At 68.3% G+C, this 54870-nt stretch carries 56 protein-coding genes and 1 tRNA gene (1 of these 57 only partly in view); 26 read left to right on the top strand and 31 right to left on the bottom strand.

Features of this window, described 5'->3' with window-relative positions; all coding sequences use genetic code 11:
* Positions 1-57: 57 nt before the first annotated feature.
* The 3 genes from ACXC9Q_RS35595 to ACXC9Q_RS35605 all read right to left on the bottom strand — a co-directional run bounded on the left by ACXC9Q_RS35595 (position 58) and on the right by ACXC9Q_RS35605 (position 3453).
* Positions 58-861, bottom strand: a complete 804-nt coding sequence (locus tag ACXC9Q_RS35595) for a ferritin-like domain-containing protein (protein WP_457061036.1) — start codon at positions 859-861, stop codon at positions 58-60.
* Positions 862-1551: 690 nt separating this feature from the next.
* Positions 1552-2109, bottom strand: a complete 558-nt coding sequence (locus tag ACXC9Q_RS35600) for an NUDIX hydrolase (protein ID WP_457061037.1) — start codon at positions 2107-2109, stop codon at positions 1552-1554.
* Between the two features lie 45 nt (positions 2110-2154).
* Positions 2155-3453, bottom strand: coding sequence for a zinc-dependent metalloprotease (locus ACXC9Q_RS35605; protein WP_329480953.1), 1299 nt, complete (start codon positions 3451-3453; stop codon positions 2155-2157).
* Between the two features lie 366 nt (positions 3454-3819).
* Here ACXC9Q_RS35605 and ACXC9Q_RS35610 point away from each other — a divergent pair, with 366 nt between their 5' ends.
* The 5 genes from ACXC9Q_RS35610 to ACXC9Q_RS35630 all read left to right on the top strand — a co-directional run bounded on the left by ACXC9Q_RS35610 (position 3820) and on the right by ACXC9Q_RS35630 (position 9191).
* Entirely contained in the window at positions 3820-4245 is a 426-nt protein-coding gene (locus tag ACXC9Q_RS35610) for a molybdenum cofactor biosynthesis protein MoaE (protein ID WP_457061038.1), read from the top strand.
* Between the two features lie 30 nt (positions 4246-4275).
* Positions 4276-4521, top strand: a complete 246-nt coding sequence (locus tag ACXC9Q_RS35615) for a hypothetical protein (RefSeq protein WP_457061039.1) — start codon at positions 4276-4278, stop codon at positions 4519-4521.
* Positions 4518-5555: a YlbL family protein gene (locus ACXC9Q_RS35620; protein WP_457061040.1), complete on the top strand. Its 1038-nt coding sequence runs from the start codon at positions 4518-4520 to the stop codon at positions 5553-5555. The genes ACXC9Q_RS35615 and ACXC9Q_RS35620 overlap by 4 nt, the downstream gene beginning before the upstream one ends.
* 88 nt (positions 5556-5643) lie before the next feature.
* A complete protein-coding gene (locus tag ACXC9Q_RS35625; protein ID WP_457061041.1) occupies positions 5644-6216 on the top strand; it encodes a PPA1309 family protein in 573 nt (190 codons plus the stop codon).
* Entirely contained in the window at positions 6213-9191 is a 2979-nt protein-coding gene (locus ACXC9Q_RS35630; protein WP_457061042.1) for a UPF0182 family membrane protein, read from the top strand. Before ACXC9Q_RS35625 ends, ACXC9Q_RS35630 begins: the two co-directional genes overlap by 4 nt.
* Before the next feature lie 100 nt (positions 9192-9291).
* Here ACXC9Q_RS35630 and ACXC9Q_RS35635 read toward each other — a convergent pair whose 3' ends face one another.
* Together ACXC9Q_RS35635 and ACXC9Q_RS35640 are read right to left on the bottom strand one after the other, a co-directional pair.
* The gene (locus tag ACXC9Q_RS35635) at positions 9292-9864 is read right to left on the bottom strand and encodes a hypothetical protein (protein WP_457061043.1); all 573 of its coding nucleotides are present in this window, start codon (positions 9862-9864) and stop codon (positions 9292-9294) included.
* A 119-nt stretch (positions 9865-9983) separates the two neighbouring features.
* The gene (locus ACXC9Q_RS35640; protein WP_457061044.1) at positions 9984-10946 is read right to left on the bottom strand and encodes an N-acetyltransferase family protein; all 963 of its coding nucleotides are present in this window, start codon (positions 10944-10946) and stop codon (positions 9984-9986) included.
* 115 nt (positions 10947-11061) lie between these two features.
* Here ACXC9Q_RS35640 and ACXC9Q_RS35645 point away from each other — a divergent pair.
* Positions 11062-11135: transfer RNA gene (locus ACXC9Q_RS35645), tRNA-Met, on the top strand.
* 87 nt (positions 11136-11222) lie between these two features.
* On the opposite strand, the gene ACXC9Q_RS35650 is transcribed toward ACXC9Q_RS35645, so the two are convergent.
* Positions 11223-11618, bottom strand: coding sequence for an SHOCT domain-containing protein (locus ACXC9Q_RS35650; RefSeq protein WP_457061045.1), 396 nt, complete (start codon positions 11616-11618; stop codon positions 11223-11225).
* A 591-nt stretch (positions 11619-12209) separates the two neighbouring features.
* Here ACXC9Q_RS35650 and ACXC9Q_RS35655 point away from each other — a divergent pair.
* Positions 12210-12383, top strand: coding sequence for a hypothetical protein (locus ACXC9Q_RS35655; RefSeq protein WP_457061046.1), 174 nt, complete (start codon positions 12210-12212; stop codon positions 12381-12383).
* Between the two features lie 141 nt (positions 12384-12524).
* Positions 12525-13355: an amidohydrolase family protein gene (locus ACXC9Q_RS35660; RefSeq protein ID WP_457061047.1), complete on the top strand. Its 831-nt coding sequence runs from the start codon at positions 12525-12527 to the stop codon at positions 13353-13355.
* 67 nt (positions 13356-13422) lie between these two features.
* On the opposite strand, the gene ACXC9Q_RS35665 is transcribed toward ACXC9Q_RS35660, so the two are convergent.
* Positions 13423-14817, bottom strand: a complete 1395-nt coding sequence (locus ACXC9Q_RS35665) for a peptidoglycan DD-metalloendopeptidase family protein (RefSeq protein WP_457061048.1) — start codon at positions 14815-14817, stop codon at positions 13423-13425.
* A gap of 140 nt (positions 14818-14957) precedes the next feature.
* On the opposite strand from ACXC9Q_RS35665, the gene ACXC9Q_RS35670 reads away from it, so the two are divergent.
* The 5 genes from ACXC9Q_RS35670 to ACXC9Q_RS35690 all read left to right on the top strand — a co-directional run bounded on the left by ACXC9Q_RS35670 (position 14958) and on the right by ACXC9Q_RS35690 (position 21058).
* On the top strand, positions 14958-15662 hold the full coding sequence (locus ACXC9Q_RS35670) for a hypothetical protein (RefSeq protein WP_457061049.1): 705 nt from the start codon (positions 14958-14960) through the stop codon (positions 15660-15662).
* Positions 15659-17638 (top strand): sensor histidine kinase, encoded by a 1980-nt coding sequence (locus ACXC9Q_RS35675; protein WP_457061050.1) that lies wholly within the window; start codon positions 15659-15661, stop codon positions 17636-17638. The genes ACXC9Q_RS35670 and ACXC9Q_RS35675 overlap by 4 nt, the downstream gene beginning before the upstream one ends.
* Positions 17635-18273 (top strand): response regulator, encoded by a 639-nt coding sequence (locus ACXC9Q_RS35680; protein ID WP_457061051.1) that lies wholly within the window; start codon positions 17635-17637, stop codon positions 18271-18273. The genes ACXC9Q_RS35675 and ACXC9Q_RS35680 overlap by 4 nt, the downstream gene beginning before the upstream one ends.
* Positions 18274-18305: 32 nt before the next feature.
* On the top strand, positions 18306-19874 hold the full coding sequence (locus ACXC9Q_RS35685; protein ID WP_457061052.1) for a LuxR C-terminal-related transcriptional regulator: 1569 nt from the start codon (positions 18306-18308) through the stop codon (positions 19872-19874).
* Between the two features lie 98 nt (positions 19875-19972).
* Entirely contained in the window at positions 19973-21058 is a 1086-nt protein-coding gene (locus tag ACXC9Q_RS35690; RefSeq protein ID WP_457061053.1) for a flavin-containing monooxygenase, read from the top strand.
* A 1-nt stretch (position 21059) separates the two neighbouring features.
* Here ACXC9Q_RS35690 and ACXC9Q_RS35695 read toward each other — a convergent pair whose 3' ends face one another.
* The 4 genes from ACXC9Q_RS35695 to ACXC9Q_RS35710 form a co-directional block, all read right to left on the bottom strand.
* Positions 21060-21383: a putative quinol monooxygenase gene (locus ACXC9Q_RS35695; RefSeq protein WP_328518687.1), complete on the bottom strand. Its 324-nt coding sequence runs from the start codon at positions 21381-21383 to the stop codon at positions 21060-21062.
* 10 nt (positions 21384-21393) lie between these two features.
* Positions 21394-22374, bottom strand: a complete 981-nt coding sequence (locus ACXC9Q_RS35700; protein ID WP_457061054.1) for a proline racemase family protein — start codon at positions 22372-22374, stop codon at positions 21394-21396.
* Positions 22371-23186, bottom strand: a complete 816-nt coding sequence (gene proC / locus ACXC9Q_RS35705) for a pyrroline-5-carboxylate reductase (RefSeq protein WP_457061055.1) — start codon at positions 23184-23186, stop codon at positions 22371-22373. Before proC ends, ACXC9Q_RS35700 begins: the two co-directional genes overlap by 4 nt.
* Positions 23187-23264: 78 nt before the next feature.
* The gene (locus ACXC9Q_RS35710) at positions 23265-24152 is read right to left on the bottom strand and encodes a MurR/RpiR family transcriptional regulator (RefSeq protein ID WP_457061056.1); all 888 of its coding nucleotides are present in this window, start codon (positions 24150-24152) and stop codon (positions 23265-23267) included.
* Positions 24153-24237: 85 nt separating this feature from the next.
* Here ACXC9Q_RS35710 and ACXC9Q_RS35715 point away from each other — a divergent pair, with 85 nt between their 5' ends.
* The gene (locus ACXC9Q_RS35715; RefSeq protein WP_457061057.1) at positions 24238-25050 is read left to right on the top strand and encodes an alpha/beta hydrolase; all 813 of its coding nucleotides are present in this window, start codon (positions 24238-24240) and stop codon (positions 25048-25050) included.
* Here ACXC9Q_RS35715 and ACXC9Q_RS35720 read toward each other — a convergent pair.
* From ACXC9Q_RS35720 to ACXC9Q_RS35730, 3 genes are all read right to left on the bottom strand, one after another.
* Complete coding sequence (locus ACXC9Q_RS35720) at positions 25037-25690, bottom strand: response regulator transcription factor (protein ID WP_457061058.1); 654 nt, start codon at positions 25688-25690, stop codon at positions 25037-25039. The two genes, ACXC9Q_RS35715 and ACXC9Q_RS35720, sit on opposite strands and share 14 nt — an antisense overlap.
* Positions 25675-26907 carry a sensor histidine kinase gene (locus ACXC9Q_RS35725; RefSeq protein ID WP_457061059.1) on the bottom strand — a complete coding sequence of 411 codons (1233 nt, stop codon included), beginning with the start codon at positions 26905-26907 and terminating at the stop codon, positions 25675-25677. Before ACXC9Q_RS35725 ends, ACXC9Q_RS35720 begins: the two co-directional genes overlap by 16 nt.
* A gap of 201 nt (positions 26908-27108) precedes the next feature.
* Positions 27109-27318: a hypothetical protein gene (locus tag ACXC9Q_RS35730; RefSeq protein WP_457061060.1), complete on the bottom strand. Its 210-nt coding sequence runs from the start codon at positions 27316-27318 to the stop codon at positions 27109-27111.
* A gap of 115 nt (positions 27319-27433) precedes the next feature.
* Between ACXC9Q_RS35730 and ACXC9Q_RS35735 the strand changes: the two genes are divergently transcribed.
* On the top strand, positions 27434-28624 hold the full coding sequence (locus ACXC9Q_RS35735) for a cytochrome P450 family protein (protein ID WP_457061061.1): 1191 nt from the start codon (positions 27434-27436) through the stop codon (positions 28622-28624).
* 128 nt (positions 28625-28752) lie between these two features.
* Here ACXC9Q_RS35735 and ACXC9Q_RS35740 read toward each other — a convergent pair whose 3' ends face one another.
* Both ACXC9Q_RS35740 and ACXC9Q_RS35745 read right to left on the bottom strand, forming a co-directional pair.
* Positions 28753-29526, bottom strand: a complete 774-nt coding sequence (locus ACXC9Q_RS35740; protein ID WP_457061062.1) for an ABC transporter permease — start codon at positions 29524-29526, stop codon at positions 28753-28755.
* A gap of 10 nt (positions 29527-29536) precedes the next feature.
* Complete coding sequence (locus ACXC9Q_RS35745) at positions 29537-30436, bottom strand: ATP-binding cassette domain-containing protein (RefSeq protein WP_457061063.1); 900 nt, start codon at positions 30434-30436, stop codon at positions 29537-29539.
* 84 nt (positions 30437-30520) lie between these two features.
* Here ACXC9Q_RS35745 and ACXC9Q_RS35750 point away from each other — a divergent pair, with 84 nt between their 5' ends.
* A complete protein-coding gene (locus ACXC9Q_RS35750; RefSeq protein WP_457061064.1) occupies positions 30521-31267 on the top strand; it encodes a TetR/AcrR family transcriptional regulator in 747 nt (248 codons plus the stop codon).
* Here ACXC9Q_RS35750 and ACXC9Q_RS35755 read toward each other — a convergent pair.
* Complete coding sequence (locus ACXC9Q_RS35755) at positions 31255-31887, bottom strand: nucleoside/nucleotide kinase family protein (RefSeq protein WP_457061065.1); 633 nt, start codon at positions 31885-31887, stop codon at positions 31255-31257. The genes ACXC9Q_RS35750 and ACXC9Q_RS35755 overlap by 13 nt on opposite strands.
* Positions 31888-31900: 13 nt before the next feature.
* The gene (locus ACXC9Q_RS35760) at positions 31901-33271 is read right to left on the bottom strand and encodes an FAD-dependent monooxygenase (protein ID WP_457061066.1); all 1371 of its coding nucleotides are present in this window, start codon (positions 33269-33271) and stop codon (positions 31901-31903) included.
* Between the two features lie 83 nt (positions 33272-33354).
* On the opposite strand from ACXC9Q_RS35760, the gene ACXC9Q_RS35765 reads away from it, so the two are divergent.
* Complete coding sequence (locus ACXC9Q_RS35765; RefSeq protein ID WP_457061067.1) at positions 33355-33957, top strand: TetR/AcrR family transcriptional regulator; 603 nt, start codon at positions 33355-33357, stop codon at positions 33955-33957.
* On the opposite strand, the gene ligD is transcribed toward ACXC9Q_RS35765, so the two are convergent.
* Genes ligD through ACXC9Q_RS35780 form a run of 3 tightly spaced genes read right to left on the bottom strand, consistent with a single transcriptional unit; the run spans position 33954 to position 37308 of the window.
* On the bottom strand, positions 33954-34931 hold the full coding sequence (gene ligD, locus ACXC9Q_RS35770) for a non-homologous end-joining DNA ligase (protein WP_457061068.1): 978 nt from the start codon (positions 34929-34931) through the stop codon (positions 33954-33956). The genes ACXC9Q_RS35765 and ligD overlap by 4 nt on opposite strands.
* 36 nt (positions 34932-34967) lie before the next feature.
* A complete protein-coding gene (locus ACXC9Q_RS35775) occupies positions 34968-36104 on the bottom strand; it encodes a branched-chain amino acid aminotransferase (protein WP_457061069.1) in 1137 nt (378 codons plus the stop codon).
* Between the two features lies 1 nt (position 36105).
* Positions 36106-37308, bottom strand: a complete 1203-nt coding sequence (locus ACXC9Q_RS35780; RefSeq protein WP_457061070.1) for a helix-turn-helix domain-containing protein — start codon at positions 37306-37308, stop codon at positions 36106-36108.
* A gap of 176 nt (positions 37309-37484) precedes the next feature.
* Between ACXC9Q_RS35780 and ACXC9Q_RS35785 the strand changes: the two genes are divergently transcribed.
* Positions 37485-37862, top strand: coding sequence for a hypothetical protein (locus ACXC9Q_RS35785; RefSeq protein ID WP_457061071.1), 378 nt, complete (start codon positions 37485-37487; stop codon positions 37860-37862).
* Between the two features lie 42 nt (positions 37863-37904).
* On the opposite strand, the gene ACXC9Q_RS35790 is transcribed toward ACXC9Q_RS35785, so the two are convergent.
* On the bottom strand, positions 37905-38684 hold the full coding sequence (locus ACXC9Q_RS35790) for a class I SAM-dependent methyltransferase (RefSeq protein WP_457061072.1): 780 nt from the start codon (positions 38682-38684) through the stop codon (positions 37905-37907).
* A gap of 116 nt (positions 38685-38800) precedes the next feature.
* Here ACXC9Q_RS35790 and ACXC9Q_RS35795 point away from each other — a divergent pair, with 116 nt between their 5' ends.
* From ACXC9Q_RS35795 to ACXC9Q_RS35805, 3 genes are read left to right on the top strand one after another with little or no spacing between them, the layout of a single operon-like run.
* Positions 38801-40315, top strand: coding sequence for a carbohydrate binding domain-containing protein (locus tag ACXC9Q_RS35795; RefSeq protein WP_457061073.1), 1515 nt, complete (start codon positions 38801-38803; stop codon positions 40313-40315).
* A complete protein-coding gene (locus ACXC9Q_RS35800) occupies positions 40312-41973 on the top strand; it encodes an FAD-dependent oxidoreductase (RefSeq protein WP_457061074.1) in 1662 nt (553 codons plus the stop codon). The genes ACXC9Q_RS35795 and ACXC9Q_RS35800 overlap by 4 nt, the downstream gene beginning before the upstream one ends.
* Positions 41973-43436 (top strand): ATP-binding protein, encoded by a 1464-nt coding sequence (locus tag ACXC9Q_RS35805; protein WP_457061075.1) that lies wholly within the window; start codon positions 41973-41975, stop codon positions 43434-43436. The genes ACXC9Q_RS35800 and ACXC9Q_RS35805 overlap by 1 nt, the downstream gene beginning before the upstream one ends.
* 101 nt (positions 43437-43537) lie before the next feature.
* Here the strand turns inward: ACXC9Q_RS35805 and ACXC9Q_RS35810 are convergent, their stop codons facing one another.
* Both ACXC9Q_RS35810 and ACXC9Q_RS35815 read right to left on the bottom strand, forming a co-directional pair.
* Positions 43538-43876, bottom strand: a complete 339-nt coding sequence (locus tag ACXC9Q_RS35810) for a hypothetical protein (RefSeq protein ID WP_457061076.1) — start codon at positions 43874-43876, stop codon at positions 43538-43540.
* A gap of 123 nt (positions 43877-43999) precedes the next feature.
* Complete coding sequence (locus ACXC9Q_RS35815) at positions 44000-44272, bottom strand: hypothetical protein (RefSeq protein ID WP_457061077.1); 273 nt, start codon at positions 44270-44272, stop codon at positions 44000-44002.
* 340 nt (positions 44273-44612) lie between these two features.
* Between ACXC9Q_RS35815 and ACXC9Q_RS35820 the strand changes: the two genes are divergently transcribed.
* From ACXC9Q_RS35820 to ACXC9Q_RS35830, 3 genes are read left to right on the top strand one after another with little or no spacing between them, the layout of a single operon-like run.
* Positions 44613-44807, top strand: a complete 195-nt coding sequence (locus tag ACXC9Q_RS35820; RefSeq protein ID WP_457061078.1) for a hypothetical protein — start codon at positions 44613-44615, stop codon at positions 44805-44807.
* Between the two features lie 11 nt (positions 44808-44818).
* Positions 44819-44947 (top strand): hypothetical protein, encoded by a 129-nt coding sequence (locus tag ACXC9Q_RS35825; protein WP_457061079.1) that lies wholly within the window; start codon positions 44819-44821, stop codon positions 44945-44947.
* Positions 44940-45308 carry a hypothetical protein gene (locus ACXC9Q_RS35830; protein WP_457061080.1) on the top strand — a complete coding sequence of 123 codons (369 nt, stop codon included), beginning with the start codon at positions 44940-44942 and terminating at the stop codon, positions 45306-45308. Before ACXC9Q_RS35825 ends, ACXC9Q_RS35830 begins: the two co-directional genes overlap by 8 nt.
* A 331-nt stretch (positions 45309-45639) precedes the next feature.
* On the opposite strand, the gene ACXC9Q_RS35835 is transcribed toward ACXC9Q_RS35830, so the two are convergent.
* The 3 genes from ACXC9Q_RS35835 to ACXC9Q_RS35845 all read right to left on the bottom strand — a co-directional run bounded on the left by ACXC9Q_RS35835 (position 45640) and on the right by ACXC9Q_RS35845 (position 48258).
* A complete protein-coding gene (locus ACXC9Q_RS35835; RefSeq protein WP_457061081.1) occupies positions 45640-46383 on the bottom strand; it encodes a poly-gamma-glutamate hydrolase family protein in 744 nt (247 codons plus the stop codon).
* 204 nt (positions 46384-46587) lie between these two features.
* Positions 46588-47526 (bottom strand): sugar kinase, encoded by a 939-nt coding sequence (locus ACXC9Q_RS35840; RefSeq protein ID WP_457061082.1) that lies wholly within the window; start codon positions 47524-47526, stop codon positions 46588-46590.
* 111 nt (positions 47527-47637) lie between these two features.
* The gene (locus ACXC9Q_RS35845) at positions 47638-48258 is read right to left on the bottom strand and encodes a bifunctional 4-hydroxy-2-oxoglutarate aldolase/2-dehydro-3-deoxy-phosphogluconate aldolase (protein WP_457061083.1); all 621 of its coding nucleotides are present in this window, start codon (positions 48256-48258) and stop codon (positions 47638-47640) included.
* A 126-nt stretch (positions 48259-48384) separates the two neighbouring features.
* On the opposite strand from ACXC9Q_RS35845, the gene ACXC9Q_RS35850 reads away from it, so the two are divergent.
* On the top strand, positions 48385-50181 hold the full coding sequence (locus ACXC9Q_RS35850; RefSeq protein WP_457061084.1) for an exo-alpha-sialidase: 1797 nt from the start codon (positions 48385-48387) through the stop codon (positions 50179-50181).
* Positions 50182-50183: 2 nt separating this feature from the next.
* Here the strand turns inward: ACXC9Q_RS35850 and ACXC9Q_RS35855 are convergent, their stop codons facing one another.
* From ACXC9Q_RS35855 to ACXC9Q_RS35870, 4 genes are read right to left on the bottom strand one after another with little or no spacing between them, the layout of a single operon-like run.
* Positions 50184-50990, bottom strand: a complete 807-nt coding sequence (locus ACXC9Q_RS35855; protein ID WP_457061085.1) for a hypothetical protein — start codon at positions 50988-50990, stop codon at positions 50184-50186.
* Complete coding sequence (dgoD, locus tag ACXC9Q_RS35860; RefSeq protein ID WP_457061086.1) at positions 50984-52129, bottom strand: galactonate dehydratase; 1146 nt, start codon at positions 52127-52129, stop codon at positions 50984-50986. Before dgoD ends, ACXC9Q_RS35855 begins: the two co-directional genes overlap by 7 nt.
* Complete coding sequence (locus ACXC9Q_RS35865; protein ID WP_328518725.1) at positions 52126-52863, bottom strand: FadR/GntR family transcriptional regulator; 738 nt, start codon at positions 52861-52863, stop codon at positions 52126-52128. The genes dgoD and ACXC9Q_RS35865 overlap by 4 nt, the downstream gene beginning before the upstream one ends.
* Positions 52860-53597, bottom strand: a complete 738-nt coding sequence (locus tag ACXC9Q_RS35870) for an SDR family NAD(P)-dependent oxidoreductase (protein ID WP_457061087.1) — start codon at positions 53595-53597, stop codon at positions 52860-52862. Before ACXC9Q_RS35870 ends, ACXC9Q_RS35865 begins: the two co-directional genes overlap by 4 nt.
* Positions 53598-53800: 203 nt before the next feature.
* Between ACXC9Q_RS35870 and ACXC9Q_RS35875 the strand changes: the two genes are divergently transcribed.
* Positions 53801-54870 carry the 5' portion of an ABC transporter substrate-binding protein gene (locus tag ACXC9Q_RS35875; RefSeq protein ID WP_457061088.1) on the top strand. The gene runs 214 nt beyond the window's last position, so the window shows 1070 of its 1284 coding nt (coding positions 1-1070); it begins with the start codon at positions 53801-53803; the stop codon falls past the right edge of the window.

A 54870-nucleotide genomic window follows, 5' to 3' on the forward strand; every position in this document is an offset into this window, starting at 1 on the left:
GAAGTCAGTGAGTGGTCGAGTCAGGACGACCACTGCGGGGGACCACACCCATCATCCTCACTGTGAGCTGGGGATTACGCCGTACTTGATGAGTTCTCTTTCGACCAGGTGGAGGTCTTGCTGGCCGGGGAGGGCGTCGATCTTGGCGTCGACCTTGCGGACTTCGGCCAGGCCCTGCTCGCCGCCGTACAGATAGCCGAGCATGTGTTTGACTTCGACGGGCGGCATGATTGTCGAGCCGACGATTCCCCAGCCCACTGAGAGGGCGAACCGGGCGATCTTTTGGGCCTTCTTGCTTCGGAGGAGTCGGTCGCGGGCTTGGCTGTTGTAGAAGGCGACGTGGCGGGTTTCTTGTTTGGCGATCCGCTTGAGGATCTCGGTCAGGACCGGGTGGCGCTCGGCCTGGATCAGGCGGGTGTACGCCGAATGGGCGCACCACTCGTTGATCGCACCCCAGGCCATGTGAGTTGCGACGAAGTCCTCGCCGATGACGTTCGCCAGCAATGATTGCCGGACCGGCGCCAGGCGGTCCCGCCAGCCGAGGCGGGAGCGGACCGCGCGGGTGTGTTCGGGACCGGTGGGGACGCCGTGCCCCTCGAGGACCTCGTCGAGCACTTCGCCGTGCCAGTACTCCTCGACGTTCCACATCGTCAGGAAGACGGTCACCTCGGGGTCGGCGTGCGACGGCGTGACGAGCAGGTCGCGCAGGTAACAGACGGTGTGGGTCTCCACGTCGCTCATGTAGCTGAGGCATCGGAGCGCGTCATTGGACAATGGCTGGGTCTCGAACGTGGACATGTCGAGGTCGTCCCAGCGGATGCGGGTCGAAGTCTGGGCGTAGTGATCGATGTCGAAGCTCACAGACATCCTTCGGCACACTAAGGCGATCGGATGGTCGCAATCCGACGACTGACAACGAGCGTACGACCTGCCGCCGACCGTCCGCCACGAACTCCTCCGGCAGCGTCCTGCCACCTCAACCAGCCACACATCCGACGCTGTTGGTACGAACAGCGATGGACACGCGCCCACCGATAGGTGCGTGCACCGAGCGGCGGACCGGTGGGGCGACGGGGGCGTGGACCAGTTGCGCGCACCGGAGGGCGGCGGCGGGCTGCGGGTCGGTCGGGGCGCACCGTGGGGCGGTGGACCGGTGGTGGCGCCGCACTGGCGGGCGGATCGGTCGGGGCGTACCGCGACGCGGTGGACCGGTGGTAGCGCGCATTGGCTGGCGTGGACGGGTGGGGCGCACCCGGGCGGTGGACCGACGCCGATGAGTGTCGGGGCGATGGGCGCGCGGACTGGCGGGCCTTCGCGTCGGCCGGGCAGGCGTATCCGAGGGTGGCGGGCACCGGAGTACGGCGGGCCAGTGGGGACGCGCACCAGCAGGGGCGCGCACCGACGGGCTTTGGGCCGATGGGCGCGCGAACTGGAGGGCGGCGGACGGGTGAGTGCGCGCACCAACAGGCGCTCACCGATGGGAGCCGGCCCGATCGGCCTTCGCGCCGGCCGGGCAGTCCCAGCCGTGGCACACGCTTGCAGGTGTTGGGCTTAGCGAGGTGAGGCCGTGGTGGTGAGGTGGTGGCGGGCTTTGGTGGTTAGGTGTTGGACTGTGGGGTCTGTGTCGGCGGGGAGGGCGTCGATGGGGAACCAGGCTACGTCGTGGGATTCCTCGCTGACGACGTAGTTGGTGGCGGCGGTTGCGGTGACTAGGAACTGGACGTCGAGGTGGAATGTGCCGGCGCAACCGCCTGCCAGGATCTGGTGGCGGGAGAGTTGGAGTGCGGCCGGGGCGATCGTCAGGTCGGGTAGGCCTGATTCCTCAGTGGATTCGCGGAGGGCGGCGCCGGCCAGGGTGGTGTCGCCGGGTTCGCAGTGGCCGCCGAGCTGGAGCCAGCGGCCGACTGTCTTGTGCAGGGTCAGGAGGATGCGCGTCCCAGAACCGTCGACTACTAGAGAGCTCGCCGTAATGTGTTCCGGGCGGCAGCTTCGCCACATGCCGTCCGGGTGCTGCGCCAGATGCTGCAGGTAGTGCTGGCGCAGCATCTCCTGTTCAGCATCGGGCGCAGTCCAGTTCTCCAGCGTCGCTACCGCATCACCATGAAGCACCCGGCAAGTCTCCACCATCCGTCGCTCGGGCTGGGGTGGTGCGTCCTACTTGCCGTCGTCGCCCTGGGTGGGCGGCTGGTCCGACGGGCCCTCGTCCGGGAGGAAGTCGGTGATGTCGATGTCGGCCAGCTCGCCGGCGTGCTGGGCGAAGCCGATCGGGTCATCGAGGTCGGCGGCGCTGGGGAGCAGATCGGGGTGCGACCACAGTTCGTCGCGTCCCTCGACACCCCGGGCGTCGCGCACCGCGGCCCACAGGTTCGCCGCGTCACGGAGCCGGCGCGGCCGCAGCTGGAGTCCGACCAGCGTGGCGAACGTCTGCTCCGCCGGCCCACCAGCGGCACGACGCCGTCGTACCGTCTCGGCGAGCTGAACGGCGGACGGCATCCGGTCCTTGGTCGCCTGCCGTACGACGTCGTCCACCCAGCCCTCGACCAGCGCGAGGGCGGTCTCGAGCCGGACCAGGGCTGCCTTCTGCTGCTCCGAATCCTCGGGCTCGAACAGGCCGCCCGCGAGCGCCTCCTGCATGGCCTCCGGGTTCTGCGGGTCGATGTCGGCCATCGCGCTCTCGATCTTGGAGGTGTCCACCTCGATGCCCGCGGCGTAGTCCGCCACCGCGGCCAGCACGTGCTGCCGCAGCCACGGCACGCCCGCGTACAGCCGCTGGTGTGCGACCTCGCGCAGAGCCAGGTAGAGCCGCACGTCCTCATCGGTCAACCCCAGGCCCTCGGCGAACTTGGCGACGTTGTCCGGGAGCAGGATGGCCTGACCGGTCGGACCGAGCGGCAGGCCGATGTCGGACGAGCTCACGACCTCGCCGGCCAGCTCGCCAAGCGCCTGACCCACCTGCGCGCCGAAGACCGAACCGCCTAGCTGGCGCAACATGCCGGCCATCGGCCCCGCGAACTGCTGAGCCTCGGCGGGGAGGGCGTTGCCCATCGCTCCGGCGACATGCTCGGCGACCGGGTCGACGATCGTCTGCCACACGGGCAGCGTGTTCTCGACCCATTCCGCGCGGCTCCAGGCCGCGGAGGTGGCAGACACTTCCGGCAGCGTGGTCGCCTCGTCGAGCCAGTGCTCGGCCAGGCGGACGGCGTCCGATACCCGATCGGTGTCCGCAGGCGTGATCGACCGGTCTCCGGCGGCGGAGACGGTCTTGCGCGCGATGTCCTTGGCCAGGTCCCAGTTCACCGGCTTTCCGTCGGTGGAACCGCTCAGCAGCTGCTGGACCTGGGCGAAGATCGCGTTCAGGTCCGGGGTGCCGCCCGCGCCGGCCGCGCCGGAGAACTGCTGGAACATGGCCTCGAACGGAGTTCCCTTGAACGGGTTGTCCGGTTCGTCGCTCATCGGAGTGGGCCTTCCTGTGCGGGTGGGGCGTACAACTCCAACGTACTGGTTCCACCCATCAGTTCCGCCCCCGGCGAACGCTTTACCGCTCCAGTTCGCCCCGGGCAGAGCCGCCGCCCGCCCGTAGGCGGCGTGGGGCGTGGGTAGGTGAGCGAGGCAACAGTCTCGCGGGGTGCGCATCGCGACACGGACAGCAGCCCCGAGGTACGCCGCGGCCTGGTCTGGCGCGGGTACGCCGGCAGGCGGCCGAATGGGTGGAAATGGGAGGGGATGTGCGGGTCTGGACGGGCGGGAGGGAGAATCGGGTGAATGAGGGATGGTTCGGGGTAGGTGTGCGGGCGGGGCAATGCTGGGAATGAGGATTGGATGAGCGACACGATCAGGCTGCTGGACATCCGCGAGGATGCACTGTCCAGCGACGAGGTGCTGGCTGCTGTCGCAGACCCGACCGCTGGTGGGACCGCTCTCTTCATCGGGACCGTGCGCAATCACGATCAGGCCAAGCCGGTCGATCGCCTCAGCTATGAGGCTCACCCGGACGCGCTCGACCACCTGCGGACGGTCGCGGAGCGTATCTGCGCGGACCCCGCGGTGACCGCTCTGGCCGCCGTACACCGGACCGGAGACCTCAAGATCGGGGACACCGCGGTGATCGTGGCCGTGGCCGCTGCGCACCGTGATGTGGCGTTCGCCGCGTGCCGACGGTTGATCGACGATCTCAAGGCCGAGGTCCCGATTTGGAAACACCAGCACTTCACCGACGGTGCCAGCGAGTGGGTCGGCGCTCACTGACACGTACGCTGGGCGCATGAAGGTGGCCGGATGAAGGTTTTGGCGTGGCTGGCGTTCCCGCTGGTCGCCACGCTGCTGGCGATGTGCTGGGCGGCGTGGCGTGGGCGGAGCCGTGGTCCGCGCCGGTCCGGTGGCGCCTTCGCATCGGTCGACGACTTCCGTCGTTTCAACGAGGCAATCGCCGCCCCCGGACCCCGCGCGACGCCTGAACGCCGCCGCGGCCTCGGCCGCCGCGCCGACACACCGTCCACCAAGATCGCAGGGCAGGGTTCGTGACACGTCGTACCGCCACATTGGTCACCTCGATCGTCGTGCTTGTCATCTCGCTCGGACTGGTCACCGCCTTCCCGGTGCCGTTCGTCTCGTTCAGCCCCGGGCCGGTCAAGGACACCCTGGGCACGACGAAGAACAAGCCGGTCATCGAGATCAGCAACCACCAGACCTTTCCGACGACCGGGCAGCTCGACTTGACCACAGTGTCGGTCACCTCGCCGGACCGGCAGCTGACCCTGCCGCAGGCGATGCGGAACTGGCTCGACCCACACCACGACCTGTTCCCCCGCGACATCATCTATCCGCCGGACCAGAGCGCGGACCAGGTCGAGCAGCAGAACACCGCGGAGATGACCGGCTCGCAGGACAGCGCGATCGCGGCCGCTCTGCAGGCGGCGAAGGTCCCCTACCACGCGAAGGTCTCGACGGTCGCGAAGGACACTCCGGCCGACGGCAAGCTGAAGCCCGGTGACATCGTGCTGGCCGTCGACGGCCAGACGGTGACGCAGGTCCCGCAGGTCGGCGACTTCGTCCGCGAGCACAAGGTCGGCGAGAACGTCGTCTTCCTGATCCAACGCGGTGGGGCCGAGCAGACCGTGCAACTGAAGACCGCGGCCACTCCGGGCGAGCCGACCCGTCCGATGGTCGGTATCACCATCGGCGTCGAGTCGCCGGTCAAGGTGACGGTTAACCTCGGCCAGGACATCGGCGGCCCGAGTGCGGGTACGGCGTTCGCACTGGCCATCTACGACAAACTGACACCAGGCCCGCTGCTGGACGGCAAACATGTCGCCGGCACCGGCACGATCGACGCGCTCGGCCAGGTCGGCGCGATCGGCGGCATTCAGCAGAAGATCGCCGGCGCCAAGAACGACGGTGCCACGGTGTTCCTGGTCCCGGCTCCGAACTGCGCGGCGGCACTGCACGCCGATGTGAAGGGCATCCAGTTGGTGAAGATCACCACCCTGAGCGACGCGATCGCTGCATTGCAGGCGGTCACCGGCGGAAAGGGGAATGTCCCCGCATGCACATCCTGAGTCACCTGTACGCACCGGCCAGCCGAAGTGGAGATCTGCCGGCATGGATTCCGTAGGCACTCTTCCTCCTGACGCGCTCAGTCGCGCAGTGATCGAGATCGAGAAGCACGTGAGCAGCGCGGGCTGGGACCAGCCCGCGCAGTTGTTCGCGCTGGTCCCGACCGAGGAACTGCTCCGCGCCGAGCCCCAGCTGGCCGCGGAACTCGGCACCGAGGATGCGTCCCAGCCCCTGACCCCGGTTGCCCAGGGTGAGCTGCCCGGCGTTCTCGAGGACGAGCACCTGGCCGACGCGCTGGCCCGGATCGAATGGCCTGACGGCGTGACCGGTTGTGCGCTCGCGATCGAGCGGATCGTCCTGCCGGCCTCCGCCGAGACCGGCCTCTCCAGCGTCGAGTCCGATGCCGAACTCGCCCGGATGGCCGGCAGCGACCCACGCCGGCACGAGGTCCGGATGGTCGCCGCGGTGCTCCGCGAGGGCGACCGGTTCGGCGCCGTCCGGCTGCGCTCGCACGACGAGGACGGCGCTGTGCTGACCGGCACGGACTTGGTCCCCACGCTTTGCGAAGTACTGTCATTGACATTCGAACCTTCGGTCGGCAGCCGGCCGGGCCGGGGTCCTGGGGTCGACGGCATGAGTGACGACGAGGAGAAGCGACGATGAGTGACGGCGTCTACGACATGCCGGAGGAGCCGCGGCGGACGCGGCGAACATCTGGAGGACGTCCCCGGGCCCTCCTGCCGACGATCGCCACGCTGATCGTCCTGCTGATCCTCTTCAGCGTCTTCACCGATGTCTGGACCCAGCGGCTCTGGTACCGCTCGGTCGATCTTGGCTCCGTTTTCAGCACCGTGCTCGGGACCCGGGTGCTGCTGTTCTTCGTGGTCGGTCTGCTGATGGCGACCGCGGTCGTTGCGAACATCGTGATCGCCTTCCGCACCCGGCCGCGGGTCGCCCTCGCACCGTCGCCCAGCCCCGGCTTCGAGCGGTACGGCGATCTGCTGCAGCAGCGCGGGAAGATCGCCATCGGCGTGGTCGCGACCCTCATGCTCGTGTTCGGCGGCTCGGCCGCGTCGGGGGAGTGGAAGGTCTTCCTGGCCTGGCGGAACCGGACTCCGTTCGGCGTCACCGACAAGCACTTCAACAAGGACATCGCGTTCTTCGTCTTCGACTACCCGTGGCTGCGCGTGCTGCTCGGCTTCGGCTACTCGATCGTGCTGCTCTCGCTCGTCGCCGCGATCATCACCCACTACCTGTACGGCGGTTTCCGTCCGTCCGCGAAGGGCCAGAAGGCTTCCGGCGCGGCGCAGGTGCAGTTCTCGGTGCTGCTCGGTCTGCTCGTCCTGCTCAAGGCGTTCAGCTACTGGCTGGACCGGTTCGGCCTGACGACCTCGGACAGCAGACTGTTCACAGGTATCTCCTACACCGGTGACAACGCTGTCCTGCCCAGCAAGGAGATCCTGGCTGTCATCGCGGTGCTGTGCGCCGGCCTGTTCTTTGCCAATGTGGTCCGTAGGACCTGGTTGCTGCCCGGCGTGGGCACGGTCGTGCTGATCCTGTCGGCGATCCTGCTCGGTGCCCTGTGGCCGGCCGCGCTGCAGCAGTTGCGGGTTCGTCCGAGCGAGCCGGTGCGCGAGGCGCCGTACATCACCAAGAACATCGAGGCGACGCGCCAGGCGTACGGCCTGGAGAACACCAAGGTCATCAACTACGCCGCGACGACGACGGCGAAGCCGTCCGAGCTGCTCGCTGACACCGAGGTGCTGCCCGGGATCCGGCTGATCGACCCGACCGTGGTCGGTCCGACCTTCGAGCAGTTGCAGCAGGTCCGTGGCTTCTACTCGTTCCCGACCGATCTCGACGTCGACCGGTACAAGATCGGCGACAAGGTCAACGACACCGTGATCGCGGTCCGCGAGGTACAGGTCGACCGGTTGCCGGCCGGCCAGCGCAACTGGAACAACGACCACACCGTCTACACCCACGGGTACGGCGTCGTCGCCGCCAACGGCAACCAGCGCGCCGCCGACGGTACGCCGGTGTGGTCGGAGAAGGACCTGCCGCCGACCGGCGACCTCGGCGACTACGAACCGCGGATCTACTTCGGCGAGCAGTCGCCGGACTATTCCATCGTCGGCGGGCCGAAGGGTGGCCAGGCGGTCGAGCTCGACACCCCGGAAGGCAAGAGCGGCGGCGACCCGACGCTGAACACCTACCAGGGCAAGGGCGGTGTCCCGATCGGCTCCTTCGGCAACCGGTTGCTCTACGCAACAAAGTTCCGGGACGCGAACCTGCTGCTGTCCAGCCGGGTGAACACCGACTCGAAGATCCTCTACGACCGCAGTCCGCGGGAGCGGGTCGAGAAGGCGGCGCCGTGGCTCACGCCGGACGGCGACCCGTACCCGGCGATCGTCGACGGCCAGGTCGTCTGGATCGTCGACGGCTACACCACCTCGGCGAACTACCCGTACTCCGAGAAGGTCGCCCTGGACGACAGCACCCGGGACACCACGACCGGCCGCGGCACCATCGCGCAGCAGCCGAGCGAGCAGATCAACTACATCCGCAACTCGGTCAAGGCCGTCGTCAACGCGTACGACGGATCGGTCCAGCTGTACGCCTGGGACGAGAGCGACCCCGTCCTGAAGACCTGGATGAAGGCGTTCCCCGGCACGGTCAAGCCGCGCTCGGACATCTCGCCGCAGCTGATGTTGCACCTGCGTTACCCCGAGGACATGTTCAAGGTCCAGCGCGACCTGCTGGCCAAGTACCACGTGACGGATGCCGGCACCTGGTACCAGAACAGCGACCTGTGGCGCGTCCCGGCCGACCCCACTGCGGTGTCGGCCGGCAGCGACTCGTCCGCTCAAATCAAACAACCTCCCTTCTATCTCTCGTTGCGGATGCCCGGTCAGACCGATCCGAAGTTCTCCCTGACGTCTGTGTACGTGCCGAACGCCGAACGCGAGAACCTGACGGCGTTCATGGCTGTCGATTCCGAGGCCTCGTCGCCGGACTACGGTCAGTTCCGGATCCTTCGATTGCCGGGGAACCTGCAGATACCCGGTCCAGGACAGGTCTTCAACAAGTTCCAGACCGACGACGGCATCAGAACGGCGCTGCTGCCGATCAACCAGCCGACCAGCGGCGCTAGAGCCCAGTTCGGCAACTTGCTGACGCTGCCGCTCGGTGGTGGCCTGCTCTATGTCCAGCCCGTGTACTCGGTCCGGACCAGTGGACCCGGTAGTTATCCGGTGCTCCGGTATGTGCTGGTCTCCTTCGGTGATCGGGTCGCCTTCGGCGCGACGCTGACTGAAGCGTTGAACAAGGTGTTCAACACCAGCGTCGATACCGGTGAGCAACCCCCCGGTTCGAAGACGCCGACATCGCCGGTGAACCCGACGGTCAAGCAGGCGCTGGCCGAGGCACAAGCCGCGTACACGGCTGCCCAGGCTGCCCTGAAGGCGGGCAACCTGGCCGAATACCAGGTTCAGGTCAACAACATGAAGAACGCGATCGACAGGGCGGTGGCAGCCGGAGCCACGCCCACCACTCCGGCGCCGACCGGGACACCGACGACGACGCCGTCCGGAACCCCGGCGCCACCATCGGGTCCGTCGGCGTCACCGACTGGCTGATCCACAGGGTGCTCCCCGGGGCGGCGACACCGACACCAGTCGGCGTCGCCGCCCCATTTCGTTGCCCAGAGCACCGGTGTCGTGCGGGTTGCCTACGACATCACGTCTCCGGATGGAAGCCGGCAGCCGTGTCGAGAACGTCCTCGTCGGTGAACCGGTCGTGGTCGATCGTGACCTCGGCCGCTACCCCCGGCGCGACGAAGTAGAACACCTCGTCCCCCGTGAACAGGCCGTCGTACCCACCGACCTTGACCGAGGTCAGCTCCCAGCTGTCCGGATCCTTCTCCTCGTACTCGATCAGGAAGGTCTTCAGCGCCTCGAGGTCGGTGAGCTTCTCCCCGCGGAGCGTCTTCACGGTCAGATCGACCTTGAACGCGCCCTCCGGATCCGGGCCGGTCTCCCAGACCCGGCTGTGGAAGCTCACGTCCTCCCACTCGTACTCGAAGTCGCTCGGCGTACCGATGCCGTCGGGTAGGTGCTCGATCACGAAGCCGTCCAAGGTGCATGCCCTTTGCTCAGTCGATGGAGGTGCGACGGAGTACCCCGGCTCGATCGCGCTCGCCGCCGTCGCGGTGGTCGTCCAGGCGCCGAGTGAGGCGAGGACGACCGCGCTCCCGATCACGATACGACGGGTCGACGGCACGACTCGGGAACGAAGGGAAGAACGCGACATGGCTGCCTCCTGGAACCGCGACGCCCCGCCTGCTGCGAAACGCCTTCTTGCCCAAGAAGATGCAGCGATCACCGCGCCGCCCGGCCGACGAATTCGAACCTGTGGACAACCCGGCCCGTTCAGTACCCGATCAGTCGGTGCAGCCGATGGAACGTCTGCCGGAACCCCAACTTCGGCCACGTACGAGACGACAGCAGGTTCGTCACCCGCCAGTCGGTCACCACAGACGTGTACCCGGTATCCGCCGACCACTGCAGCACAGCCTCACCCAACGCCCGCCCCGCGCCCAGCCCTCGAGCGGCCGGCAGTACGGCGGCGAACCCGAGGAAGCCGGCGTTGTCCGGCCGAGCCAGCCCAGTGTGGCTACTGGACTTCTCCAACGAACACCCGATCGACGACCCGATCACCTGACCGTTGTACTCGGCAACGAAAGTCGCATAGTCCTGGTCGTCGATCGACTCCTCCCAGTCCGCCAGCGCTTCCTCGAGCGTGGGCATGTCCCCGGCGGAGAACACCGGCGAGAGCCCCTGGTGCTGAGGCAGTACCAGATCCAGCTCCGCGAGTACGGCGATGTCCTCGCGCACCGCCCGTCGTACGACGAGATCCCGCGGCGGAAGTGGTGTGCTCAGCGCCGGCTGGATCGCGTGGGCATGCTGCGAGCCGAAGCCGAGCCGGAACCACGCGTCGATCAGCTCCGCGTCGTCGGGCACCAGCACGTAGTGCGCGATACGGCCGTCGTCCACCCACTTGGTGGCCGCGGCGGCGTACAGATCACGGATGTGTTCAGGCTCACGTACGGCGTGGCCCGCGGACTCGACCCAGATGTTCGGACCCCACACGGGCGATGTCTTGGGGGCGGCCAGCAGATAGCCGGTCACCTCGTCGCCTTCGGTCAGCACCGCACCGGATGCGCTCTCGCTCTCCCACACCGCGGTGACCTCGAGCAGGGCGAGTTGCTCGTCCTCATACTCGGCGGGGAGCAGAGGATGACGCTTACGGTGGTCCTTGTGCCGCTGCGCGAGCAGACCGGCGGCCGCACGCAGATCCGCCTCCTCGAACGGCCGGATGACGTGTCTCGACATACCCGGACGGTACGCCGCTCGCCCGCCGCTGACACGTGCTTATCGCTGTGCCGGAGCCACACCGGGACCCGATTTGGTTGCTCAGCCCCGATCCTCTAAACTAGAGACACAACGACGCGGGGTGGAGCAGCTCGGTAGCTCGCTGGGCTCATAACCCAGAGGTCGCAGGTTCAAATCCTGCCCCCGCTACGGAAGAAGGCCCGGACCATCAGGTCCGGGCCTTCGCTTTGCCGTCTAGGTTCTGACCTGCGGGGTCTTCACGTCAATCCGGTCTGGTCAGGCCAGCGCCTTGGTCTTGAGGGAGTCGTACTCCGCCTGCGTGATCGTTCCGGAATCGAGCAAGTCTTTGGCGCGTGCAATCTCGTCGGCCGGGCTCTTGGAAGTGCTTGCGACCTCCTGGATGTACTTCTCCTGCGCGGCCTGCTGCTGCGCGAACGCCTTCTGCTGCCGATCGCTCATGCTCCGGCCTCGAACGATGAGGTAGATCAGCGCCCCCAGCCACGGTACGAAGATGAGCAGGATCGCCCATCCGGCCTTTGCCCAACCGCTGAGCGAGTGGTCGCTGAACAGGTCCCACAGGCATCGGAACCACACCATCAGTGCGGCGATCCAGATGAAGAACCAGAAGCTCCACAGGAGCACTTCCCCGAAGTCATTCGTCATTGCGTCCATGGCCATTCCCTCCCAGACACGAGGGCACGCGACGCCCGTGAGCGCCGCGTACCCAACAAATTCACAAAGTCACCATCGCAACGACGCGGCCAAAACGCTAGCTCCTCGCCCGGCGAGTCGGACTGTGAACGGCCTTCCGGCGACTGCCAGTTCCACCTGCCGACGAAACGGACCTACTGGGGCCGATGTGGCCACGTCCGGAACCGTCTGCGAGCACCGCGGGGTGCGCCCCGTTCTGTTCGGGTGGAGGGTTTTCTGCCGGTTTGGGGAGGGTTTTCCTCCCGGACCGGGCAGAACCCTCCCCGGACCAGACACAGACCCCACCGAACCCCACCGGCCAGTGGACGGTTGCGTGAGCCTCGGCCGGCCGTACGCGAACACGTCCTGTCGAAAAGTCCGCTGTACGGCGACCGCACCCACCCGCAGTACCACCACCCTCACCCACACATCAGTCAGAAGAGCCGGATATCCGCACGAGTGGTGCCCTGTGGAGCGACCGGCTCGGGCATCCGAGTGCTTCGCTTTGTGGGGTCGGGGAGTTGCGGTGGGTACTGGTTGGGTATCTGCCCGACTCCCGCTAAGGAGCACCCGATGTTCGCGATCATCGCTGCCGTCATCTTCGGTCTTTCGCTCATCCTCGACTGGGCCAACGTTCGAGCCAGCGACGCGTTCACACCACAAACACTGCTCACCGCTGGTCTGCTGTGTGTCGCACTGCACCTGGCCGGCGTCGGCACCTCAGGCCGCTGGGGCCGGCGCCGCTGACAACTGCTGATCGACCAAGCGCCCGGCTCACACGAGCCGGGCGCTTCGTCAATCAGCGCCGAGCAGGGTGCGAAGGCCGGACCGTGTCGGATAGTAGATTTACCTCTTGCATAGGAAAGTGGTGGCCGCTACCGTCGGAGGATGACCAAGAAACTGACGAATGACGCGCATCGGCACCTTGGCATCATGCCCGCATACCCGTTCTACGGTGGGCCTCCCGTGAACCCGGACACCCTGGCGCGGGCGACGGTCGGTGAGCTGATCGAGGATCTCGACCGGGAGGGTGCCGAGCGTGCGCTCGTGCTGCCCAACTACGGCGTACCTGACGCGTCAGTCTCGTTCGGATTCAACCCGCTGGTCATCGAGGCGGCGGCCAAGGACGATCGGATCAGCTGTGGGCTGTGGGTGTCGCCGCGGCCGCAGGACGCCGAACTCACCACGTCGGCTCTCGCCCTGGCCGGCGAGCCGGGCGTCGTCGCCCTGAAGACCAGCTTCCTGCTGGGTGGTGCAGTGGAGGACCCGGAGTGTGCTCCGCAGCTCGAGCAGATCTTCAGCACCGCTCGCGAGCGCGGCCTCGTCGTCCACGTTCACACCTCGCCCGGCGCGGCGTCCGACATCGACCAGATCGGCAAGCTGGTCGACCGGTACGGCGACGACGTCAAGATCCACCTCGTGCACTTCGGTGGTGGCATGAGCGGGCACATCAAGCTGATCAACGAGCGGTTCTTCAGCTGGATCGAGGCTGGTAAGCAGGTCTATACCGATACCAGTTGGGCGATCGGCTTCGCGCCGCGCTGGCTGGTCCGCGAGATCGAGCGGCGCGGGATCGGCCATGACCGGGTGCTCTTCGCGAGCGACGAGCCGTGGGGCGACTACGTCGGCGAGGTCGCCCGCCTCCGCGACGCGGCCGGCGACGGCGAACTGGCCGACCTCCTCCTCCGCGACAACTTCACCACCCTGTACGGCTCCTGACCTACTGCCTCAGCCAAATGACGGCACCTGGCTCAACACGCGGGCTTGGGCCGGCCGGTTCGGCTGATCAAGGGGACACGTTCGAGGTGAAGTGGTCGCCTCTGTGGAGTGGGGTTTGCGAGTGGAACCGGTTGTTGACGGTGGTGTTCCGGAGCAGGACCGCAGACGTGGTCAGGCCTGGGGTGTACCGGGCGGCGTCGAGCTGAGGCCGGTTCTGGATCTGCAGGTGCAGGTGTGGCTCGTCGGTGTTGCCTGAGTTGCCGACCTGGGCGATGGGCTGACCGGCGTGGACCCGGTCGCCGACCGAGACCTGCAGGCTGTTCTGCCGCAGATGGGCGAGTACGACGTACCTCCCAGCGCCGATGTCGACGACCAGGACATTGCCCTCCGGGTGGTGGATGTCAACAGTTCCGACAGGCTCGTCGCGGAGTGTGCTGGTTGCTGCGGTGATCACACCGTCGCCAGGGGACAGCACCGACTCGCCGAACGCGTAGTAGTCCTCCAGATTGTGTCCGGCGCCGGCGTGGGTGCTGTTGTCGCGCACCTTGAGGATGTCCACCGCGTCTCGCTGGTTCGCCGCGATGTGGTGGTAGTTGACCAGTTCGGCGTTACCCCCGTGCCCGACGTACCACTCGCCGACCAGCGGTGAGTCGATGTCTACACCGTCGCTCGCCGGCCGGTAGGTGATCACGAGCTGGGTGGCGAGGAAGACGGAGCCAATGGCGACCAGTGCATTCGTCGCCGCGAAGGTGCGGCGCCAGGGCAGCAGGACGGCGGTTGCCGGCAGTGCGACCATCCCGGCGATGAAGATCGGATAGCCGTTGCCGAAGTCCGCACGCAGTACGTCGTACGTACCCGGCAGGACCGTCAGTGCGACGAGAGTCCAGAACACCAGCTGATTGACGGACAGACGACGGCCGGTGCCGATCCGCCGGTGCCGCAGCCTCGACACGATGAGGACAGGCACCACCAGGTAGACCAATGCGACCAGCCCTAGGAACGTGATGCCGCTGGTGAAGCACACCGCACCGACTACCAGGCCAGTCACCGCGAGCAGGACGGTACGCCGGGTTACGTCGAAGCGAGGCGCCGGTCCGTCGATCCGAGTCAATGCGAGCGGTAAAGCGATCACGACGAGAGCTATGACAAGCAGTCCGTCGAAAGCGACATCCGGGCTGCCGGGCAGCGCGAGCAGGGCCTGCGTCAGGACCGGCACGAGCGCCAGCACCGTGCAACCGGCGACAACGGCTGCGCCGATCACAATGTTGCGCCGGCCGAGTCCAACGTGGCCGGTGTCCGACGTGGCGAGCGAGGCAAGCAGGAGCCCCGTCACGCCGAGGGCGACAGGAACGGGCGCGACGCCGAGAAGCAGGAGCGCTATGGCGATGCCGACGCCACCGAGGATGAGGGCCGTACGAACGCTGCGGCGTTGACGCTGTGGAGAAGCAGTAGAGGTTGTCATATCCCGACGGTCGCCGTCGTGGTGTCCCGTCAGCCAGGGGACCTGCTCCCAGGTCGTAGTCGGGACCTGGCTCCCGTGCATCCGGGACAGGTCCGGGCACACGCTCCTGGTCGACAGTCACTCGACTCAAGGAGCACATCATGACCGTCATCGTCGAAGACACCACGGCCCGGCAGCGTCCGGCGCCAGTCTTCACCGGCCGGGTCCGCTGGGTTGCGGCCGCACTCGCCGTGGCCGGTGCCGCACTGCAGGTCGCGGAGTTCCTGCTCGAGCCCGGCGGAAACGCAGGGGCGGCGAGTCGCATCAGCTGGTGGCTGGCCCACCCGGACCGGATCGCGTTCTCGAAGGCCGCCGGCATGCTTGCTGTCCCGTTCCTGCTCGGGCAACTGTTCGTGATGGTGACCATCGCGCGCCGCCACTCGCGCCGGATCGCGACCGCGGCGGCTGTGTGCCTCACGGCCGCGATGACCGGCCTTGCGGCGATCCAGGGCGTGGAGATGGCGGCGTTGTGGACGGCGCGGGCCGGTCATGGGGACGCGGCTGTGGCCATCCTGGATGTGAGCAGCCCAGGGCTCCCGGGAGCGGTGTTGTTCGTGCTGTTCTTCGCTGGTGCGCTGTTCGGGACCGTACTGCTCAACATCGCGCTATGGCGGTCACCCTCGGTACCGAGGCTCGTCGTGGTGTTCGGGGTGGGCTTTGTGATCATGGACCTCGTACTCGGGTGGGGCATCGCCGGACACCTCTCCGCGCTGGCAGCGGGCCTGGTGCTCGCCTGGGCGATCGTCACCGGCTATGGCCGCACTACCCACCAACGGCGCTGGATGCGCACACTGAGCATGAGATGAGCGTTCGGAAGTGGCCTCTGGCCCCGGTGATGGTCGCCGGGGCCACCGGCGCGCTCGCGATCACGTCACTGACTCTGGCACTGACCACGGTGACGGCTCCAGGAGAGCTCATCGGCGAGAACCGCGCGAACCAGTGGATGGCGGGCCTGGCGCTCGGCGTCGTGGGCGCCCTCGTACTGCGCGCGCGGCCGGACAACCGGCTCGGCTGGGTACTCGCCGGAGCGGGCGTGTGCGCTTCAGCAGGCTCGGTCTGCTCGGAGTACGCGGGGGTCGCGCTTGGTACGACGCCTCTCGCCGCAGTAGCGGCGTGGCTCGCAGCAGTCTTGTGGCTACCGCCGTTCCTGGCAGTGGTTGCCGCCATACCCCTGCTGTACCCGGACGGCAGGCTGCCGTCGCGTCGGTGGCTCTGGCCGGCTCGCGCCGCGTTGCTGGCAGGGTGCTTGGCGCTGTTCTCGTTCGCCACGAGTCAGGCGGCTGTGGACGACGCAGGCTTTCCTGAGGTGCGCAATCCGCTCGACCTGCCGGTCGATGACAGCGTCCAGTTCGGGGTGACCGCGGCTGGGTTCGCCGTGGTGCTCGCGGTCGGCGTCGCCGCCGTACTGGGTGTCGTACTGCGGATGCGGCACGCCGATCCCGAGCGGCGGCAGCAGGCCGCGTGGTTCGTCGCCGCGATCGCGCTGGCCGGACCAGTCGCGTTCATCCCGGTGCCCCAGGCCGTCGACTTCGTCATCAATGTCGTGGCGCTCTGCTGTCTTGCGGTCGGCATCGTGCGCCATCGCCTGTTCGACATCGAGCTCGTACTGTCGCGCACGGTTGTGTATGCCGCTCTGACAGCGGTTGCGCTGGGCATCTATCTCGGTGCGGCGGCACTGCTGGGCGCCAGATCCGACGCCGGCCTGGTGCCGGCGGTGATCGCCGCGGTTGCGGCCATGCTGCTCGCCGGCGCACGGAGTTGGCTGCAGGCCCTGGTCGACCGGCTGATGTACGGCGAACGCCGCAACCCACTCGCGGCGCTGACCACCTTGGGCGACCGGCTGAGTTCCGCTCTCGACGCCGATGAGGTCCTGCCGGCGACCGTCGAGGCAGTGCGCACGTCTCTCAACCTGCCGTACGCCGAGGTGCGGCTGGCCGGTGAGGACCGACCGGCGTACGCCTCTGGCAGCCGGCCGGAGCGAGTGGCCCGGTTCCCCCTGAGCCATGCGGGCGAAGAGGTTGGACTGCTGGTGGTGGGTCTGCGGCGCGGCGAGCACGAGCTGGCTGCGCCGGACCGTCGGCTGCTGGAGGTGTTCGCCCGCCAGGCCGGTGTCGCGGCCCACGGCGTCCGGGCGACCCGTGAGCTGCGGAGGTCACGCGAGCGCGTCGTCTCCTCGCGCGAGGAGGAACGCCGCCGGATCCGCAGGGACCTGCACGACGGACTCGGCCCAGCGCTGGCAGGTATCTCTCTCGGCTTGGAGACCGCCGGCCGGGTGGCAGCGCGCAGTCTGTCCGAGGCGTCACTGCTGCTGCAGGAGTTGCGCGGTGATGCCGCGGACTGCGTCGATGAGGTACGCCGGATCGTCGCGGACCTGCGGCCGCCCGCACTGGATGCCGGCCTGGTCGGTGCGCTGCGGCATCAGGCCGACCTGCTCACCGCTCGCTCCGGTGGGCGACTGGTGATCAAGGTCGCCGACCACGACGGATCGGCCGAGCTGCCGTCCGCGCTCGAGGTCGCCGCGTACCGGATCGCGACCGAGGCGATGACGAACACTCTTCGGCACGCTCAGGCCAGCGGCTGTCAGGTGGACGTGCGGTACGACGGCCACCGGCTGCTGCTCAGGGTCGCGGACGACGGCAGCGGCGAACCGGCGCGGGCCGTCGGTACCGGCCTGACCTCGATGCGGGAGCGAGCCGAGGAGCTGGGTGGCTTCTGCACCGTGACGTTCCGCCCGGGCACCGGTACCGAGGTCTCGGCCTCCCTGCCCGGAGGTACGCCATGATCCGCGTGCTCGTCGCCGACGACCATCCGGTGTTCCGTCGTGGCCTGGTCGGCGTACTCACCGAGGAGCCGGAAGTCGAGGTGGTCGGCGAGGCAGGAGACGGCGACGCGGCGATGGCACTCGCGGCGGAGCTGGGTCCGGACGTGGTGCTGATGGATCTCCACATGGAAGGCACCGGGGGTATCGCCGCCACCCGCAGGCTCAGTGCCGAGCTGCCGGACATCGCAGTGCTCGTGCTGACCATGCTCGACGACGAGGAGTCGTTGCATTCTGCGCTGCGCGCGGGTGCGCGGGGTTATCTGGTGAAGGGCGCGTCGGGTGATCGCATCCTGCAGGCGGTGCGAGCCGTGGCGGCCGGCGAGGCCGTCTTCGGCGCCGACGTCGCGGGACTGGTACTCGGTCGGCTCATCTCCGAGCGCAGGACGGTCCGGCCCGGGCCGTTCCCGATGCTCACCGACCGCGAAGAGGAGATTCTGACGCTGATGTCCCACGGCCGGACCAACATCGAGATCGCCCGTCGGCTGGTCGTGTCGGACAAGACGGTCCGGAACCACATCACCAACATCTTCGCGAAGCTCGGCGTCGCAGACCGCTCCCAGGCCATCATCCGAGCCCGCGATGCCGGCCTCACCTGACCACCAGCCTGAAAGAGGCTGATACTGGCCCGGTGGGGGTTGTCGAGGCTAGGCGGGCTTACCAGGCGCGCGCGTGGGAGCGGGCGTTCGAGTTGTTCGCGGCCGCCGGGAGCCTGGATGCCGAGGACCTCGACCGGTACGCGGTGGCGGCGATGTTGGTGGGGCGGATGGAGGACTACTTCGCCATCCGGGAGCGGGCGTACGACGAGTTGCTGGCGCGGGGCGATGTGCTCGGGGCGGCCGGGGCCGCGTTGTGGTCCGGGATGCAGCGGTTGGTCGCCGGGGACGTGGTGGTCGGGGGTGGATGGCTGGCCCGGGCCGCGCGGTTGATCGAGGAGGACGGCACCGACTCGGTTCCGGCGGCCTATCTCCGGATGAGTACAGCGTTCGAGGCGGCGGCTGTCGGTGAACTCGATCTGGCGGTGGCGATGAGCGCCGAGGCGGTTGCGGCGGGCCGCCGGCACCAGAACAGGGACCTGGTCGGTATGGCGCTGCACCAGGAGGGGCGGTTCCTCCTCGCGGCCGGTCGATCGGCCGAAGGGTTGGCGAAGCTGGACGAGGCCATGGTCGAGCTGACCGCCGGTTCGCTCTCACCGATGGTGACCGGGATCGTCTACTGCGGCGCGATCACCGGCTGCTGGACGGCGTACGAGCTCCGGCGCGCCGAGGAGTGGACCGCGGCGATGACGCGCTGGTGCGACGCCCAGCCGGAGCTCGGCAACTTCACCGGTGAGTGCAAGGTACGCCGGGCCGAGCTCAAGCGACTGCGCGGCGCCTGGACCGACGCCCGCGCCGACCTGGGCGCCGTCAGTCCCGCCGATGTCGATGTGTGGGCAGCCGGTTACGCGGCCTACGTCCGTGGGGATCTCGACCGGCTCCAAGGCCACTTCGCCGAGGCGGAGGAGTGTTTCGCCGAAGCGAGCCGGCTCGGCCATGACCCGCAGCCCGGGCTCGCACTGTTGCGGCTCGCTCAGGGCAGCACGCAGGCCGCCGCCGCGATGATCAGGCGCCGTCTCGCCGAGGCGCAGGAGGACGCGAACCAGGTGGAGCTTCATCTCGCCGCGACCGAGATCTTGCTGGCGGCGGGAGAGCTCGAGCCGGCCGCCGACGCCGCCGAGAAGTTGCGCACTCTCGCAGCCACCTGCCGAACGACGATCGTTCAGGCCGCCAGCGCGCAGGCCGAGGCCATGATCCGGCTCGCCGAGGACCACCCCGACGCCGCGCTGGCGCCGGCCCGGTCCGCACTGCGTCAGTGGGTCGAACTGCGAGCGCCGTACCAGGAAGGGCGGACCCGCCTGCTGATCGCGGACGCCTGCCAGGCGCTCGGCGACGGCGAATCCGCGGACCGGGAGAGCGCGGCCGCCCGGCGGATCTTCGAGACGCTGGGCGCCTACACCGAGCGCTCCGATCGGCTGCTCTCACCCCGCGAGATCGAGGTACTACGGCTCGTCGCCACCGGGGCCACGAACCGTGCGATCGCCGCCCAGTTGGTGCTGAGTGAACGAACCGTCGACCGGCACGTGAGCAACATCTTCACCAAGCTGGGGGTCTCGTCCCGGTCCGCGGCGACGGCGTACGGCTTCGAGCACAAGCTGGTCTAACGACGTACCCATCCACCCATCGCACGCGGTTGGGTGATTTCGCCGACGCGGCACCCCGGCCGCTCTTCCTACCTTCGAGACAACCGAAGGAGGCAATCATGCAGTACGAAACAGTGGTGATCGGGGCAGGTCAGGCCGGTCTGTCGGCCGGGTACCACCTCGCGCAGCGCGGGGAGCCGTTCGTGATTCTGGACGCCGCCGATCAGGTCGGCGGATCGTGGCTCAAGCGCTGGGACTCGCTGAAGCTGTTCACGCCGTCCGGACATGACGGGCTCCCCGGGGCCAAGTTCGGCGGCGGCTACACCTTCCCGTCGCGCGCCGAGATGGTCGCCTATCTGGAGCGGTACGCCGAACGGTTCCACCTGCCGATCCGCTTGGGGACGCACGTCGACGGTCTGTTCCGTGAGGGCGACGGCTATCGGGTCACCGCCGGCGCGGAGTCGTTCGTCACCCGCAACGTGATCCTGGCGACCGGCGTCCACCGCGTGCCGAAGATCCCCGCCTTCGCCGATCAGCTCTCGCCCGACATCGTGCAACTGCACTCGGCCGACTACCGCAACCCGGGGCAGCTGCAGCCAGGCACCGTGCTCATCGTCGGTGCGGGGAACTCCGGCGCCGAGATCGGCGTCGACGTCGGCACGACGCACAAGGTGCTGCTCGCCGGGCGCAACGTCGGCTACCTCCCGATCGACATGCGGGGGTGGCAAGGCAAGCTGATGTTCCCGTTCATCTGGTGGGTGTGGGAGCACATCCTGACCGAGGACAAGAAGCCGGGCCGGAAGGTTCAGGCGGAGGCGCTCGAAGGTCACGGCGAGTTCCTGATCCGGCAGAAGGAGAAGGACCTCCTCGCGGTCGGCATCGAGCGGGTCGAGCGGATCGCCGGCGTGACCGACGGCCGCCCGCACACCGAGGACGGCGTATCGCTCGACGTCGCCAACGTCATCTGGTGCACGGGCTTCCAGTACGGCTTCGGCTGGATCGACCTGCCCGGTCTGGACTCGTCCGGGCGGCTGGCCGGCAAGCGTGGCTGCGTGCTGGGCCAGCCGGGTCTCTACGTTCTGGGGCAGGAGTTCCAGTACATGTTCAACTCCCACACCGTCGGCGGCGTCAGCAAGGACGCGGCGTACGTCGTACGCCACCTCGCCGGCCGCACGGTCCGGGAGCTGTCCCGCAGTGAGGTCTGAGCTACTTGACCGCGAGCTCGCCCAGCTCGGACCAGTCGTCCTGGGGGACTTTGAAGTTGACGATGCGGGGAGTCTCCACCAGGTGCTGGGGGAGGTGTTGCTGGGCGGCCTTGAAGTGGGCCGAGGTGACGTGAGCGGTGGCCGCGTCGTCGTCGGCGAAGGCTTCGACCAGCACGTACTCCGCGGGGTCGTCCAGGGACCGGGACCAGTCGAACCACAGGCAACCCGACTCGGCCCGGGTCGCCGCGGTGAAGTCTGCGGTGATGGACGCCCAGTTCTCGGCATGCTCCGGCTTCACGCGGAACTTGGCAGTGATGAAGATCATGACCAACAACCTAGCGCAGGGTGAAGCCGGTGCCGATGGGATCGCGCGGGTCGAGGCTGAACGTGGCGGTGCCGGTTCGGTACGCCGCCCCCTCCACCTCGGTGATGACCCCGTCAGCGGTTTCCTCGACCACGCGCCCGAGGAACGTGGTGCCGACGATGGAGTCGTGCCGCAGCACCTGCCCCGGACCCAGCCGGCCTTCGTCGTGCAGCAGGGCCAGGCGGGCCGACGTACCGGAACCACAGGGGGAGCGGTCGGCCTCGCCGTCGGCGAAGATGGTCAGGTTGCGCTGGTGTGGACCGCCGTTCAGCGTGCCGAGGTCGTCGTACAGGATGGTCCCGTAGAGACCGCTGAGCCGGGGATCCGTGGGATGTACGGCGACCGAGTCGAGCGCCCACTTGATCTCGCGGCCGATCGCCACCAGTTCGGCGTACGACGGCGGTGTCACCGAGAGCCCGACCGACGAGGCCGGCACCGAGGCGTAGAACGCACCGCCGAAGCTGATGTCCGCCACGACGTCACCCCGCGAGGTCTTCACCGGCACCGCACGATCCACGACGTACGACGGAACGTTGCGAAAGGCGACGCTGGTCACCGCCCCGGCGGAACAGGTGACCCTGGCAACAACCCGTCCGGACGGTACGTCGATCACCACGTCGGTCACGCCATCCGGTGCGGCGGATACCAGGCCGGTCTCCACTGCCCAGGTGCCCAGCGCGATCGTCCCGTGTCCACACGCGGTCGAGTAGCCGTCCTTGTGCCAGAACAGTACGCCGAAGTCCGCACCGTCATCGTTGCCCGGGACAACGAAGCCGCCGTACATGTCCGCATGTCCGCGCGGCTCGTTGACCAGTAGTTGCCGGATCGCGTCAACCTCGGACGAGGTCTGGGCGAACGCCCGCCGGTCCGGCACCGTCGCGCCGGGGACCTCGACGGACGTCACGATCCGGAAGGGCTCGCCGGCTGTGTGGTAGTCAACGACGTCGGTCATCGAGATGCCTCCGCGAGTGCGATCGATCGGTCCCGCGCGGCTTCGGCCGCCGCCATCACCGCCGAGCGTACGGCGCGATTCTCGAACTCGCGCACCGCGGCGATCGTCATGCCCCCGGGACTGCTCACCGCGGCGCGCAGCTGCACCGGGTCGGCACCGGGCTCCCGCAGCATCATCGCCGCGCCGACCGCGGTCTGGATGACAAGCTCCGCGGCGAATGGCCGGGGCAACCCGACCAGGACGGCCGCGTCGATCAGCGCTTCGGCGAGATAGAAGAAGTACGCCGGTCCGCTGCCGGAGATCGCGGTGATGGCGTCGAGCTGCTGCTCGGGCACCTGCACCACTCGCCCGACCGTCTGCAGTAGTGCCTCGACCTCGGCCAGGTGAGCCGGGGTCGCATGCGTCCCGCCGGCCAGGGCGATCATGCCTTCGCCGACGGCAGCAGGAGTGTTGGGCATGCAGCGGACCACGGCCGTTTTCGTGCTCAACGCCTGCTCGATCTGACCGATCCGGACTCCTCCCGCGGCCGAGATCAGCAGCTGGTTGTCGCCGACCTCGCCGGCCAGGTCGGCGAGGAGACCGCCGACGTGGTGTGGCTTGACCGCGATCAGCACGGTGCCCGCCGTACGCACCGCCTCGGCCAGTGGAGGTGTCGCGATCCCGAACCGATCTCGCAGGGACGCCGCTCGCTCGGCGGACGACTCGACGACCTGAATCTGGTCCGGTGTGTACCGCGGGGACTCACCGCCGAGCAGTCCGGACAAGAGGGCGGTGCCCAGGTTGCCCCCTCCGACGAACACGAGCTGATCCATGGCAATGCACCTTTCGGACGAGCGAACGACGACCGTAGTGTATGTTACACAAGCTAGATTCTCTGTAACAAACGCTACTCAGAATCCGAGTTGCTGACGGATGGTCTCCAAGGTGTGCGCGGTCTCGAGAGTTCGCTCGGTGTCGACCGCCGCGAGCGCCTGGGCCAGGGCGTCGGTGGTGAGGATGATCGTCAGGACCTCAGCGGTGATACCGGTGACCGTGTTCGGCACGTGGATCGCCACGGTCACGTCGTTCGCGAGCCGTTCGGCGACCAGCGGCTCGCTGAGCAGGATGATGGCGGCGCCGACCGCCCGGGCCCGCTCGATCACGGTCTCCGCGTCGGTGGTGAGCCGGCCGGGCGCGATCACGATGACCACGTCGTCGCGGCCGACCGGCAGCAGGTCGTCGGCCAGCCGGAAGCCGGCGGTCTCGATGCAGCGGCTGCGGCGGCCGAGCCGGCGGAGCTTCAGGGTGAGGTGCTCGGCGGCGACGAAGTTCGCGCCGAATCCGTAGGTGACGATCTCGCGCGCGTCGGCCATCAGCCGGATGGCCTCGGTGTACGCGTCCATCGACAGATGCTCGTCGAGGTACTGGATCCGCTCGATCGCTTCGGTGATCACCCGGTCCCAGACGTGCTTCGGGTCGCCGCCGGTCGCCTCGATGCGGTTCCGCAGCCGCTCCTGCCGGTGCGTGGTCGTGAACGGCGCCGCGACCTGGTCCTTCAGTTCGGCCAGGCCGGCATAGCCGAGCGCCTGCAAGGTCCGGATCACCGTGGCGTTGCTGGTCTTGGTCGCCGTACCGAGTTCCTGGGCGGACAGGTAGAGCAGTTCCTCGGGGGAGATCTCCGACAGTGAACGACAGACCGTCCGGGCGGCCGGGGTGAATTCGTCCCAGTGCTCCCGGATCCGGGAGCGGAGCTCGGCGATCGCGGGATTCTTCGTAATCCCTGTTACATCATCGGCCATCTGTGTATCATCCGATCTCATCGCGCGTGTAACGAGCAGTCCAGGAATCTGAGTTCTGTAACAGCATCGCAGACGAGAGAAGCCGATGACCCACACCTCCACCGTTTATCAGCGTGGCGCGACCCCGATCTTCGCGTCCCAGGCGGATCCGCGGCTGCACTACTGCCTGTACGTGCCGCTGCGACTGACCGACGACGAGCAGGCGCCGCTGGTCGTGGTCCAGCACGGCACCGCCCGGTCGGCGGCGAACTATCGCACCCACCTGAAGGAGTTCGCCGAGGACCAGGGCGTCGTGATCCTGACGCCGATCTTCCCGGCCGGGCTGGTCGATCCGGACGACCTGCACAACTTCAAGTTCATCGAGTACGAAGGGATCCGGTTCGACCGGATGCTGCTGGCGATCGTGGACGAGGTCGCGGCCCGGTTCCCGGTGGCGGCGGAGCGGTTCTACCTGCACGGCTTCTCCGGCGGCGGGCAGTTCACGCACCGGTTCCTCTACCTGCATCCGGAACGCCTCGCCGCCGCGTCGATCGGCGCGCCGGGCCGGATCACCCAGCTGGACGACACGCTGCCGTGGTGGCTGGGGACGAAGGGGTTCGAGAAGAAGTTCGGCCAGTCGATCGACTTCGACGCGTTGCGCCGGGTGCCGATCCAGCTCGTGGTCGGCTCCGAGGACGTCGAGACGTGGGAGATCATGAACCGCGGCGAGTCCAACTGGATGGACGGCGCCGAACTCACCGGCACCACCCGGATCGAGCGCCTCCGCACCCTCGAGGCGAACTACCGCTCCCACGGCCTCGACATCACCTTCGACGTGGTCGAGGGCGCCGCCCACTCCGGTCGCAAGATCCTCCCCACCGTCGAACGCTTCTTCACCGACCAACTCAAGAACCGGTAAGCCCCAAATACGTCAGTACGGCGAGCACCCGGCGGTTACTCGTGTCGTCGTCGACAATGCCGAGCTTCCCGAACAGCGAAGTGGTGTGCTTGCCGATGGCGCTCTCGCTGAGGAACAGCCGTTCGCGGATGGCCTGGTTGGAGAGTCCTTCCGCCATCAGGCCGAGCACGTCGCGTTCGCGTTCGGTGAGCCGGTCGAGCGGCTTGGTCGACGTACCGCTGGAGAGCAGTTTCGAGATCACGGCCGGGTCCATCGCGGTTCCGCCGGCGGCGACTCGCTCCAGTGCGTCGATGAACTGGTCAGCCTCGAACACGCTCTCCTTGAGCAGATACCCGACCCCGGCCGTGCCGTCGGTCAGGAGCTCGCGGGCGTACAGCTGCTCGACGTGCTGGGACAGGATCAGCACCGGTAGGCCGGGCACTTCGCGACGGGCGGCGAGTGCCGCGCGGAGACCTTCATCGGACTGCGTCGGTGGCATCCGGACGTCGATGACGGAGACGTCCGGCCGCCACTTGAGGAGTGCGCCGAGTGTCTCGGGCCCGGTGGTCGCGGTCGCCACCACCTCGTGCCCGTACGCCTCGAGCAGGCGAACCATTCCGTCCCGCAGCAGGTAGAGGTCTTCGGCTACAAGGATTCGCATGGCACCGTCATCCTCGCACGCGTCGGACCGCCTGCCGGGCTGCTGATCTCCAAGGTGCCGTCGAAGGCAGAGAGCCTCCGGCGTAGGCCCGCGATTCCGCCTCCCGCATCCCCGTCCGCGCCGCCCCGGCCGTTGTCCTCCACCAGCACGACCAGGGCAATCTCCTCGCGGCCGATCGTGATCTGAGCCTGGGTGGCCCGGGAGTGCTTCACGGCGTTGGTCAGCAGCTCGGCGATTCCGAAGTACAGAGCGGACTCGATCGGCGGATCCAGCCGCAGTTCACCGTCAGCAACAACGGAAGTTTCGAGCGGGCTGTCCATCGCCAACGCCCGCACGGCATCCACCAGCCCACGCTCGTTCAGCACCGGCGGGTTGATCCCCCGGACCAGTTCGCGCAGCTCCGATAGCGAGGTCGCGGCTCCGACCCGTGCCTCGCGAAGCAGCGCCTTGGCCTGGCGTGGGTCGGTCTCCATCAGCTTCTCCGCTGTCGCGAGCGAAAGGCCGAGCGCGACCAGCCGTGCCTGCGCTCCATCGTGCAGATCCCGCTCGATCCGGCGGATCTCGGCGGCCTGCGCGATCGTCGCATCCGCACGCTGTGCGGTCAGCTCGTCGACCCGATCCGACAGGGCCATCGCCGGCGTCGGGCGCAGGAAGCGTACGGCGACCGGCGCGAAGACCCTCCAGGCGTACGGCGCACTCGCGCCCGCCACCACCACACCGGCCAGTCCGAGCAGCGGCATTGACCGAGCGAACCCAAGGACCGCTGCCACAACGCCGGCCGGCGGAACCGCGGCAGTCAGGCCGGCCGTGACCACCAGGACCGCCGCGAACCTCAGATCACGCCAGTTCGCCGGGTCCATCCACCGCACGCGCATGGCCAGATCCTTCTCGGCATCCCGGCGACTCCGCTCGTACGAGTACCCGTTCCACCAATAGCCGGTGGACAGCTGCGTCACCGGTCCGAGCTCGCGATAGCCGGCCGGGATGACAATGCCCGTCCACCGGACGACGAGTGCGCGGACCATCCGGCACACCGGCCGGAGAAGCAGGAGGGTCCCGATGCAGGCCCACACGAGCGGCGCAATCCACGTCCATGGGTTCCCCCACCAGATCGCAACCGCCACAGCGGAAGCCCAGACGGCCGGCACCAGCAGGCTGACGACCAGTACGACGCACGCCCGGACGAACCCGACGCAGGCACTCGCTACCCACGACATCAGAACCTCTTCCTCGCTACGGTTGGTGACTTCACTCTGCACCAACCGAACCGCGAATTCGGCCGGATCGCCGCCGAAGTAGGGCTAGCCCCACCCGATCGAGGGCCCAGCCGCATGCGGGTGCTCTGAACAGACGTCAGCCGCTGTGCCCGGGGTGGGCAGCAGCGGCTGACGCTTGCTTCGGAGCGACCTGGAAGAGTTTCAGGCGGCTTGCGGAACGCGAGTGCGGTTCTTCGCGGCCCAGACGGCGCGGCGCAGCTTGGCCTTGTCCGGATAGCCGGCGGCACGGCCGATCATGTACACGTCGTGGCTGCGCATGTTGACCATGCCCGCGACGTACCAGACCGGGCTTCCCTCGGCCAGCATGGTGACGATCATCGAGTTGACGGTGCTGTCGGTGGTGGTGTTCATCCTGACCCTCTCCTTTGGTCGCTCCTTGATACTTCGGAGCAGTTGGTCGCTCTTACTGATACGTCGGACCAGGGCAGCGGCATTCGACACACCTCGACAAAGTATTTTGGGCGCGGTGACGATCACCCCGAGCGATCCGTACGCCGCCTACTCCGCCCTCCGTACGTCCGGTCCGGTCCACCGCATCGCCGGACCCGACGGAAGCCCCGCCTGGCTCGTGACTCGGTACGACGACGTCCGCCGGGCACTCGCCGATCCACGACTGTCCGTCGACAAGCGCAACGCACTGCCCGGCAACTACCGCGGCCTGAGCCTCCCGCCGGCCCTCGACGCCAACCTGCTCAACATGGATCCGCCCGACCACGCCCGGATCCGGACTCTGGTCACCCGTGCCTTCACGCCGAGCCGCGTCGTCGAGTTGGGCGGTCCGATCCGTCGTACGGCGGGCGCCCTGCTCGAACCCGTCGTGCGACGAGGCCACGGCGACCTGGTCGCGGAGTACGCCGCACCGCTGCCGATCACCGTGATCTGCGACCTGCTCGGAGTACCGGAGGAGATCCGGACCGACTTCCGCACGTGGACGGACACGGTGCTCGCGCCGCCCGATCCGGACGAGGCGCGGACCGCGATCGGGGCAATGTTGAAGTTCTCCGCCGGACTGATCGAGAGCAAGCGATCGGACCGCGGCGACGACCTGGTCAGTGATCTGATCGCCGCGCGGGATCACGGCGACCGGCTGACAGACGACGAACTGGCCTCACTCGTCTTCCTGATCCTGTTCGCCGGCTACGAGAACGTCGTCCACCTGATCGGCAACGCCACCCTCGCACTGCTCGACGACCGGGCACTCTGGGACCAGCTGCTCCGGGATCGGTCCTTGCTGCCGTCCGCGGTCGACGAGCTGATGCGGTACGACGGTCCCGCGCCGCTCGCGATCAGGCGGTTCCCGGTCGAGGACATGGAGATCGGCGGCGTGGTGATCCCGGCGGGGGAGACCGTGCTGCTCGGGCTGGCGTCGGCGAACCGGGATGCGGACCGGTTCCCGGATGCGGACCGGGTCGACTTCGATCGGACTGCCGGCGGACATCTCGCCCTTGGTCACGGCGTCCACTACTGCGTCGGCGCACCGCTGGCCCGGCTCGAGATCACGATCGCCCTGGAGGCGCTGCTCGATCAGACGCCTGATTTGGCGCTCGCCGTACCGCGAACCGAGCTCACGTGGCGCGACACCATCCGCACCCGCGGGCTGGTCGCGCTCCCGGTAGTGACAGGTGCAGACCGGAAAACAGAGCGCCCCGATCAATGACCGGGGCGCTTGTCCGTGTGAGTCCCGGGGGGAGTGGGACCACCACACGTTGGGGGGGACTTTTACGTTAACTCGTCCAGGGGGTCATGGTGTAACCCCCGGTGCGTCGAACAGTGCCAAACCTGCGCTCAACGGCTCGTCCGACGCCGGTACAAGGACGTCGCCAGCAGGAACGAGAACAGGAGCAGGCCACAACACCACGCCAGTGCGATCCAGCCGTTGTTCCCCATCGGCGTCCCGATCAGCAGGCTGCGGACGGTCTCGATCACCGGCGTGATCGGCTGGTGCTCGCTGACCGGCCGCAACCAGGACGGCATCGTCTCCGGCCGGACGAACGCGCTGCTCAGGTACGGCAGGAACAGCATGAAGAAACTCAGCGTGCTGGCCGACTCGACCGACTTCGCGATCACACCCAGACCGGCCGCGAGCCACGAGAGCGCGAGTACGTAGAGCAACAGCAGGCCGATTGTGGCGAGCCAGTCGAGCACGCCGCCGCCCGGCCGGAACCCCATCGCCAGCGAGGCGAGGATGACGATCGCCGTCGCTGCCGCGTTCCGCGCCACGCTGCCGGTGACGTGCCCGGCGAGGACGGCGAAGCCGCGGATCGGCAGCGAGCGCAGCCGGTCGATCATCCCGGTGTGCATGTCGTCCGCGACCACCATCGCCGTCGAGGCGGCGCCGTACCCGGTGGTGAGCAGCAGGATCCCCGGTACGACGTAGTTGATGTACTCCGTCCCGGTGTTGATCGCGCCGCCGAACACGTACACGAACAGCGCCATCATCAGCAGTGGCATCAGGATCGACGCGAACAACGAGTCGACGTTGCGTCGCGCGAGCCGGACACTGCGATCGGCCATCGTCGCCACGTCCTCGAACGCGGCCGCGATCCCTTGGTGTGACATCCCTGAACTCCTAGGCGGTGAGTGCGAGGAAGACGTCGTCGAGCGTCGGCCGGTGCGACGACACTCGCTCCGGCTGCAGCCCGTTGTCCCGCAGCACGTCGAGCACGTGATGCAGGTGCGCCGCCGTACCGTCGGACGGAATGCTCAGCACGTCCTGATCGGCGGTCCCGTCCAGTACGCCGGTTGCCTTGAGCAACTCGGGGTCGGTCCTGAAGCGCAGCTCGATCCGCTCGCCGCCGACCTGCGACTTGAGTGCGTCGGCGGTGCCGGTGGCAACGATCCGGCCACGGTCGAGCAGCACGATCCGGTCGGCGAGCCGGTCCGCCTCCTCGAGGTACTGCGTGGTCAGCACGATCGTGGTCCCGTCCCGGACGAGCTCGCCGATCGTGTCCCACATCATCGACCGGCTGGCCGGGTCGAGCCCGGTGGTCGGTTCGTCCAGGAAGATCACCCGCGGCCGCGCGATCAGGCTCATCGCCAGGTCGAGTCGCCGCCGCATCCCACCGGAGTAGGTCTTCACTCGCCGGTCCATCGCGTCGGTCAGCCCGAACTGCTCCAGCAGTTCGCCGGTCCGATGGCGTGCCGCGGGCCTGCCCAGATGCATCAGCCGGCCGACCATCACGAGGTTCTCCCGGCCGGTCTGGTTCTCGTCGACCGCGGCGGACTGCCCGGTCAGGCTGATCACTCCCCGGACCTGCGCCGGATGACGGAGTACGTCGTACCCGGCGATCGTGGCGTGGCCGGCGTCCGGCCTGGTCAGCGTGGTCAGGATGCGCACGGTGGTGGTCTTGCCGGCGCCGTTCGGGCCCAGCAGTGCGAGCACGGAACCCTCCGGCACCCGCAGGTCGACCCCGGCCAGCACCTCGGTCGCGCCGTACGACTTCCGGAGCTCGGCTGCCTCGACGATCATCGGTCCCCTTCCTTACTGCGTATTGAATACGCTAAATAGCGTAGCAGGTACGCAGTACGGGCTGGCAACCCCTAAACTGAGGCGGTGGAGAACAACGAGCTGCCGGCCGACGTGGCGGCGATGTGGCGATTGCGGGAGGCGCCGCGGCGCGGGCCGAAGCCGTCACTGACCCTCGACGACATCGTCCGGGCCGCGATCGAGATCGCCGACGCGGAGGATCTGGCCGCCGTCTCGATGGCGCGGGTGGCCGAGCGGCTGGGCAACTCGACGATGGCGCTCTACCGGCATGTGAAGAGCAAGGACGAGCTGCTGGTGATGATGTCGGACGCCGCGCTCGAGCGTCCTGAGCCGCTGCCGGAGGACATCGACTGGCGGACCGGTCTGACGTTCTGGGCGGACGGCGTACTGACCGCGATCCGCAAGCACCGGTGGTACGCGAAGCTTCCGATCACCGGACCGCCGGCCGGTCCGAACAACCTTGCCTGGTTCGACTCCGCCCTCGGTGCGATGAAGGACACCGGCCTGCCGGAGGCGGCCAAGGTCGGCGTCGTGATGGGCCTGATCACCTATGTCCAGGGCGAGATCCGGGTCGCGTTCGACCTGGCCGCGGGGTACGAGGCGAACCCGGCCGCCTTCCAGCAGTTCGGCACGACCCTCGCGCGCGTCGTGGATCCGCGGGTGTACCCGGCGGTGTTCCGTCTGGTCGAGGCAGGTGTCTTCGACGAGGTCGGAAGCTTCGAGGAGGACAACGAGGCCGATTTCGACTTCGGCCTGCAGCTCTACCTGGACGGCGTCGCCGCGTTCATCGACCGGGTCTGTCAGTCCAGCTGAATGATCGCGTCGGCCGATCGGGCCGTCGCGGCGATGAGCTGGGCATTGCGTTCGTCGGACCCGTAGGTGCGTTCGTGCGCTTCCTCGGGGGATCTGCCGTAGCGGCGGTGCCGGGCTTCCAGTCGTTCGTGCCGCAGTTGCTCGGGCACCTCGACGTACCAGCACTGATCGACCAGTGTGCGGATGGTTGCCCACGGCATCTCGTCGAAGAGCAGGTAGTTGCCTTCGGTCACGATCAGCGTGACCTCGGGTGCGACTCCGATGCTCGCGGCGATCGAATCCTCCAGCCCGCGGTCGAAGCGCGGCGCCCAGATCTGCTCGTCCGGCGTCTCTTTCAATCTCCTGAGCAAGGCGACGAACCCGTACCCGTCGAACGTGTGGGGCGCACCCTTCACTGCCGCCAGGCCCAGCTCATCCAGCACCGACTGCGCCAGGTGATACCCGTCCATCGGCACCAGGGCGACCTTGTACCCGTCCGCGATCAGCTTCGCGGTGAGTTGCTCGGCGTACGTCGACTTCCCCGCCGCCGGCGCGCCGGTGATCCCGAGGATGGATCGCCGTTGGCGGGTCGCGAGGTCGACGGCACGGTCATACGCGGTGGCCGGGTCCAGAGTCAGCACTCGTCGATCCTAGTCAGCCGAGGTAACCGTCCGGGCGGATGAGGATCTCGTCGCCGTCCTGGGCGTGGTAGTGAGCGAAGGCCTCGGGTGAGGCGTACGTGGTGCCGCCGTTGCGGTTGATGTCGATGGCGTGCGGGTGGGTCGACGCAGTGGTGGGGGAGAAGCGCAGCAGCGTCTCGCGCGGGCCGCGGAAGAGCTCGAAGAGCCGGACCTTGTTGCCAGAGGCATCGGTGAGTGGGGCGTCGGGTGCGCGGTCGCCGGCGGCGATCGGGCGGGTGTCGGACCGGTCGCGGTAGGAGACGTCGAGCTGGCGGGTGTTCTCGCCGCGTTCCAGCGCGGACTCGTCGCCGTCGACGTGCTTCTGCATCAGGCCCTCGCTGATCCCGAGCACGCGCTCGGCGTTGGTGCGGCGCTCGGTCTCGTACGTCGCGAGCACCTCTTCACGCCCGTCCGCCAGCTTCCAGCCGAGGTTGTACGCGTCCTGGACGCCGGTGTTGAGGCCCTGGCCGCCGGTCGGCGGATGGACGTGCGCGGCGTCGCCGGCGATGAACACCCGGCCGACCCGGAACCGCTCGGCCAGCCGGACGTTGGGACGCCACACGGTCGACCAGGTGAGATCCCGCAGCTTGGCCACACCGGGGCCGGCGTACCGATCCACCAGCGCCTGCAGGGTTTCGATCGAGGGGTCGACGTCGTCCTCACCGAGTGGTGCGCCGAACTGGAACTGGTCCCCACCCGCGAGTGGTGTCGCCGCGATTCCGGCCATCGGGTTGTCCTTGGCCGCGAACCAGTAGCCGTACTCGTGATCCAGTCCGTCCATCGCGACATCGCCGAGCAACGTCCGGATCGACTCGTCCGTCGTACCCACGAACGCGATCCCGAGATGCCTGCGGACGAAGCTCCGGCCGCCGTCCGCGCCGACCAGGTAGTCCGCCTCGACGGTCTCGCCGGTGGAGAGCTCGGCGGTCACCGAGTCGTCGTCCTGGGTGAATCCGACGATCGCGGTGTCCAGCTCGACGCGTACGCCGTACTCGGCGAGCTTGTCGCGGAGGATCTTCTCGGTGCGGGACTGACCGAGCATCCAGGCGTTCGGGTAGGGGACGTCCGGGGTCGGCTCCTCGGGCTCGGCCATCCGCCGTGCGTCGACGTACGCGCCGTCGAGGTAGATCTTCATCAACGGCAGTGACCGGCCCTGCGCGAGCACCTCGTCCAGGACGCCGAGATCCTCGAAGACCTCGAGGGTTCGCGGCTGCAGTCCGTCGCCCCGCGATCCATCGAAGTGCTCCGTTGCCTTGTCGATCAGGCGTACGGCGATGTCGCGCCGGGCGAGGTCGATCGCCAAGGTCAGGCCGGTCGGTCCGGCGCCCGCTATCAGTACATTCATCCTGGTCTCCTTGAATGAATTATGATTCACTGAATTCAGATTCAGTTTGAACCTCGCTAGGGTTCGGTGTCAAGGAGGTCGTGGTGACGGACACGGTGAGCCGCCGGCAGCGGGCGGCCGGGACCGAGGCGGCGCTGAAGCAGGCCGCGCGGGAGGTGTTCGCCGAGCGCGGATACCTGACCACGAAGATCACCGACATCACCGCGGCCGCGGGCCGGGCGACGGGGTCGTTCTACAACCACTTCGCGAGCAAGGACGAGCTGCTCGAGGCGCTCCTGAAGGACATGCTCGCGGAGGCCGACGAGCTGGTGGTGGACGAGGCCGGCCACGACGCCGACTTCGGCAAGATCTCAGCGATCCGCTGGCACGTGGCCGCGTTCTGGCGGTTCTACCAGGCGCATCTGCCGGAGATGATCGCGGTCAAACAGGCCGCGATGGCTGACCCGGAGCTCGGCCGCCGGCTGCAGCAGATCATGGCCGATGACGACGCCCACATGATCGAGCACTTCGCCCACCTGCCGAACCCGCCGACCGACCCGCTCGTGGAGATCTCCGCCATGAACGCGTTGATGGAGGGCTTCGCCTACACCTGGCTCGTGGTGAACCCGGCCAACGGCCAGACGATCAGTGACGACAAGGCGATCGACACCCTCACCAACCTCCTCCACCACGGATTGGCCGGCTAGTCCTCTGGCGGGGGTGGCTCCTCGGCGCCTTCGCGTTCGTCGCGGGCGGCCCAGTCCATCAGGGTGTCGAGGGAGTAGACGTTGTCGTCGATCAACGCGTGGAGGTCGCCCAGCTCGGCGAAGCGGGCGGGGACTGTCTCGATGGTGAAGTCCTTCGGGTCGACGTCGTCGACCTCGTCCCAGCGGATCGGCGTCGAGACGGTGCCTTCCGGATTCCCGCGGACCGAGTAGGCGGACGCGATGGTGTGGTCGCGGGCGTTCTGGTTGTAGTCCACGAAGAGTTTCTTCGGGTCGCGGTCCTTGCGCCACCACGTCGTCGTCACGTCATCCGGTGCGCGGCGCTCGACTTCCCGCGCGAACGCCAGGGCAGCACGCCGTACGTCGGAGAATCCGTACGACGGCTCGACCCGGACGTAGATGTGGATCCCGGAGCCGCCGGATGTCTTCGGATACCCGACCGCGCCGAGTTCTTCCAGGACCTCGTGGGCGACGTGGGCGACCCGGCGTACACGATCGAACGGGCAGTCCGGCATCGGGTCGAGGTCGATCCGCCATTCGTCCGGCTTCTCGGTGTCGGCGCGGCGGGAGTTCCACGGGTGGAACTCGACCGTCGACATCTGCACCGCCCACGCGACGTGGGCGATCTCGGTGACGCACAGCTCGTCGGCGGTCCGGTTGTAGCGCGGGAACTTCACCCGCACGGTCTCCATCCACGTTGGCGCCCCATGCGGCAGCCGCTTCTGGTGCACCTTCTCGCCCGCGACCCCCTCCGGGAACCGGTGCATCATGCAGGGCCGCTCTCGCAACGCGTTGACGATCCCATCTCCGACGGACAGGTAGTACTTGACCAGGTCCAGCTTGGTCTCCCCGCGCGCAGGAAAGTACACCCGATCCGGATTCGAGATCCGCACCGTCCGCTCGCCCACCTCCAGCTCGATCGCCGGAGACTTCGCCTTCCCCTTGGACTCGGCCATGTCGTTCAACCTAACCGCCGCGGGGGACAAACCGCACTAAGCCAGGCGGGTGAGCCAGCCTCGGGGGTCGGAGGTGCGGCCGTATTGGAGGTCCAGCAGGGCGCTGCGGATGGACCGGGTGACGGGGCCGACGCCGTGATCGACGGAGTGGTCGCCGATGGTCAGGTCGCCGTCGGGCCAGGCGACGCGGCCGATCGGGGTGACGACCGCGGCCGTCCCGGACGCGAACACCTCGGTGATCTCGCCGCTGCGGACGCCGTCCTTCCATTCGTCCGCCGAGATCCGCCGCTCCTCGACGGTGTGCCCGAGGTCCTTCGCGAGGTCGACGACCGAGGCCCGCGTGACGCCCTCGAGGATCGAGCCGGACAACTCGGGCGTCGCGATGCGGCCATCGGCGTACACGAAGAACATGTTCATGCTGCCGATCTCCTCGAGCCACTTGTGCTCGACCGCGTCGACGAAGGCGACCTGCTCGCACCCGTTGGCGACCGCCTCGGCCAGGCCGGCGAGGCTGGCCGCGTAGTTCCCGCCGCACTTGGCCGCACCCGTCCCACCAGGTGTAGCGCGGATGGTTGAGGTCGTCAGCCAGATCGACACGGGCTTGGGTCCGGTGTCGAAGTACGGCCCCGCGGGAGATGCGATGACGCCGAACAGCACCTCGCGAGCCGGCCGCACGCTCAGTGCGGCCTCGGTGGCGATCATGTACGGACGCAAGTACAGACTGGTTTCGCCGTGCTCGGCCGACGGCACCCATGGCTCGTCCACTGTCACCAACGCGCCCAAGGCCGCGACAAACGCGTCCTCCGGCACATGCGGCAGCGCAAGCCGCTCAGCGCTCGCCGTGAACCGGGCGGCGTTGCGATCAGGCCGAAACGCCCAGACAGACCCATCCGCGTGCCGAAACGCCTTGAGGCCTTCGAAGATCTCCTGCGAATAGTGCAGTACGGCGGCAGCCGGACTCACCCTGATCGGTGCGTACGCCGTGACCCTCGCGTCATGCCATCCACGGTCAGCCGTCCAATCGGCCACCACCATGTGGTCCGTGAACGACTGCCCGAACGAGGGCTTGGCCAGCACCTCCGCCCGAGCCTCCGCAGTGGCCGGATCACTCCGCAACTCGACCGCGAAATCCCACGCGTCTGTCACCGTCGTTTCAGCTGTCACTCTGCGCACGCTACCCCCGCCCCCAGCCGGACCACGACCCACTGCCCACACTCCGGCCCTCCGCGTACACCTTGCGCTCCAGCAGCACCTCCAGATCCCGCACCGCGGCGAGCCCGGGCGCTCGCTCCCGGGCAGCGGTCACGACTCGGCTGGCGTCGTCGTACAAGTAATAGGTGTGCCACTCGTCCGGCAGCTCGACCAGCACCCGCAGGGCGAGCGCAACACCTGCCGCGACCTCTCCGTCGACTGTCAGACACTCCGCCAGCCACAACTCCAGACCGGCGCGCTCGCCGAGTCGCTCGGCCGGACACAACTCCAGTGCGCGGGCCAGCAGGACGCACCCGGCATCGGCGTACCCCAGACTGGCGCACACGCGCCCCTCAGCGCCGTGCACTTCGTACGCCGTCCAGTCGCCGAGCGGCCCGTCCGTGGTGCTTGCCGAGGGCAACTCATCCGCGACCCCGATCAGCTCCTGCAGCGCCCGATGCGCCTCGTCCTGCCGCCCCAGCTCCGCCAGGACCCGTGCTCGGGCGGCGTGAGCCCTTACTACGCAGCCACCGCGCATCGGTCTCGCGAGCGCCAGTGCTTCCTCGGCTGTCGCCAGGAGCTGCATCAACGGTCGCCGCTCGGCCAGTCCGCTCGTGGCTTCGCGAGCACGCACCGAACTCCGCACCGACACGTCGGCCGAGCTGTCTGCGGCAGTCCGAGCCACCTGCCACCAGCGCCTGGCTGCACGCAGCTCTCCGAAGCCAGTCAACGTCATTGCGGTGAGCGCGCTCAGCTCCGCTGCCTGGACAGCCGCGTCGGCCGACTCCCTCGCCTGCACCACCTGGAGATACGTCATCAGGTCGGGCAGCAAGCGAGCAGGTGGAACACTCCGGAAGTCTCCGAGGTCAGCAGTCGCGTCGGTGCAGCCGTAGGCGTTGATGAGGCCGTGCCAAGCCGCCTCCAGCGCATCAGCCGGCTGCGACGCTGCGGGGGTGGACCGGCCCGACTGTGCCTGCTTCTGCTCGAAAGTGGTGGTCAGCTCGTCCCCGGTGCCGAGCTCGCGGTCGCAGAGGCGGGCCAGGCCGGCAGAGCCCGGGCGCTGGCCTCGCTCCACCTGCGACAGGTAGCTGTGGTCGTAGCCGACTCGCGTTGCCAGTTGCCGCAGGCTGAGGCCAACTGCCTGCCTGCTGTGCCTCAACTGCGCGCCGAACGCTGACTCAGCCACAGGATCACCCCCGTTTGCGCTTCGAACTCACGTGGTCCGTGCAGAGGACAGTACAAGCCCTCGCCGACAAACTGTCCCAGAACCCTTGGAGGCAAGGGCATGTGGTCTGTGGGCTGTTCTCACAGCCCACAGACCACACCTGTTGTGCGCAGCGCGTGCTGGGCGAGAGTGCAGAGGTGAACACGATGCAGCGGCAGGCTCGCCTCTTCCGGTTGGTACGCCACACCGCCGTCTCCGGCGTGCGCGGCACAGGCACCCTGGCCGAAGGCGTGGAGTGGTCCGACGGCACAGTCGCGGTGCGCTGGCGTGGTCCTTCGCCGAGCACGTCGACCTGGGACGGCGGGGTCGAGTCTCTGCTGGCTGTGCACGGCAGTGGCGGCCGCACCCAGATCCACTGGCTTCCCGGTACGCCCACCACCGTGAGCAGGACGGTCACGAAGCCACCAGTGCAACCGGCCGACACAGTGGCCGCCGTGTGGCTGCCGGCGCCGGGCGCGGACGGACTGTGTTCCCGCTGCGGTCAGCTGTGGCCGTGCCTCAGCTGCGGCCCGTAGCCGGCGCATCGGCTTCAACTAGCCGCTGGCGAAACCCGCCACTCAGCGCGTGGCGGTCACCAGCAGGTACTGCGCGGGGAGGCGGACCTCCCCGGACGGCGTGGTCCAGTCAGTGGCGATGACGTCGAGCATGCGGATACGGACCTCAGTCAGGCGTCCGGCCTTCTCGAGCAGTGGGAACGTGGCGATGCCCAGCGGGTGGTTGGCGATGCGGGTCTCCCAGTAGTCCTCTGGCGAGGCCGCGGTGACGGCGAGGTCCTTGGCGGTGGTCGAGACCTCGAAGCCGTACGCACCGAACAGCTCCGACAGAGCCTGGCGGTCGTGCCATTCGATCTGGCCGTCCGTGGCCTCGCTGCCGCCGGTGACTTCGCGGACCGCCGTTGCCACGATGCCGACGATCTGATCCATCACCCCTGGGAGCCAGCTGGTCAGGAGGATGCGGCCGGCCGGCTTCGCCACCCGGGCGAGCTCGGCGATCGCGGCGTGCGGATCGGGCGCGAAGATGACGGCGAAGTTGGACAGGATCACGTCGGCCGAGCCGTCGCCGAGCGGGATCGCCGCGGCGGTGCCGTCGACCACGGTCAGGTCGCGCGCGCCGGCTGCTTCCTGGATCACCTCGCGCAAGCGGGTGGCCGGCTCGACCGCGGTCACGCGAGCGCCGAGGCCGGCGGCGACCAGGGCGACGTTGCCGGTCCCGGCGCCGACGTCGACCACGTGCTCGCCAGGCTGGATCCGCGCCGCCGCGACCAGCTCCCGGGCCGCCGGCAGCAGGTCCGCGGCGGTCGACTCGTACGTGCCCGCACCCCAGTCGATCTGAGTCATGCCGCTCACCCTAGGCGGCGACGGGTTCCGGACACCGTCGGGTTTCCGACGGGCCGAACACATTGACCGCGCAGTTATGGAGCGTCTCTACTAAATGGACCGCCCGAGGAGGTTCCATGCGTGCACGATGGCTTGCTGTTGTGGTCGGGGTTCTGCTGGCCGGCATCACGGTGCCCGCGCAGGCCGCGAACATCCTGACCAATCCCGGCTTCGAAACCGGCTCACTAAGTGGCTGGACCTGCTCAGGTGGCTCTGTCGTCACCACTAGGGTCCGCACCGGTGGCTATGCGCTGAACGGAGCCGTGACGAGCTCCGACTTCGCACAATGCAGTCAAACGGTCGCCGTGCAGCCCAGTACGTCGTACACCTTGTCGGCCTGGGTGCGTGGCTCCTACGTCTACCTGGGTGTCACCGGCGGCTCGTCGACCTGGACGCCGTCAGCTGCCAACTTCACCCAACTGAGTCTCTCCTTTACTACTGGCGCGAGTCAGACGTCCGCAGAGATCTACGTGCATGGCTGGTACGGCCAACCGGCGTACCAGGCCGATGACCTGAGCCTTGACGGCCCTGGCGGCACTCCGGGTGCTCCCAGCGTTCCTGGTACGCCGACAGTCACCAGCACGACGAGCTCCGCCATCTCACTGGGTTGGCCGGCCTCGACGGGCACCGTCACGGGCTATCGCGTGTACGAGGGTGCGAGCGTCGTACAGACCGTGAGCGGTACGACGGCGACGGTCAGCGGACTCGCTGCGTGTAGCAGTCACACCTACTCGGTCGCGGCGTACAACAGCGTCGGGGAGTCGGCCAAGTCGGCAGCCACGTCCGGTACGACGGGAGGCTGCACCAGCACGGGATTGCCGAAGCATGCGCTGATCGGCTACCTGCATGCGAGCTTCGCGAACGGATCCGGGTACGTGCGGATGGCCGACGTACCGGCGGAGTGGAACATCATCAACCTGTCCTTCGGGGAGCCGACGTCCGTGACCTCCGGTGACATCCGGTTCAACCGGTGCTCCGTCTCTGAGTGCCCGAACGTGGAGAGCGACGCGGACTTCGTCGCGGCGATCCGGGCCAAGCAGGCGGCCGGGAAGAAGGTGCTGATCTCGATCGGCGGTGCGAACGGGCAGGTGCAGCTCACGACGACCGCAGCCCGGGACGCGTTCATCAGTTCGGTCAGCGCGATCATCGACCGGTACGGACATGGTCAAGGCCGGGTTCCCGGTGGCGAACACCGGTCAGACCTTCCCTGGACTGCGGGAGGACCAGATCGGGTTCGGGCTGCCGGCGGCGGTCAGCGCAGGGAACGGCTACACCGCCCCGGCAGCCGTTCACCAAGCGCTCGACTGCCTGGTCAAGGGCCAGAACTGTGGTGGGTACAGCCTCCGTGGTGGCGCTTCGCCGGCGTTCCGCGGGCTGATGACGTGGTCGATCAACTGGGACCGCTACTACAACTGGGAGTTCCAGAACAGCCACGCGCCGTACCTCGCGGCCCTGCCCTGAGGGTCGGGTCCTCGGGCGCCACAGAGCCCGCCCGGCCGGCCCGGTCCGCGCCCAGCCCCCGCGGACCGGGCCAAAGCCTGTGGATTACCGATCCCGGTTTGTGGCTTCGCGCTGGTATGAAGGAGGCATGACAGCGTCAACGACCCGCCCGGTGATCCTCACCGTGGACGACGACCCCGGCGTTTCCCGGTCGATCGCCCGTGACCTCCGCCGCCGGTACGCCGAGGAGAACCGCATCGTCCGGGCCGAGAGCCCGGCCCAGGCGCTGGACGCCCTCAAGGAGCTCAAGCTCCGGGGTGAGCCGGTGGCCCTGCTGCTGGCCGACTACCGGATGCCCCAGATGTCCGGCATCGAATTTCTCGAGGCCGCGATGGACCTGTTCCCGCTCGCCCGCCGCGTGCTGCTGACGGCGTACGCCGATACCGACGCGGCGATCCAGGCCATCAACGTGGTCGACCTCGACCACTACCTGCTGAAGCCGTGGAACCCGCCGGAGGAGAAGCTCTACCCGGTGGTCGACGCGATGCTCGACCTGTGGAAGGCGACCCCGGAGCCGTCCACCGACGAGACCCGGGTGATCGGTCACCGCTGGTCGGCGCCGTCGTTCGCGGCCCGCGACTTCCTCGCCCGCAACGCGGTCCCGTACCGCTGGCTCGGCGTCGACGACGAGGAGAGCAAGCGGCTGCTCGACGCGGCCGGGATCGATGGCGCCACCCTGCCGGTCGTGATCACTCCCGACGGCACGGTCATGGTCGCGCCGTCCGAGGCCGAGCTGGCCGACAAGGTCGGGTTGTCGACCTCGCCGGCGAAGGACTTCTACGACCTGGTCGTCGTCGGCGGTGGCCCGGCCGGGCTCGGCGCTGCTGTGTACGGCGCCAGCGAGGGACTGCGGACCGTCTTGGTCGAGCAGTTGGCGACCGGCGGACAGGCCGGCCAGTCGAGCCGGATCGAGAACTACCTGGGCTTCCCGGACGGAGTGTCCGGTGCCCAGCTGACCGATCGAGCCCGGCGGCAGGCGGTCCGGTTCGGGGCCGAGCTGCTGACCGCTCGCCAGGTGGTCGGGCTGGAGACCCTCGGCAACGCCCGGCGGCTGATGTTCTCGGACGGCAGCGAGATCTCGTCGCACTCGGTGATCCTGGCGACCGGGGTGTCCTACCGGACCCTCGAGGCGCCGGGGGTCGACGACCTGTGCGGCCGCGGGATCTACTACGGCTCGGCGACGACCGAGGGTCCGGCCTGCGCCGGTCAAGAGGTCTACATCATCGGCGGCGCCAACTCGGCCGGTCAGGCCGCGGTGTATTTCTCGAAACATGCCAAACGCGTGCATATGCTGGTGAGAGGACCATCGCTCACGGCGACGATGTCGTCGTACCTGATCGACCAGATCGACGACATCGACAACATCGAGGTGCACACCTGCACGCAGGTCGTTTCCTGTAAGGGCTCGGAGCACCTCGAGGTGTTGACCCTGCTGAACAGCCAGACCGGCGAGAGCCGCGAAGTGAGCACGGAGTGGATGTTCGTGTTCATCGGCGCGGCGCCCCGGACGGACTGGCTGCCGGGAGACCTGCTTCGCGACGAGCGCGGTTTCGTGCTCACCGGTCCGGACCTGCACGGCAAACCGCCGGGCTGGATCCTGGAGCGGGAGCCGTACCACCTGGAGACGAGCATGCCGGGCGTGTTCGCCGCCGGCGACGTACGAGCCGAGTCGGTGAAGCGGGTCGCCTCCGCGGTCGGCGACGGAGCGATGGCCGTAACACTGGTGCACCGATACCTGGAGATGCTCTGATGAGTGACCACACCGAAGTGCGGCGGCTGAGCCCGGACGAGTTGCGCACGCTGTTCCTCTTCGAGAGCCTGACCGACGAGCAGCTGCAATGGCTGTCCGAGACCGGGTACGTCGAGTCCGCGCACGACGGGATCGTGTTCAACGAGGGGGACGAGGCGACCTGCTGCTACGTCCTGCTGTCCGGTGAGATCCGGCTCTGCAAGCTGTCCCACGGTGAACTGGTCGAGATCAACCGGACCGGCCAGCGCGGGGTGTACGCCGGTGCCTTCAACGCCTTCTTCGGCGCCGACGACCACAAGTCCTACACGGCGACGATGCAGGTGACGCAACCGTCGGAGTTCTTCGTCATCGGTGCCAATGAGATGGCGACGATGATGAACACCTGGTTCCCGATGGCGGTGCACCTGATCGAGGGCTTCGTGATGGGCATGCGCCGGACCAACGAGACGCTGGGCGAGCGGGAGCGGTTGCTTGCCCTCGGCTCCTTGTCCGCGGGCCTGACCCACGAGCTGAACAACCCCGCCGCGGCGGCCGTCCGGGCTGCGGCGACGCTGCGGCAGCGCGTCTCCGGGATGCGGTCGAAGCTGGCGATGCTGGCCGACGGCACCCTGGACGCGACCAAGCTGCACCAGATCGTCGCGCTGCAGGATGATGCCGTCGAGCGGCTGGAGAAGACCAAGGACAAGGATATCCCGCCGATGGAGCTGTCCGACGCCGAGGACTCGTTGACCGACTGGCTGGACGACCACGACGTCCGGGCCAGCTGGGACGTCGCGCCGGTGCTCGCCGCGGCCGGTCTGGATGTGCCGTGGATGGAGAACGTGCTGACCGCGGTCGGGCCGAAGTACCTCGAAGGCGCGGTGCGCTGGTTGATGTACACGGTCGACACCGAGTCGCTGATGAACGAGATCGACGACTCCGTCACCCGGATCTCGACCCTCGTCGGTGCCGCGAAACAGTACTCCCAGATCGACAGAGCGCCGTACCAGATCGTCGACCTGCGCGAGCTGCTGAAGTCCACGCTGGTGATGATGTCCGGCAAGTTGCAGGGCTTCGACGTGGTGAAGGACTTCGATCCCGAGCTGCCGCCGATCCCGGCGTACGCCGCCGAGCTCAACCAGGTGTGGACGAACATCATCGACAACGCGGTCAGCGCGATGGGCGGATCCGGCACGCTGACCATCCGCACCAAGAAGGACGGCGCGTACGCGATCGTGGAGATCGGTGACACCGGGCCCGGCATCCCGGCGGAGATCCGGCGCCGCATCTTCGAGCCGTTCTTCACCACCAAACCCATCGGCGAAGGCACCGGCCTCGGCCTCGACATCTCCTGGCGCATCGTGGTCAAGAAACACCACGGCGACCTTCGCGTCGAGTCCGAGCCCGGTAATACCCGCTTCAAGATCGTGCTGCCGTTGGACCCGGAGAAGGAACTGGAGTCCGACCCGGCGCTGCTGTCCTGAGTCACGCGGGCGGGTGGTTCCTCGAATCACCCGCCCCGATGCTGAGGGCGACGACGTCAGCCGCAGTGAGCGACAGCGTCAACCCGCGGTCGGTGACAGCGTTAGGCGAAGAAGATCTGTGCGATGCCTGAGAGCAGATTCAGCGCGATCATGCCGAGCGCGATCGCGGCGCCGGCGACGGCCGGCGCATGGCCGCGGCGATTGCCCTGCCGCATCGCCTCACGCCCGTAGCGGACCGCGAGAATCCCCGGCACCGAGAAGACGATCAGCGCCGGGCCGGCCGCCGCGGCCGCGATCCAGACCGGAACGATCAGCTGGTCGGAGTAGCCGTACCAGGACAGCAACGCCTGACCGACCACGAACGCGACCACGAAGCTGAGCGGATAGAGCGCCAACGACAGCCACGCGCACACAACAGACCTGTCGGTCTTCTTCCCCACCTGTGATTTCGGTGCTCGCACCGTGGACCGTCCAGACATCGCACACCCCCACGATCAGTGTCCGGCCTATTAGGCGACGCCGACGAGTGCCAATCGGCCCTCTTGCCCAGGGCGTTTGGCCCGTTAGTCCCTGGTTGTTCGGAGCATCCACGTGGTGATGGTGGTGAGGGCTTCGGGGTCGACGTGCTGCGCGGTTGCGTAGTCGGCGGGCGTGGAGGGGCCGGTGCCCGGGAAGAACAGGCGGTTGTCGGCTTCGAGGACCCTGATAGTTGCGTCGGGAAGGCCCTCTCGCCAGGCGGATACGTCGTCGCGGAGGTCGAGCCAGAACGAGGCCGGCAGGCCGCAGGGCAGGTCGGTCGACGGTGTGTCTGGTGACAGATCGGGGCTGTCGACCACCGCGGCCTCGCGCTTGAACTGCTCGACAACCTCGAGCGGAACTCACCGCCGCCGCTCAGCAGCACGACGCCGATTCCGTTGGACCTTCGGCGAGACGGTCCCCGGCACCGCACGCCCGTCGGCATCAGTGCTGTCTCCTCGAGATCGCGGAGGAGCGGCGGGTGCGCGGTGCGGTCGAGCGGTCCTCATCATCACCGCACCCACCCGCCAAGCCAGCACGACCCACGTCGCCACAACTGTCTGAAACCCGAGGTGGAGGCGGCGGAACTGGGGAGGGTTTTACCCCCAAAACGGTACATTTCCCTCCCCGGTCCACCCATTCCGCCCGGGGGACCACGCGATGCGCTTCCGGCTGCGGCAGGAGCGGGCCTCGATCAATGCGGAGCAGTTGGAGCAGTTGACGGTTGACGATCATCGGCGAGGGTTCGCTGCCGCGATGGCTGCGCTGGTGGCCGAGTTCGGTGCGTATCTCGATCACGAGAACGCCGATCCGCTCGCGGATCTTCGCGGCTACCGGCGCACGGGATCTGGCTGAGCCAGGACGAGTTGCTCCAGCTGATCGAGGGGATGCGTACGGCGATCCTGCCGGTGCTGGCCAACGAGGCGACGCCCGACCGGAAGCGCTACCTGCTGAGTCCGATCCTGTTCCCGGTCGAGGATCCAGGCGATGGCTGAGGTGTCACATCTCCCGGCGTGGCTACGTCAAATCGACGTACCTACGCAGGACAAGGAGAAGCTGATGCAGTCGACCGTTGCGGTTGTGCGGGTTCACACGTATGTCGTGGAGCCCAAGAATCTCGCTGAGTTCCTCACCCGTCGGGCTGCCGTGATCGACCTGATCCGCGCTGCTCACCCGGGCCTCGTCGCCACTCGGTTGGTCCGGTTCGAGGACGGCAGCTACACCGATACGTGGTCGTGGGAATCGATGCCGGCGATGGCTGCGGCGTTCCCGCTGGCCCAGAGCCCCGAGGCAGCCGCCGCCTGGTCGCTGACGTCGGACTCCACAGCTGTCAATGGCGAGGTGGTGGCCGACTGACGCCGGCCGGGCGCTGACTGCGTACCTAAGAACAGGAGGTAGTGCGGATTCTGACGCCAGGTCAGCACGGATCACGCTCACCCGAGGCTCTACGTAGACGACTACGTCCTGTTCTTGCGTCCGCAGTCAGGGCAGGGGCGGAGTCGGGGCAGGGGCGAGGGCCGGGCCTTGATGCAGGCGCCGGGTGGTGGTGCTGGCGTCGGGCCGGGTTGGGGCGGCGGGTGGTGCTGTCGTCGGGCCGGGTGGGGCGCCGGGTGGTGGCACTGGCGTTGGGTGGGGATGGCGCGGGCGGAGTACCGAGGGCGGCAGAACGTTGGGCGGAGGGCCGGGGTCAGGGGATGGGCTGGTCGGCTTCCAGGTCGGCGATGGCGGCGCGGGTTGCGGTGGTGAAGGTCCAGAAGAGTCGTCGGGTGGTGTTCTTGCGGTCGGCGGTGGTGTTGATCCGGAACATCGCGCGACGCAGCGGAGTGGTGAGTTCGAGTTGGGCGCCGGCCGCGAGCAGGGTGCGGTTGGCGATGTTAGTGGGTTCGTCGCCGTTGAGGTTACGGATCGCGGCGGCGTCGATCGCCTTGATATCCGCCGCGATGAGCCTGGTGAGCAGGTGGGACTTGAACGTGGGGTTGAGACCGCCGACCAGGACCGCGCGAGTGTCGTCGGGCAGTCCGGCGTCGGCCGTCGTACAGCCGTGGAGGCCGACGGCGTTGAGTGAACCGCCGGCGAGGGCGCGGGCGACGTGGTCGTCGCAGCCGGTCGAGGTGACGTGGAGTTCGGCGTTGCCGGAGGGGCGCAGGCCCTCGAACATCCAGTAGTCGTGGAGCGGGCCCTCCGCCGGAGTCGGGGTGAGGTCGGCCGGGTGGTAGCCCGCGATCGAGAGGCAGAGTTCCGACGTACCGGACTCGATGCCGCCGCCGTGGGGCGCCAGGATCACCGTGCGCTGGACGCCGACCCGCTGGGCCGGGTCGTCGTCGAACCACTCGTGCCGCCGGAAGCGCCGCGAGTAGTCGACACCTTCGGTCAGCCTGGGGTCGGCGTACAACTCGGTGTTGGATGCGAAGGTTCTCCGTGAAGTCGGCACGCCCGTCTCCCTCCGATCCACCCACTCTGAGCCCAGCCGCGCGGATTGGGTAGACGTGCGGCGTGCCTAAGAACAGGAGGTGGTGCGGATTCTGGCGAGAGGTCAGCTCGGGTACCGCTCAGTCGGGGCTATACGCAGACGACTACGTCCCGTTGTTAGGCACGCAGTCAGCGCAGCTGTGCGGGGAGTGCCGTGGGTGGGTGGTCAGCGGAGGGCGGTGCCGTGGGTGTGGGAGAGGAGGTGGAGGTCGTCGCGGGTGGGGAGGGATTCCCAGTCGCCGAGGGCGGTGACACAGAAGGCGCCGGAGGTGGTGGCGCGGTCCAGGCGGGTTTCGGGGGAGAGGTTGTCGAGGGTGGCGGACAGGTAGCCGGAGACGAAGGCGTCGCCGGCGCCGATGCTGTCGACGACGGTGACAGGGAGGGCAGGGCGGTGGATGGTGCCGTCGGACGAGTGCGCCCAGGCGCCCTTGCCGCCGGCGGTGACGATGACGTGGTCGACGCTGGTGTGGGCCAGGAGGTCGGCGACCGCGTCGGGGGCGTCGGTGAGGAGGTCGAGTTCGTCGTCGGAAGCGAAGACGGTGTGCACGTGCGGGAGGAGTTCGCGGATCGCGGTCGCGGCGTCGGAGCGGGACCAGAGGCGGGCGCGGTAGTTGACGTCGAGGGAGACCTGGACGCCTGCGGCCGAAGCTGTGCGTACGGCGGCCAGCGTGGCGGCGCGCGTGGTGTCGGAGAGGGCGGGGGTGATGCCGGTGACGTGGAGCAGGCGGGGTTGGGTTGCGTCGATCGCGGCGATGGCCTCGTCGGCGGTGAGGGTCGAGCCGGCCGAACCGCGGCGGTGGTAACTGACGCGGGTGATGTCGTGTGACGGCTGGTCGAACGCGATGAACCCGGTGAACGAGTCGTCGGAGAACCGCAGGTAGCTCGTGTCGACCCCCTCGGCGCGCAGCGTCCGCTGGATCAGGCGACCGGGCTCATCGTTGCCTACAGCACCTATCCACGTGGCCTGATGCCCGAGCCGCGACAGCCCGATCGCCACGTTGGTCTCCGAGCCGGCGATCGACAGCTGAGCGTCTCCGCCGAGGCGCATCGGGCGCGCGGTCCGCACAGAAACCATCGTCTCGCCGAGCGTGAGGAGATCGGTCATCTCTGGACTCCTGGTGATCAGGCGGCCCTGCAGGCCGCCGGGCGGGATGGCGATGGGTCGGCCGCTGTGGTGCGGGCGGGTGAGGAGATGCGGCGTGGTTGGGCGTGGGAGTCAGATGCCGAGGGTGGTGCGGAACGTGGTGGCGCGGGTGGCCAGCTCGGAGAGTGATCCGCCGGTGCCGGCGTCGCCGAGGAGAGGCGAGCCTACGCCGACGGCCAGCGCTCCGGCAGCCAAGTACTCAGGGGCGCTTGCGGCGTCGACTCCGCCGACCGCGATGAGCGGGGCGTCGGGGAGGGGAGCGCGGAGTTCGCGGAAGTAGCCGGGGCCGTAGACCTTGGCGGGGAAGATCTTCACCGCCGTGGCGCCCAGGTCGAGGGCGGCGACGACCTCGGTGGGGGTGAGGGCGCCGCAGAGGAGGGGCAGGCCGAGTTCGACGCTGCGGTGCGCGCCGCGGGTGATCGCGGGGGTGACGACGAAGCCGGCACGGGCTGCCGCGACGTCGTCGGCTTGCGCGGCGGTGATGACGGTGCCGGCGCCGATCAGGATGCTCGGGTCGTAGTCGGCACGCGCCTTGGCGATCGCGTCCACCGCACCGGGCGTGGTCAGCGAGATCTCGAGCGCGGTGATCCCGGCGTCGACGAGGGTGCGGACACATGCCAGCGCGGTGTCGGGTCCGTCGGCGCGGATGATGGCGAGCATCTTGCGGTCGCGCAGTTCGGCAAGCAGATCCATGGCTCCAACCTCTTTGATCGATCCGGACATAGGACGTCCCATGAGCTCTGGCCCATGTGGCCGCTTTGTGGCTAAATAACGAAGTGAACAGCCGCCCCGTTGTTTACTTTCAGGAGGCATTCGCCCATGCCCAAACGCCTTCCACTCCTCATCGTCCTCGCCCTGGCCACCGCCGGGCTGGCGCTTCCCACCGCGCCGGCCCAGGCCGCCATCACCCAGACCGTGCTGTTCGACAGGGGGGACGCCGGCTACGGCTGCTACCGCATCCCCGCGATCGTGAAGACCAAGGCCGGCACCCTGCTCGCCTTCGCCGAGGCTCGACGCGCCTGGTGCGCGGACTCCCAGGAGATCGACCTGGTGATGCGTCGCTCCGAGGACGACGGCCGCACCTGGTCGGCGGCACAAACCGTTCTGTCCGGCACCGACAGCGACCCCAACGCCGTCGCCACCCGCGGCAATCCCGCGCCGATCGTCGACTACCAGACCGGCCGGATCGTCCTGCTCACCACGATGGACCCAGGTACGACGAGCCGCCCGCGGACGCCGTACGTGCAGTTCAGTGACGACGACGGGAAGACCTGGAGCAAGGCCAAGAACATCGGTGACCAGATCGACGACCCGGCTTGGGGCTGGTACGCGACCGGGCCGGTGCACGGCATCCAGTTGACCCGCGGCGCGAACGCCGGCCGGTTGGTTGCCGGGACCAACTACGACAACGGCGCCGGCGTGAACGCGGGCCAGCTCGTCTACAGCGACGACCACGGCGAGACCTGGCACAAGGGTGCGACCGACCTGCGCTCCGATGCCACGCCGCAGGAGATCAGCGTCGTCGAGAAGGTTGACGGCGGCGTCTATGCCGGTGCCCGCAACAACGCCGGGACCTCCGGTGCGAGCCGGATGTTCGCGGTCAGCAACGACGGCGGCCAGACGTACGCGGCGCCGTACGCAACGATCGCCGGTCTGACCACGCCAACGGTGCAGGGATCGCTGCAACGGTTGCGCGCGGTCGACCGAGGCGACAAGTACAACCGGATCCTGTTCGCCGCGCCGGCCGATCCGGACCGCCGCCGGTACATGACGATCCGGTCCAGCTTCGACGAAGGCAAGACCTGGCAGTCCGTTGCCGATGGCACCAGAATCACCAGCGACTGGTCCGGCTACTCCGACATGGCGATCCTCGACACCGGGGAGATCGGCCTGCTGTACGAAGGCGGCGCGGTGGACGCGCGCGACCAGATCCGCTTCGCCCGCTTCACCGAGAACGACATCGGACACCCGGACGCACCGCTCGGCACGACCACACCCGACGTGTCCGGGCTCGGCAACAACAGCTACCTTCGCGGCGGGACGGCGTCGGTCGCCGGGAAGTTCGGCCAGGCCCGTGACCTCGACGGAGTCGACGATGCGATCCAGTTGCCGTTCGCCGAATCGCTCGCGGTCGGAGCGGGGGACTTCACCGCGATGGCCTGGATCAAGTACGGCGCGAGTACGGCGAACCAGGCCATCTTCTGGGGTTACGGGATCAACGAGTTCTCCCAGTTCTGGCTCAGAGCCGAGCCGGCCGACAGCCGGATCCGCGGCCTCATCACCACCGGCGGCAACACCGCGTCCGTGCAGACGACCAAGGCCTACAACGACAACGCCTGGCACCACGTCGCGCTGCAGCGCAAGGCCGGCACGCTCTCCGTCTGGGTCGACGGAACTCAGGCCGCAAGTGTCACCGCACCGGCCGGATCGGTGAGCCCAGGCCGCCCGTTCAAGATGTACGTCGGTCAGCGGCTGGACGGCGCGCATCACTTCGACGGGTCGCTGGACGAGGTCCGCATCTACAAGCGAGCCCTCACGTCGACCGAGATCAATAGCATCCGCACCACCAACAGCACGACGGTGCCGAACGTCGTACTCGATCTGCCACTCGGGTGACATCACACTGGCCTGGCGGACACGGTCAAGCGCCAGGTCAGCTCACCGCTCGCGGGCACCACCGCGGCGTCGTCCGGTCCCGCGGCAGCCAGGTCGAAGGCGCGCCCCAGCATCGGCTCCACCCCGAGACTCCGGTACGGCGCCTCGGCCGGGAAGCCGGCCTGGTTGCGCCACAACGCGGTGGACACTGGTTGCCCGGGGCAACTCAAGGTCAGCGTGAGTTCGGCGCTGCGGTCGCGGACGGAGACCGACGGGCAGTCGACCAGGACAGCGCCGACGGCGGTCCCGTCGGACGGGCCGTAGACGGTCAGGTCGAGCGGTGTCGGCCAGTCGGCTGTGACCCAAGGAGCGTGGTCGGGCCAAGCGGGCAAAAGCGGTGCAGCCTCGGGGTAGAGGCGGCACTCGGTTCCAGCTGGCGCCGTGATGACGGCGCCGGACGCGCAGTCCAGCAATGCGTGAGCGGCCCAGATGAAGCGGTAGCCCGGCGGTGCCTGCAGGGTGTAGTCGGCGGTGACGGTGTCGGGGCCGGAGGTGAACGCCCGCGTCAAGATGGCGTCGCCATAGGTGACAGTGCCTTCCCAGGGCTGGTTCCAGAGGCCGCCGTGGTCAGGGGTGCCGCGAACAGTCGGGAAGCATTCGTCGAGACCGCCGGCGTCGACGAAGGTGGCGAGACCGGCGCGAGGGCCAGAGAGCAGACCCGGACCGGCCCAGAGCCATTCTCGGCCGGCCAGGTGTAGCGACGTCCAGCGGCCCCCGTCGGTCGGGTCGATCGCCACCTGCCGGCCGGCGGCGGCTTGTTCGGTCACCATTCGGCGAAAGAGCCGTCTTCGTGAGTCCAGACCGGGTTGCGCCAGGCGTGCCCGGTTCTGTCGGCAGCGCGGACCGCCGTCTCGTCGATGGAGATTCCCAAGCCGGGCAAGGGATTCCACTCGGCGTGGCCGTTGACCCAGGTGAAGGGCGTCGGATCGACCAGGTAGGACGTCAGGTCGCTCGACTCGTTGTAGTGGATGCCCCGGCTCTGTTCCTGGATCAGGAAGTTCGGCGTCGCGAACGACACCTGCAGGCTGGCGGCCAGCGAGATCGGCCCGAGCGGACAGTGTGGCGCCAGCATCGCGCCGTGAGTGTCCGCCAGCACCGCGATCCGCCGGAGCTCGGAGATCCCGCCGGCATGGGACACATCAGGCTGGACGACCGCGACACCAGCGTTCAGCGGCGCGACGAACTCTGCCCGATGGTAGAGCCGCTCGCCCAGCGCAACCGGGACCGTCGATGTGCTGACGACCTCGGACAGGTGGGTCATGTGCTCCGGCAGCACCGGCTCCTCGACAAAGAACGGCTGCAAATCCTCGACGGCGTGCAGGATCCGGCGCGCGCCGGCCACGCCGACGCGGCCGTGCAGGTCGATCGCCACGTCGCGGTGGTCGCCGATGGCCTCCCGGGCGGCCGCCAGCCGAGTGACGATGTCGTTGATCTCGGCAACGGATGGCGACGGCTGGATCCGGCCGCTGCCGTTCATCTTCACCGCGGTCATCCCGGCGGCGACCTGTTCGGCGACGGCGTCACCGATGGCGGCCGGCTCGTCGCCGCCGACCCACGCGTAGACGCGGACCCGATCGCGCACCCGTCCACCGAGCAGCGCCGCGACGGGAGCGCCGTACACCTTGCCGGCGATGTCCCACAGCGCGTGGTCGAGTCCGGCGACCGCGCTGCTCAGCACCGGGCCGCCGCGGTAGAAGCCGCCCTTGGTCAGCATCTGCCAGTGTCGCTCGATCTGCAGCGGGTCCTGGCCGATCAGGTACTCCGACAACGTGTCGATCGCGGTCCGGACGACCTCGGCCCGTCCCTCCACCACGGGTTCGCCCCAGCCGACGACGCCGTCACTCGTCTCGACCCGGCAGAACAGCCAGCGTGGCGGGACCAGGAATGTCTCGATCCGCTCGATCTTCACCGGCGCCGCCGTCCACGCGAGGAGCCGCGAACCTCGGTGAGGTCCTCGGCCGCCTTCGCCAGGAGCTTCCGCATCGCTTCCTCGGCGGCGACCGGATCGTGCGCCCGGATGGCGTCCAGCACGCGCCGGTGGCTCGGCACCGGGTCGTCGGACGGCTTCACCTTGTGCACCAGGCGGTCACGATCGGCCAGGCCGGTCTCCATGATCACTTCCATCTTGGTCAGTAGCTCGTTCCCCGTTGCCGCCAGCAACGCCCGGTGGAAGGCGAGGTCCGCGGCGACGGCGGCACGGTCATCCGTGGCCGACTCCATCGAAGCCATCGCGATGTCCAGCGCCTCCAGGTGCGACTCCTCGGCCCGCAGCGCGGCGAGCCGGGCCGCGGCCGGTTCGACGATCCCACGCACCTCGTGCAGTTCCTCGAGCAGTTCCGGGCGTACGTCGTCGTCGAAGTGCCAGCGGATCATGTCCGCGTCCAGCAGGTTCCAGTCCGAGCGCGGCCGGACGAACGTGCCGCGCTTCTGCCGCGCGTCGACGAGTCCCTTCGCGGTCAGCACCTTCAACGCCTCCCGGACCGCGGTCAGGCTGACGCCGAGGTCGGCCTGCAGATCGGGCACGTTGATGGTCGCGCCCTCCGGGATCTGCCCGGACAGGATGCGCTGCGCCATCACCTCGACGATCTGCCCGTGCAGCCCCCGCGTGCCGCGTTGGATCCCCGTCACACCGTTCTCCCTCATGCCGAGTCCTTCGCCGCGGACCATCCGCCGTCGACCACCAGGCTGGAGGCCGTCACGTACGACGCTTCCGCCGACAGCAGGAACGCCACCACCTGAGCCACCTCGTCCGGCTGCCCGAGCCGCCCGATCGCCGTCGCCCGTGCACTCTGCTCCCGGCCCTCGGCGTCGACGCGATCCCACATCGCGGTCTCGATCGGACCCGGAAGCACGGTGTTCACCCGGATCGAGCCGCCGTACTCGACGGCCAGTTGGCGGCCGAGGGCGACCAGGGCGCCCTTGGTCGCCGCGTACGCCGGATGCCCCGGCAGACCGGCGAGAGCATGCACCGACGACATCAGTACGACGGACCCCGCGCCGGCGGCCAGGTCGTCGTACAACGCCTGGAACCCGAGGAACGCGGCGGTCAGGTTGACGTCGAGCTGCCGTTGCCAGGACTGAGGAGGCAGCTCGTGGGCCGGTCTCACGTCGGCGAAGCCCGCGTTGCTGACGAGTCCGTCGATCGGGTCGAGCTCGTCGCGACCGCGCGAGCGCACCTCCGCCCAGGTGTCCGGCGCCGACACATCACCCAGTACGGCGATCGCCCGGCCCGGCACCTCCTTGCACGGCTGGACGTCGACCTGCACCACGGACGCGCCCTCGGCGAGACAGCGCTCTACACAGGCCGCGCCGATTCCCGACGCCGCCCCGGTCACCACGATCACCCGCCCACCCAGCCGCACCCGAGCCTCCTCCACAGCCACTCCCACCCAAGCACGCAGGGCAGAGCATTCCAACGATGAACGAGGCACCAGTTGACCGTGAGGCCGCCGTCTCGTCAAGCGATTTGTCGTAATTTACGAATTAATATTGACACCTGCGATCGTCCGCCGCAAGATCGTCGGCAACACACCACTCACTCGACTGGCACGCTGGTCGAGCAGATGTCAGGAGTTTGGGCATGACGGGTCTGGCAGCAGATCGGCGGACTTTCCTCAAGGGACTCGGACTGCTCGGGGCAGCGGCCCTGGTGCCGGGGTGCGCTACCTCGACGAATAGTCCGGGCAGTGGCAGCGCGGCGACTGGTGAGCTCTCGCTGCAGTCGAACCTCTCCAGCGAGCAGGCCAAGGCCGCGATGGAGAAGCTCGTTGCCGCATACAACAAAACCGGTGGTTCCCAGGTCAAGCTGAACACGGTCGCGGCGGAGATCTTCCGGACCCAGCTGCCGACGTACCTGACCTCGGCCAATCCGCCGGACGTCTACACCTGGTACGCCGGCTCGGTCGCGGACTCGTACGCGAAGAAGGACCTGCTGCTCGACGTCTCGAGCGTGTGGGACAGCATGGGCAACTACCCGAAGTCGATGCAGACGCTGTCCACCAGCAGCGCCGGCCAGAAGATCTTCGTGCCAACCAGCTACTACTGGTGGGGCATGTTCTACCGGAAGTCGAACTTCGCCAAGTGGGGCGTGACCCCACCGAAGACCTGGGCCGAGTTCCTCCAGGTCTGCAAGACGATCCAGGGCAAGGGCATCCCGCCGATCGGCATCGGTCTCGGCGACACCCCGTGGGTCGCGTCCGCGTGGTTCGACTACCTGAACATCCGGATCAACGGCGCGCCGTTCCACCGGCAACTGCTGGCAGGCGAGGGTGACTTCACCGACCCGAAGGTCAAGGCGGTCTTCACCAAGTGGCGCGAGGCGCTGCCGTACTTCGACCCGAAGGGCAAGTCGTTCCCGTTCCAGGAGGCGACGTCGGCGCTGCTGGCCGGCAAGACCGGGATGTTCCTGATCGGCACGTTCTTCGCCGACTCGGCGCCGAAGGACGCGCTGGACGACATCGACTTCTTCCAGTTCCCGATCATCGATCCCGCCGTACCGGTGGCCGAAGAGGCGCCGACGGACGGGTACTTCGCGTCGAAGAAGGCGAAGGACCCGGACGGCGTGAAGAAGTTCATGACCTGGCTGGCGACGCCGGAGGCGCAGGAGATCTACGTGCAGAGCTCGTCGGGTACGGCGATCCCCGCGAACCC

The organism is Kribbella sp. CWNU-51 (assembly GCF_054073265.1).

Bases quoted from the DNA above. Each gene is read 5' to 3' on its own strand.
- ACXC9Q_RS35715 (WP_457061057.1), top strand. From the start codon at position 24,238: ATGACCCACACCTCCACCGTTTATCAGCGTGGCGCGACCCCGATCTTC.
- ACXC9Q_RS35615 (WP_457061039.1), top strand. From the start codon at position 4,276: ATGAAGGTTTTGGCGTGGCTGGCGTTCCCGCTGGTCGCCACGCTGCTG.
- ACXC9Q_RS35725 (WP_457061059.1), bottom strand. From the start codon at position 26,907: ATGTCGTGGGTAGCGAGTGCCTGCGTCGGGTTCGTCCGGGCGTGCGTC.
- ACXC9Q_RS35700 (WP_457061054.1), bottom strand. From the start codon at position 22,374: ATGACCGACGTCGTTGACTACCACACAGCCGGCGAGCCCTTCCGGATC.
- ACXC9Q_RS35740 (WP_457061062.1), bottom strand. From the start codon at position 29,526: ATGTCACACCAAGGGATCGCGGCCGCGTTCGAGGACGTGGCGACGATG.
- ACXC9Q_RS35710 (WP_457061056.1), bottom strand. From the start codon at position 24,152: ATGGCCGATGATGTAACAGGGATTACGAAGAATCCCGCGATCGCCGAG.
- ACXC9Q_RS35680 (WP_457061051.1), top strand. From the start codon at position 17,635: ATGATCCGCGTGCTCGTCGCCGACGACCATCCGGTGTTCCGTCGTGGC.
- ACXC9Q_RS35820 (WP_457061078.1), top strand. From the start codon at position 44,613: ATGCGCTTCCGGCTGCGGCAGGAGCGGGCCTCGATCAATGCGGAGCAG.
- ACXC9Q_RS35830 (WP_457061080.1), top strand. From the start codon at position 44,940: ATGGCTGAGGTGTCACATCTCCCGGCGTGGCTACGTCAAATCGACGTA.
- ACXC9Q_RS35850 (WP_457061084.1), top strand. From the start codon at position 48,385: ATGCCCAAACGCCTTCCACTCCTCATCGTCCTCGCCCTGGCCACCGCC.
- ligD (WP_457061068.1), bottom strand. From the start codon at position 34,931: ATGGCCGAGTCCAAGGGGAAGGCGAAGTCTCCGGCGATCGAGCTGGAG.
- ACXC9Q_RS35745 (WP_457061063.1), bottom strand. From the start codon at position 30,436: ATGATCGTCGAGGCAGCCGAGCTCCGGAAGTCGTACGGCGCGACCGAG.
- ACXC9Q_RS35730 (WP_457061060.1), bottom strand. From the start codon at position 27,318: ATGAACACCACCACCGACAGCACCGTCAACTCGATGATCGTCACCATG.
- ACXC9Q_RS35630 (WP_457061042.1), top strand. From the start codon at position 6,213: ATGAGTGACGGCGTCTACGACATGCCGGAGGAGCCGCGGCGGACGCGG.
- ACXC9Q_RS35655 (WP_457061046.1), top strand. From the start codon at position 12,210: ATGTTCGCGATCATCGCTGCCGTCATCTTCGGTCTTTCGCTCATCCTC.
- ACXC9Q_RS35795 (WP_457061073.1), top strand. From the start codon at position 38,801: ATGCGTGCACGATGGCTTGCTGTTGTGGTCGGGGTTCTGCTGGCCGGC.
- ACXC9Q_RS35660 (WP_457061047.1), top strand. From the start codon at position 12,525: ATGACCAAGAAACTGACGAATGACGCGCATCGGCACCTTGGCATCATG.
- ACXC9Q_RS35675 (WP_457061050.1), top strand. From the start codon at position 15,659: ATGAGCGTTCGGAAGTGGCCTCTGGCCCCGGTGATGGTCGCCGGGGCC.
- ACXC9Q_RS35650 (WP_457061045.1), bottom strand. From the start codon at position 11,618: ATGGACGCAATGACGAATGACTTCGGGGAAGTGCTCCTGTGGAGCTTC.
- ACXC9Q_RS35855 (WP_457061085.1), bottom strand. From the start codon at position 50,990: ATGGTGACCGAACAAGCCGCCGCCGGCCGGCAGGTGGCGATCGACCCG.
- ACXC9Q_RS35635 (WP_457061043.1), bottom strand. From the start codon at position 9,864: ATGTCGCGTTCTTCCCTTCGTTCCCGAGTCGTGCCGTCGACCCGTCGT.
- ACXC9Q_RS35640 (WP_457061044.1), bottom strand. From the start codon at position 10,946: ATGTCGAGACACGTCATCCGGCCGTTCGAGGAGGCGGATCTGCGTGCG.
- ACXC9Q_RS35790 (WP_457061072.1), bottom strand. From the start codon at position 38,684: ATGACTCAGATCGACTGGGGTGCGGGCACGTACGAGTCGACCGCCGCG.
- ACXC9Q_RS35670 (WP_457061049.1), top strand. From the start codon at position 14,958: ATGACCGTCATCGTCGAAGACACCACGGCCCGGCAGCGTCCGGCGCCA.
- ACXC9Q_RS35665 (WP_457061048.1), bottom strand. From the start codon at position 14,817: ATGACAACCTCTACTGCTTCTCCACAGCGTCAACGCCGCAGCGTTCGT.
- ACXC9Q_RS35800 (WP_457061074.1), top strand. From the start codon at position 40,312: ATGACAGCGTCAACGACCCGCCCGGTGATCCTCACCGTGGACGACGAC.
- ACXC9Q_RS35720 (WP_457061058.1), bottom strand. From the start codon at position 25,690: ATGCGAATCCTTGTAGCCGAAGACCTCTACCTGCTGCGGGACGGAATG.
- ACXC9Q_RS35760 (WP_457061066.1), bottom strand. From the start codon at position 33,271: ATGAATGTACTGATAGCGGGCGCCGGACCGACCGGCCTGACCTTGGCG.
- ACXC9Q_RS35840 (WP_457061082.1), bottom strand. From the start codon at position 47,526: ATGACCGATCTCCTCACGCTCGGCGAGACGATGGTTTCTGTGCGGACC.
- proC (WP_457061055.1), bottom strand. From the start codon at position 23,186: ATGGATCAGCTCGTGTTCGTCGGAGGGGGCAACCTGGGCACCGCCCTC.
- ACXC9Q_RS35805 (WP_457061075.1), top strand. From the start codon at position 41,973: ATGAGTGACCACACCGAAGTGCGGCGGCTGAGCCCGGACGAGTTGCGC.
- ACXC9Q_RS35690 (WP_457061053.1), top strand. From the start codon at position 19,973: ATGCAGTACGAAACAGTGGTGATCGGGGCAGGTCAGGCCGGTCTGTCG.
- ACXC9Q_RS35605 (WP_329480953.1), bottom strand. From the start codon at position 3,453: ATGAGCGACGAACCGGACAACCCGTTCAAGGGAACTCCGTTCGAGGCC.
- ACXC9Q_RS35845 (WP_457061083.1), bottom strand. From the start codon at position 48,258: ATGGATCTGCTTGCCGAACTGCGCGACCGCAAGATGCTCGCCATCATC.
- ACXC9Q_RS35610 (WP_457061038.1), top strand. From the start codon at position 3,820: ATGAGCGACACGATCAGGCTGCTGGACATCCGCGAGGATGCACTGTCC.
- ACXC9Q_RS35865 (WP_328518725.1), bottom strand. From the start codon at position 52,863: ATGAGGGAGAACGGTGTGACGGGGATCCAACGCGGCACGCGGGGGCTG.
- ACXC9Q_RS35695 (WP_328518687.1), bottom strand. From the start codon at position 21,383: ATGATCTTCATCACTGCCAAGTTCCGCGTGAAGCCGGAGCATGCCGAG.